This is a genomic window from Streptomyces sp. NPDC015242 (genome assembly GCF_043079125.1).
GTDB lineage: Bacteria > Actinomycetota > Actinomycetes > Streptomycetales > Streptomycetaceae > Streptomyces.
This window is the reverse complement of sequence record NZ_JBIBUF010000002.1, coordinates 884147-939635: the sequence shown is the minus strand read 5'-3', so window position 1 is coordinate 939635 and position 55489 is coordinate 884147. Positions and strand designations below refer to the sequence as shown.

55 protein-coding genes, 1 pseudogene and 1 riboswitch (2 of these 57 cut by a window edge) are annotated in these 55489 nt (G+C 73.1%); of the genes and pseudogenes, 37 read left to right on the top strand and 19 right to left on the bottom strand.

What is annotated here, in order from left to right:
- The 6 genes from ACF07N_RS09735 to ACF07N_RS09710 form a co-directional block, all read left to right on the top strand.
- On the top strand, positions 1 to 399 hold the final stretch of the coding sequence (locus ACF07N_RS09735) for a beta-ketoacyl-ACP synthase III (protein ID WP_383324962.1). Its footprint begins 615 nt before the window's first position; the window shows 399 of its 1014 coding nt (coding positions 616-1014); the start codon falls outside the window, past its left edge; its stop codon occupies positions 397 to 399.
- Between the two features lie 52 nt (positions 400 to 451).
- Positions 452 to 715, top strand: a complete 264-nt coding sequence (locus ACF07N_RS09730; RefSeq protein ID WP_383324959.1) for an acyl carrier protein — start codon at positions 452 to 454, stop codon at positions 713 to 715.
- Entirely contained in the window at positions 705 to 1463 is a 759-nt protein-coding gene (locus ACF07N_RS09725; protein WP_392110371.1) for an HAD family hydrolase, read from the top strand. The genes ACF07N_RS09730 and ACF07N_RS09725 overlap by 11 nt, the downstream gene beginning before the upstream one ends.
- 76 nt (positions 1464 to 1539) lie before the next feature.
- On the top strand, positions 1540 to 2559 hold the full coding sequence (locus tag ACF07N_RS09720) for an NADP-dependent oxidoreductase (RefSeq protein WP_392110368.1): 1020 nt from the start codon (positions 1540 to 1542) through the stop codon (positions 2557 to 2559).
- A 132-nt stretch (positions 2560 to 2691) separates the two neighbouring features.
- Positions 2692 to 3741, top strand: coding sequence for a ScbA/BarX family gamma-butyrolactone biosynthesis protein (locus tag ACF07N_RS09715; protein WP_392110365.1), 1050 nt, complete (start codon positions 2692 to 2694; stop codon positions 3739 to 3741).
- A 13-nt stretch (positions 3742 to 3754) separates the two neighbouring features.
- Positions 3755 to 4516: an HAD-IA family hydrolase gene (locus ACF07N_RS09710; protein WP_392110362.1), complete on the top strand. Its 762-nt coding sequence runs from the start codon at positions 3755 to 3757 to the stop codon at positions 4514 to 4516.
- Here ACF07N_RS09710 and ACF07N_RS09705 read toward each other — a convergent pair.
- The 3 genes and pseudogenes from ACF07N_RS09705 to ACF07N_RS09695 form a co-directional block, all read right to left on the bottom strand.
- Positions 4485 to 6050 (bottom strand): protein kinase, encoded by a 1566-nt coding sequence (locus ACF07N_RS09705; RefSeq protein WP_392110359.1) that lies wholly within the window; start codon positions 6048 to 6050, stop codon positions 4485 to 4487. The two genes, ACF07N_RS09710 and ACF07N_RS09705, sit on opposite strands and share 32 nt — an antisense overlap.
- Before the next feature lie 92 nt (positions 6051 to 6142).
- Positions 6143 to 6226, bottom strand: a pseudogene (locus ACF07N_RS09700) (FHA domain-containing protein); the annotation flags it as partial.
- Between the two features lie 133 nt (positions 6227 to 6359).
- Positions 6360 to 6944, bottom strand: a complete 585-nt coding sequence (locus ACF07N_RS09695) for a hypothetical protein (protein ID WP_383324937.1) — start codon at positions 6942 to 6944, stop codon at positions 6360 to 6362.
- Between the two features lie 276 nt (positions 6945 to 7220).
- On the opposite strand from ACF07N_RS09695, the gene ACF07N_RS09690 reads away from it, so the two are divergent.
- From ACF07N_RS09690 to ACF07N_RS09650, 9 genes are all read left to right on the top strand, one after another.
- The gene (locus tag ACF07N_RS09690; RefSeq protein ID WP_094054557.1) at positions 7221 to 8075 is read left to right on the top strand and encodes a bifunctional methylenetetrahydrofolate dehydrogenase/methenyltetrahydrofolate cyclohydrolase; all 855 of its coding nucleotides are present in this window, start codon (positions 7221 to 7223) and stop codon (positions 8073 to 8075) included.
- Between the two features lie 85 nt (positions 8076 to 8160).
- A complete protein-coding gene (locus ACF07N_RS09685) occupies positions 8161 to 8886 on the top strand; it encodes a DUF3017 domain-containing protein (RefSeq protein ID WP_392111108.1) in 726 nt (241 codons plus the stop codon).
- Between the two features lie 383 nt (positions 8887 to 9269).
- Positions 9270 to 10550 carry a DUF2690 domain-containing protein gene (locus ACF07N_RS09680; protein WP_392110355.1) on the top strand — a complete coding sequence of 427 codons (1281 nt, stop codon included), beginning with the start codon at positions 9270 to 9272 and terminating at the stop codon, positions 10548 to 10550.
- Between the two features lie 551 nt (positions 10551 to 11101).
- Positions 11102 to 12091: a malate dehydrogenase gene (locus ACF07N_RS09675; RefSeq protein WP_383324928.1), complete on the top strand. Its 990-nt coding sequence runs from the start codon at positions 11102 to 11104 to the stop codon at positions 12089 to 12091.
- 234 nt (positions 12092 to 12325) lie between these two features.
- Positions 12326 to 13846, top strand: a complete 1521-nt coding sequence (locus ACF07N_RS09670; protein WP_392110351.1) for an aldehyde dehydrogenase family protein — start codon at positions 12326 to 12328, stop codon at positions 13844 to 13846.
- A gap of 314 nt (positions 13847 to 14160) precedes the next feature.
- Positions 14161 to 15693, top strand: a complete 1533-nt coding sequence (locus tag ACF07N_RS09665) for a GMC family oxidoreductase (RefSeq protein ID WP_392110348.1) — start codon at positions 14161 to 14163, stop codon at positions 15691 to 15693.
- 32 nt (positions 15694 to 15725) lie between these two features.
- On the top strand, positions 15726 to 16799 hold the full coding sequence (locus ACF07N_RS09660; protein ID WP_392111106.1) for a glycine betaine/L-proline ABC transporter ATP-binding protein: 1074 nt from the start codon (positions 15726 to 15728) through the stop codon (positions 16797 to 16799).
- Entirely contained in the window at positions 16799 to 18748 is a 1950-nt protein-coding gene (locus ACF07N_RS09655) for an ABC transporter permease (RefSeq protein WP_392110345.1), read from the top strand. The genes ACF07N_RS09660 and ACF07N_RS09655 overlap by 1 nt, the downstream gene beginning before the upstream one ends.
- 1 nt (position 18749) lies before the next feature.
- Positions 18750 to 19706 carry an ABC transporter substrate-binding protein gene (locus tag ACF07N_RS09650; protein WP_392110342.1) on the top strand — a complete coding sequence of 319 codons (957 nt, stop codon included), beginning with the start codon at positions 18750 to 18752 and terminating at the stop codon, positions 19704 to 19706.
- 145 nt (positions 19707 to 19851) lie between these two features.
- Here ACF07N_RS09650 and ACF07N_RS09645 read toward each other — a convergent pair whose 3' ends face one another.
- Both ACF07N_RS09645 and ACF07N_RS09640 read right to left on the bottom strand, forming a co-directional pair.
- The gene (locus tag ACF07N_RS09645; RefSeq protein ID WP_383337075.1) at positions 19852 to 20298 is read right to left on the bottom strand and encodes a carboxymuconolactone decarboxylase family protein; all 447 of its coding nucleotides are present in this window, start codon (positions 20296 to 20298) and stop codon (positions 19852 to 19854) included.
- Entirely contained in the window at positions 20295 to 20801 is a 507-nt protein-coding gene (locus ACF07N_RS09640) for a carboxymuconolactone decarboxylase family protein (protein ID WP_392110339.1), read from the bottom strand. The genes ACF07N_RS09645 and ACF07N_RS09640 overlap by 4 nt, the downstream gene beginning before the upstream one ends.
- 47 nt (positions 20802 to 20848) lie before the next feature.
- On the opposite strand from ACF07N_RS09640, the gene ACF07N_RS09635 reads away from it, so the two are divergent.
- The 6 genes from ACF07N_RS09635 to ACF07N_RS09610 all read left to right on the top strand — a co-directional run bounded on the left by ACF07N_RS09635 (position 20849) and on the right by ACF07N_RS09610 (position 27361).
- A complete protein-coding gene (locus ACF07N_RS09635; RefSeq protein ID WP_392110336.1) occupies positions 20849 to 22237 on the top strand; it encodes a PLP-dependent aminotransferase family protein in 1389 nt (462 codons plus the stop codon).
- Positions 22238 to 22379: 142 nt separating this feature from the next.
- On the top strand, positions 22380 to 22721 hold the full coding sequence (locus ACF07N_RS09630; protein ID WP_383324905.1) for a hypothetical protein: 342 nt from the start codon (positions 22380 to 22382) through the stop codon (positions 22719 to 22721).
- A gap of 14 nt (positions 22722 to 22735) precedes the next feature.
- Complete coding sequence (locus ACF07N_RS09625; protein ID WP_392110333.1) at positions 22736 to 23917, top strand: glutathionylspermidine synthase family protein; 1182 nt, start codon at positions 22736 to 22738, stop codon at positions 23915 to 23917.
- Positions 23918 to 23962: 45 nt separating this feature from the next.
- Positions 23963 to 24048: riboswitch (ZMP/ZTP riboswitch) on the top strand.
- A 31-nt stretch (positions 24049 to 24079) separates the two neighbouring features.
- On the top strand, positions 24080 to 25525 hold the full coding sequence (locus ACF07N_RS09620) for a glycine hydroxymethyltransferase (RefSeq protein ID WP_383337084.1): 1446 nt from the start codon (positions 24080 to 24082) through the stop codon (positions 25523 to 25525).
- A gap of 100 nt (positions 25526 to 25625) precedes the next feature.
- Positions 25626 to 26639: a tryptophan--tRNA ligase gene (gene trpS, locus ACF07N_RS09615; RefSeq protein WP_392110329.1), complete on the top strand. Its 1014-nt coding sequence runs from the start codon at positions 25626 to 25628 to the stop codon at positions 26637 to 26639.
- A 143-nt stretch (positions 26640 to 26782) separates the two neighbouring features.
- Positions 26783 to 27361, top strand: a complete 579-nt coding sequence (locus ACF07N_RS09610) for a 2'-5' RNA ligase family protein (protein ID WP_383324893.1) — start codon at positions 26783 to 26785, stop codon at positions 27359 to 27361.
- A 213-nt stretch (positions 27362 to 27574) separates the two neighbouring features.
- Here ACF07N_RS09610 and ACF07N_RS09605 read toward each other — a convergent pair whose 3' ends face one another.
- Both ACF07N_RS09605 and ACF07N_RS09600 read right to left on the bottom strand, forming a co-directional pair.
- The gene (locus ACF07N_RS09605) at positions 27575 to 28330 is read right to left on the bottom strand and encodes a decaprenylphospho-beta-D-erythro-pentofuranosid-2-ulose 2-reductase (protein ID WP_383324890.1); all 756 of its coding nucleotides are present in this window, start codon (positions 28328 to 28330) and stop codon (positions 27575 to 27577) included.
- A gap of 19 nt (positions 28331 to 28349) precedes the next feature.
- Complete coding sequence (locus tag ACF07N_RS09600; protein ID WP_392110324.1) at positions 28350 to 29744, bottom strand: FAD-binding protein; 1395 nt, start codon at positions 29742 to 29744, stop codon at positions 28350 to 28352.
- A gap of 133 nt (positions 29745 to 29877) precedes the next feature.
- On the opposite strand from ACF07N_RS09600, the gene ACF07N_RS09595 reads away from it, so the two are divergent.
- From ACF07N_RS09595 to ACF07N_RS09580, 4 genes are read left to right on the top strand one after another with little or no spacing between them, the layout of a single operon-like run.
- The gene (locus ACF07N_RS09595) at positions 29878 to 30399 is read left to right on the top strand and encodes a phosphatase PAP2 family protein (RefSeq protein WP_383324884.1); all 522 of its coding nucleotides are present in this window, start codon (positions 29878 to 29880) and stop codon (positions 30397 to 30399) included.
- Positions 30392 to 31336, top strand: a complete 945-nt coding sequence (locus tag ACF07N_RS09590) for a decaprenyl-phosphate phosphoribosyltransferase (protein WP_383337086.1) — start codon at positions 30392 to 30394, stop codon at positions 31334 to 31336. The genes ACF07N_RS09595 and ACF07N_RS09590 overlap by 8 nt, the downstream gene beginning before the upstream one ends.
- The gene (locus ACF07N_RS09585) at positions 31333 to 31785 is read left to right on the top strand and encodes a GtrA family protein (protein WP_383324878.1); all 453 of its coding nucleotides are present in this window, start codon (positions 31333 to 31335) and stop codon (positions 31783 to 31785) included. The genes ACF07N_RS09590 and ACF07N_RS09585 overlap by 4 nt, the downstream gene beginning before the upstream one ends.
- Entirely contained in the window at positions 31773 to 32690 is a 918-nt protein-coding gene (locus ACF07N_RS09580; protein ID WP_383337088.1) for a YihY/virulence factor BrkB family protein, read from the top strand. The genes ACF07N_RS09585 and ACF07N_RS09580 overlap by 13 nt, the downstream gene beginning before the upstream one ends.
- Here ACF07N_RS09580 and ACF07N_RS09575 read toward each other — a convergent pair.
- The gene (locus ACF07N_RS09575; RefSeq protein WP_392110319.1) at positions 32638 to 33936 is read right to left on the bottom strand and encodes a D-alanyl-D-alanine carboxypeptidase family protein; all 1299 of its coding nucleotides are present in this window, start codon (positions 33934 to 33936) and stop codon (positions 32638 to 32640) included. The two genes, ACF07N_RS09580 and ACF07N_RS09575, sit on opposite strands and share 53 nt — an antisense overlap.
- A gap of 91 nt (positions 33937 to 34027) precedes the next feature.
- On the opposite strand from ACF07N_RS09575, the gene ACF07N_RS09570 reads away from it, so the two are divergent.
- On the top strand, positions 34028 to 34267 hold the full coding sequence (locus tag ACF07N_RS09570; RefSeq protein ID WP_383324869.1) for an SCO4848 family membrane protein: 240 nt from the start codon (positions 34028 to 34030) through the stop codon (positions 34265 to 34267).
- A gap of 23 nt (positions 34268 to 34290) precedes the next feature.
- Positions 34291 to 35634, top strand: coding sequence for a metallophosphoesterase (locus ACF07N_RS09565; protein ID WP_392110316.1), 1344 nt, complete (start codon positions 34291 to 34293; stop codon positions 35632 to 35634).
- A gap of 36 nt (positions 35635 to 35670) precedes the next feature.
- On the opposite strand, the gene ACF07N_RS09560 is transcribed toward ACF07N_RS09565, so the two are convergent.
- Genes ACF07N_RS09560 through ACF07N_RS09550 form a run of 3 tightly spaced genes read right to left on the bottom strand, consistent with a single transcriptional unit; the run spans position 35671 to position 37366 of the window.
- Complete coding sequence (locus tag ACF07N_RS09560; RefSeq protein WP_383580835.1) at positions 35671 to 36411, bottom strand: TetR/AcrR family transcriptional regulator; 741 nt, start codon at positions 36409 to 36411, stop codon at positions 35671 to 35673.
- Between the two features lie 17 nt (positions 36412 to 36428).
- On the bottom strand, positions 36429 to 36944 hold the full coding sequence (locus ACF07N_RS09555) for a thiol-disulfide oxidoreductase DCC family protein (RefSeq protein WP_392110313.1): 516 nt from the start codon (positions 36942 to 36944) through the stop codon (positions 36429 to 36431).
- Between the two features lie 14 nt (positions 36945 to 36958).
- On the bottom strand, positions 36959 to 37366 hold the full coding sequence (locus ACF07N_RS09550) for a hypothetical protein (RefSeq protein ID WP_392110311.1): 408 nt from the start codon (positions 37364 to 37366) through the stop codon (positions 36959 to 36961).
- 120 nt (positions 37367 to 37486) lie between these two features.
- On the opposite strand from ACF07N_RS09550, the gene ACF07N_RS09545 reads away from it, so the two are divergent.
- Together ACF07N_RS09545 and ACF07N_RS09540 are read left to right on the top strand one after the other, a co-directional pair.
- Entirely contained in the window at positions 37487 to 37879 is a 393-nt protein-coding gene (locus ACF07N_RS09545) for a hypothetical protein (protein ID WP_392110308.1), read from the top strand.
- Positions 37879 to 40350 (top strand): DUF4132 domain-containing protein, encoded by a 2472-nt coding sequence (locus tag ACF07N_RS09540; RefSeq protein ID WP_392110305.1) that lies wholly within the window; start codon positions 37879 to 37881, stop codon positions 40348 to 40350. Before ACF07N_RS09545 ends, ACF07N_RS09540 begins: the two co-directional genes overlap by 1 nt.
- Before the next feature lie 3 nt (positions 40351 to 40353).
- Here the strand turns inward: ACF07N_RS09540 and ACF07N_RS09535 are convergent, their stop codons facing one another.
- The 6 genes from ACF07N_RS09535 to ACF07N_RS09510 all read right to left on the bottom strand — a co-directional run bounded on the left by ACF07N_RS09535 (position 40354) and on the right by ACF07N_RS09510 (position 45235).
- Positions 40354 to 40974: a Uma2 family endonuclease gene (locus tag ACF07N_RS09535; protein WP_392110303.1), complete on the bottom strand. Its 621-nt coding sequence runs from the start codon at positions 40972 to 40974 to the stop codon at positions 40354 to 40356.
- Positions 40975 to 41127: 153 nt separating this feature from the next.
- Entirely contained in the window at positions 41128 to 41907 is a 780-nt protein-coding gene (locus ACF07N_RS09530; RefSeq protein WP_094057668.1) for a succinate dehydrogenase iron-sulfur subunit, read from the bottom strand.
- Positions 41907 to 43661 carry a succinate dehydrogenase flavoprotein subunit gene (gene sdhA / locus ACF07N_RS09525; protein ID WP_383324844.1) on the bottom strand — a complete coding sequence of 585 codons (1755 nt, stop codon included), beginning with the start codon at positions 43659 to 43661 and terminating at the stop codon, positions 41907 to 41909. The genes ACF07N_RS09530 and sdhA overlap by 1 nt, the downstream gene beginning before the upstream one ends.
- A 19-nt stretch (positions 43662 to 43680) precedes the next feature.
- Positions 43681 to 44163, bottom strand: coding sequence for a succinate dehydrogenase hydrophobic membrane anchor subunit (locus ACF07N_RS09520; protein ID WP_392110300.1), 483 nt, complete (start codon positions 44161 to 44163; stop codon positions 43681 to 43683).
- 5 nt (positions 44164 to 44168) lie between these two features.
- The gene (gene sdhC / locus ACF07N_RS09515; protein WP_037670267.1) at positions 44169 to 44549 is read right to left on the bottom strand and encodes a succinate dehydrogenase, cytochrome b556 subunit; all 381 of its coding nucleotides are present in this window, start codon (positions 44547 to 44549) and stop codon (positions 44169 to 44171) included.
- A 191-nt stretch (positions 44550 to 44740) separates the two neighbouring features.
- The gene (locus ACF07N_RS09510) at positions 44741 to 45235 is read right to left on the bottom strand and encodes a 2-oxo-4-hydroxy-4-carboxy-5-ureidoimidazoline decarboxylase (RefSeq protein ID WP_383324837.1); all 495 of its coding nucleotides are present in this window, start codon (positions 45233 to 45235) and stop codon (positions 44741 to 44743) included.
- A 291-nt stretch (positions 45236 to 45526) separates the two neighbouring features.
- Here ACF07N_RS09510 and ACF07N_RS09505 point away from each other — a divergent pair, with 291 nt between their 5' ends.
- The 4 genes from ACF07N_RS09505 to ACF07N_RS09490 all read left to right on the top strand — a co-directional run bounded on the left by ACF07N_RS09505 (position 45527) and on the right by ACF07N_RS09490 (position 48954).
- A complete protein-coding gene (locus ACF07N_RS09505) occupies positions 45527 to 47134 on the top strand; it encodes a glycoside hydrolase family 20 protein (protein ID WP_392111104.1) in 1608 nt (535 codons plus the stop codon).
- Positions 47135 to 47230: 96 nt separating this feature from the next.
- A complete protein-coding gene (locus ACF07N_RS09500) occupies positions 47231 to 47737 on the top strand; it encodes a hypothetical protein (RefSeq protein WP_383324835.1) in 507 nt (168 codons plus the stop codon).
- 108 nt (positions 47738 to 47845) lie between these two features.
- Entirely contained in the window at positions 47846 to 48400 is a 555-nt protein-coding gene (locus ACF07N_RS09495) for a hypothetical protein (RefSeq protein WP_392110295.1), read from the top strand.
- Between the two features lie 158 nt (positions 48401 to 48558).
- Positions 48559 to 48954, top strand: coding sequence for a hypothetical protein (locus ACF07N_RS09490; RefSeq protein WP_383324828.1), 396 nt, complete (start codon positions 48559 to 48561; stop codon positions 48952 to 48954).
- A gap of 2 nt (positions 48955 to 48956) precedes the next feature.
- On the opposite strand, the gene ACF07N_RS09485 is transcribed toward ACF07N_RS09490, so the two are convergent.
- Positions 48957 to 50150: an N-acetylmuramoyl-L-alanine amidase gene (locus ACF07N_RS09485; RefSeq protein ID WP_392110292.1), complete on the bottom strand. Its 1194-nt coding sequence runs from the start codon at positions 50148 to 50150 to the stop codon at positions 48957 to 48959.
- A gap of 699 nt (positions 50151 to 50849) precedes the next feature.
- Here ACF07N_RS09485 and ACF07N_RS09480 point away from each other — a divergent pair.
- From ACF07N_RS09480 to ACF07N_RS09465, 4 genes are all read left to right on the top strand, one after another.
- Entirely contained in the window at positions 50850 to 51467 is a 618-nt protein-coding gene (locus tag ACF07N_RS09480; protein ID WP_383324819.1) for an RNA polymerase sigma factor, read from the top strand.
- A 198-nt stretch (positions 51468 to 51665) separates the two neighbouring features.
- A complete protein-coding gene (locus ACF07N_RS09475) occupies positions 51666 to 52652 on the top strand; it encodes a hypothetical protein (protein WP_392110289.1) in 987 nt (328 codons plus the stop codon).
- A 461-nt stretch (positions 52653 to 53113) separates the two neighbouring features.
- The gene (locus ACF07N_RS09470; protein WP_031119846.1) at positions 53114 to 53788 is read left to right on the top strand and encodes an RNA polymerase sigma factor; all 675 of its coding nucleotides are present in this window, start codon (positions 53114 to 53116) and stop codon (positions 53786 to 53788) included.
- A complete protein-coding gene (locus tag ACF07N_RS09465) occupies positions 53788 to 54939 on the top strand; it encodes a hypothetical protein (RefSeq protein ID WP_392110286.1) in 1152 nt (383 codons plus the stop codon). The genes ACF07N_RS09470 and ACF07N_RS09465 overlap by 1 nt, the downstream gene beginning before the upstream one ends.
- 157 nt (positions 54940 to 55096) lie before the next feature.
- Here the strand turns inward: ACF07N_RS09465 and ACF07N_RS09460 are convergent, their stop codons facing one another.
- On the bottom strand, positions 55097 to 55489 hold the final stretch of the coding sequence (locus ACF07N_RS09460) for a L,D-transpeptidase family protein (protein WP_392110283.1). The gene runs 453 nt beyond the window's last position; the window shows 393 of its 846 coding nt (coding positions 454-846); its start codon lies beyond the right edge, outside the window; the stop codon is at positions 55097 to 55099.

Sequence of the window (55489 nt, the reverse complement as noted above, 5' to 3'; positions counted from 1 at the left end):
CGCGCCGCGCTGACCGAACCCGCCCCGGGCGACGAGTACTTCGCCATGGAGGGCCGCAAGGTCTTCCTCTCGGCCGTGCAGCGCATGAGCGAGTCGTCCGCCGCCCTGCTCGACCGCATCGGCTGGCCCGTCGAGAGCCTCGGCCACCTGGTCGGCCACCAGGCCAACGTCCGCATCCTGCGCGCGGTCGCCGAGCAGCTCGGCGTCCCCGCCGAGCGGGCGGTGGTCAACCTCGACCAGGTCGGCAACACCTCGGCCGCGTCGATCCCCATCGCCCTGGCGGACGCCGCCGCCTCCGACTCCCTCACGGTGGGGGAGCGGGTGCTGCTCACCGCCTTCGGCGGCGGGCTCACCTGGGGCTCCGCGGCCCTCACCTGGCCCGACGTCGTACCCGCCTGACCGAGCCCGGCCCCACCCGCCGGACACCACAGCCCTGAGGAGTGAAGACACCATGACCGCACCCACCACCGCGCCCGGCGACCTGACCGAGGCCGTGCTCGACATCGTCCGCGTCAAGTTCGAGGCCCCGCAGGACACCACCGCCACCACGCCGTACGAGGACATGGAGTTCGACTCCCTCGTCCTGCTGGAACTCGCGGTGCACCTGTCCAAGGTGTACGGGGTCGAGATCGGCGACGACGAGATACTCGACGCCGCCAACGTCGCCGAGACCGCCCGGCTGCTCACCACGAAGGGCGCGCGCCTTGCCCGGTGACGGCCCGGCCGGCGCCGCGGGGGCCGCGTTCTTCGACGTCGACGGCACGCTGACCACCGGGACCACCCTGTTCCGGTTCCTCGAGTACCGCTTCGCCGTCGAAGGACGCCCCCCGCAGGCCTACACGGAGGAACGGCAGCGGCTGCGCGCCATGACCGAGGCCGGTGTCTGCCGGTCACGCACCAACCGCGCGTACTTCGCCAGCTACGCCCGGCTCAGCGTCTCGTACGTGACGGAGCTGGCCGAGGAGTGGTTCCGCGCGGAGCTGGAGGCCGGGGGCTTCCTGCACGACAGCGCCGTCGCCGCGCTGCGCGGGCACCGGGCCGCGGGGGAGCCCGTGGTGCTCGTCTCGGGCTCCTTCCCGGCGCTCCTCGCGCCGCTGGCCCGCCTGCTGGAGGTGGACGCGGTCCTGGCGACGGAGCCCGAGACCCTCCTCGGCCACTACACCGGCGACGCCGCGGTCACGATGATCGGCGCCACCAAGGCGGACGCCGTCCGGGCCTGGTGCGCCGGGCACGGCATCGACCCGGCCGCCGCCACCGCCTACGGCGACCACGTCTCGGACCTGCCCATGCTGCGGGCCACGGGCCGCGGCGTGGTGGTCGGCGGCGACCGGGAACTGCGCGCCGTCGCCGCACGTGAGGGCTGGCGCCTGCTGCCCGCCCCGCCTCCGGCGCCCCCGCTGCGCCTGCCCGAGCCGCTGTGGACGGCCCGGACGCCGTCCGCTCCGGCACGGCGCCCGGCCTGACCACCCCTGTCCCCACCCACCCGAGACGACCCACCCACCCGCCGGCCTCACGGCCCCGCAACGGAAGTGCTCCACCATGCGCGCAGTCGGAATCCTGGAATACGGCGGACCGGACGTGCTGGAGGTCATCGACCGGGGGATACCCGACCCCGGACCCGGAGAGCTGCGCATCCGCGTGGCCGCCGCAGCCGTCAACCCCACCGACCTCATGCTCCGCTCGGGCCGGCTGGCCGCCTACATGGCCGCGTTCGAGCCCCCCTACATCCCCGGCATGGACGTGTCCGGCACCGTCGACGCCGCGGGCGCCGGCACCCTGTTCGCCCTGGGCGACCGGGTCATGGCGTTCGTCGACCCGTTCCGCCCGCAGGGCGGGGCCCAGGCCGAGTACGTCGTCGTCCCCGCCGCCGACACGGTCCTGGTCCCACCGGGCCTCGACCTGCTCGACGCGGCCGGACTTCCGATGAACGCGCTGACGGCCCATCAGGCGCTCGCCCTGCTCGGACTCCGCCGCGGGGCGACCCTGGCCGTCACCGGCGGGGCCGGCGCGCTCGGCGGTTTCGTGATCCAGCTCGCGGTCCACCGCGGCCTGCGCGTGGTCGCCGAGGCGGCCGCGCAGGACGAGCCGCTGCTCAAGCAGCTCGGCGCGGAGATCATCGTGCCGCGGCACGCGGAGCCGACGGACGCGCCGCAGGAGTCCGACGCGGCGGCGGCCTCGCTCGCCGAGCGGTACCGCCGCGCCGTGCCCGAGGGCGTCGACGCGCTGGTGGACGCCGCCGTCCTGGGCACACCGATCCTCGCCGCCGTCCGGGACGGCGGTGCCGTGGCGACCTGCCGCCCGGGCCCGCTGACCCCGCCCCGCGGCATCGTGCGGCACGAACTCAACGTCATGGCCTACCCGGACAAGGCCGCCGCGCTCACCGAACTCGCCGCACTGGCCTGCGAGGGACTGCTCTCGCCGCGCACGGCCGCGGTGCTCACCCCGTCCGCCGCACCGGAGGCCCACCGCCGGCTCGCCGCGGGCGGTGTGCGGGGACGCCAGCTCCTCGTCTTCGACGGGGCGCTCGACGGGCGGCACGACACCGTCACCGGTGCCTGACCGGACGTCACCCCACCACCGGGCCCTGCCGGGGCGACGGCGGTCCCCGCCCCGCCCCCGCCCCGGCAGCCGCCACGCGTTCCGCACCGCGCAGCCCGACCCGAACCGAACCCGCCCGAGGAGGCAACACCCATGACAGACGGGGCCCTTTCCTACGCCCGCACCGTCGATCGCGCCCTCACGCACCGTGCCGCCGTCAGCGAGTGCTTCCTGACCGACGCGGCGCGCACCGGCGAGCGCACCTTCCGGGTCGCGGCCCAGCCGCCCCGCGCGCACCTGTACTACAGCGACCACGTCACGGACGCGCGCACGGCCCCGTCCTACGACCCGCTGCTCGTCCTGGAGATCTTCCGCCAGTCCTGCATCCTCGCCTCGCACGAGTACCTCGCGGCACCGGCGGACAGCAGTTTCGTCTTCGACCGGGGCGCGCTGGAGGTGACCGACCCCGAGGCGCTGCGCGTCGGGGAGCGGCCCGCCGCCGTCACCGTGGAGGGCGAGTTCACCGAGGTCCGGGAGCGGGCCGGCCGGCCCTGCGGCGCCACCGTGGAGGTGCGGGCGTCGGTCGACGGCAGGGCGGCGGCGACCATGCGGCTCGCCTACCGGTGGATTCCGCGCCGGAGCATGCTGCAGCTGCGCTCCCGGGCCAGGGCCGCTCTCGCCTCCACTCCGCACCGCGCGCACCCGCTGGTCAACCGGCTGGCGCCCGAGCAGGTGGGCCGCGAGCTGCCCGCCAACGTCGTCCTGGGGCGGGTGGCCGTGTCCCGCGTCCCGGAGGTGGTGGCGCAGGTGGTCGTCGACCGCGGTCACCCCGCGCTCTTCGACCACCACGTCGACCACATCCCGGGCGCGGTGATGTTCGAGGCGCTCCGGCAGACGGCCACCGCGGCCGCCCGCGAGCTGTGCGGCCCGGACGTCGCTCCGCAGCACCTGGCGCTCACCGGCTGCGACGTGACGTTCGTGAAGTTCGGCGAGTTCGAGCTGCCCACCGACTGCCGGGCCCGGATCGCCGACGGGGCCGGCGGCCGGCCCGTGCTCGACCTGGTCCTGGAACAGGAGGGCGACGTGCTGGCGACGGCGCGGGTGACCCTCGCCGCCCGGGACGGCGTCCTGCGGGAGCGAGGCGGCCACGGCGGCGAGGCCGCGGTGACGGGCGCCCGCCACCGGCTCCTCACCGCGGCCTGACGGGCGGCCCGCCGTGACGACCCCACGCCACGACCACCGCGCACCGGCAGGCGCACCGGAAGGCGACGCGTCGGCCACCACCGTCTGGTTCGACTTCGGCGGTGTCCTGACCCCCACCATGGCCGAGCTGTACGCCCGGTACGCCGAGGAGACCGGCATCTCGCCCGGGCGGCTGCGCCGGGCCGTGGCCGACGTGGGAGCCGACCTCGGCATGCACCCGCTGGCCCCGCTCGAACTGGGCCGGATCAGCGAGGCCGAGTGGGGAGCGAGGGTCCGGGCCGCGCTGCGCGCCCGGCACCCCGGTCTGGACCTCGGCGCCGCACGGCTGGAGCGGTTCGGCGAGCAGTGGCTGGGAGGACGCCCGGGCAACCCGGTGATGGCCGCGGTGGTGCGTGCCGTCCGGGCCGCCGGCCACCCGGTCGGGCTGCTCACCAACAACGTGCCCGAGTGGGAGGGGCACTGGCGGCGCATCACCGCCCCGGCGGGCCCCTTCGACGCTGTCGTGGACTCGTGCCGGGTCGGTGTGCGCAAACCCGACCCGGCCGTCTTCCGCATCGCGGCGGCGACGTCCCCGACCCCCCGCCACGTCCTCGTCGACGACCTCGCGGAGAACTGCGCGGCAGCCGCCGCCGCGGGCTGGCGGACCGTGCGCTTCCGTGACGACGCACAGGCGTCCGGCGAGCTCTCCGCGCTCCTCGGCATCCCGCTGCCCGGCCCCGGCACGCTCTCCGCGACCGGCCCGGTCACCTCCGGCCGGGCGGGGCGTACTCCTTGAGGTAGTGGGCGACGCGGCCGGCGTACTTCCGTACGTCCGGGGGCACGCCGCCCGCCTTGTTCACCGTGCCGAACGACGTGCGGTAGGCGGTCGCGACCAGGACCTGCCGGTCGCCCCTCAGGTCGTCGTGCAGGCGGGGGGCGATCCAGCACAGATAGCGGCCCATCGCCGGGATGGACTCGGCCGGCGGGAAGGGGGGCTGGGGCACGGTCTCCCCGGGGGTGCCGTCCTCGTTCATCCACCAGCGCAGGACGCGCGGGGTCCAGCGGGCGATGCCGTACTCGTCGTTGGCCGGGTCGGACAGATCGGGGTCGAAGTCGCTCTCCACCTTCAGCATGGCGGCGATCAGGGCCGGTGTGACCTCCTGCTGGTCGCAGTCGTGTGCCGTCTCGACGATCAGCAGCCGGTAGGCGGGCGGGATGCCGCGGTCGGTGCGCAGGTCGGAGGCGCCGTACGTGGCGGCGGAGACGTTCGCCGTCGCCCCCGCGCCGTCGCCCCCGCCGCGCGCGCCGTCGCCCCAGACGCTGACGCCATAGGCCAGCGCGGCGACGGCCGTGACGCCGGCGGCGGCGCCCGCCACGACCGAGGCCCGGTGCGGGCGGCGGCGGCCCGGGCGCAGACGGGGCAGGCGGAAGGGGCGCTGCCGGGTGCCGGCGGCCGCCTCGACACGGCGCAGCAGCGCCTCGGCGGTGATGCGGTGCTCGTGGGTGCGGGTGAGGCAGGCGGAGATGATCTCCCGCCAGTCGTCGGTCAGCCGGGGCGACAGACGCAGCTCGTCGGTGCCGCGGGCGTAGGCGGCCGCGGCGTCGCGGCGGGCCGCCGGGGTGGCGCCGGGCAGCGGGAAGGAGTCGGTGAGCACGAGGTGGGCGAGCACACCGAAGGCCCACACGTCGGCGGAGGCGCGGATCCGGCGGCCCCGTTCGCCGATCTCGGTCCACAGCAGCTCGGGCGGGGTGTAGTCCGGGGTGGAGAAGGCCGGTGTGTAGGCGTGGGTGCCCTCCAGTTCGGCGGCCATGTTGAAGTCGGCGAGTCGGACCGAACCGTCCTTCATCAACAGGACGTTGGCCGGCTTCAGATCGCCGTGCACCCAGCCGGCGCCGTGCAACTGGGCCAGTCCCTCGCAGATCTGCGCGAGCAGGGCCGGACCGGCCGCGGGCCGGGGCGTGGCGCCCAGCAGGGCGGACAGCGAGCCCTCGGCGCGCTCCAGGACGAGGACGGTGGCGCCGTCCAGCTCCGGGTGGTCCGGGTCGTCGACGGTCAGCGTCTCGTACATGCGCACCAGCCGCGGATGCCGCAGCCGCCGGTACAGCTCCACCTCGCGCTCGATCAACTCCCCCAGGTGGGCCAGCCGGCGGGGCGTCGCGGTGCCGGTGGGCAGGAACTTCAGGGCGGCCGTGGGCGGCAGCACGTCGCTGTCGCCGATGCGCCGGGCCGTGTACACACTGCCGAAGGCACCGGTCGCGAGGGGCTCGCGCACTTCCCAGACGCCGACCCGGTACCCCCTGGGTACGGGCACGGCGTAGGGCTCGGTCACCGGGTCACCTCGCCCGGCGGAGCGGCCGGTCCGGCGCCGGACGCGGCGCGGACGGAGGAGTGGGCAACGTTGTCGGGCGCGCCGGGCGTGGGACGCGGGCCGGGCGCGCAGCGGATGGGGGTGCGGTCTCGCTCGTCCTCCGTGGTCGGCGGAGGTACCACGATGATGCTGTACAAGGTGTTCTCCCCGAGCCTGAACAGCTACCACCGTCAGACTAGGGCGACGCACCAGGGCCGTGCCCCCCTCGTACGGGTGAGACACGGCCCTTGGATGTGATTGGCGTGAAGTGGTCCGGCCGACCGGGTCCGCTCAGTAGCGCGGGCGGTTGAACCAGGCCTTGCCGGCCGCGTTGCCGACGAACACCGCCACCAGGACGGCCAGGATCGTGTGCACCAGGCCGACGATGACGAACGGGTAGATGCCGAGGACCGCCGTGATGATGGCGAAGACCAGGATGGTGACGCGGGCGCCGTTGCCGCCGTTCTTGAACTTCGTCGCCAGCACGGCGGCGAACACCAGCCAGGCCAGGCCGAACACCACGTAGCCCCAGATGACGCCGGTCGAGTCGCCGACCAGGTCCTGGAAGGCGGTGTTGTCCTTGAGCGACTCGTCGTCCTTCGCGGCGTTGAGCGCGATGGCGGAGAAGGCGAAGAGGGCCACGCCGAGGACCTGCAGACCGACGATCACCCACAGCATCACCCGGGCCGCGCTCACCGAGCCGGGCATCGTCGTCGGGGCCGCGGGACCGGCGCCGTAGGGGGAGACCGGAGGGGCCTGCGGGTAGCCGTAGCCGGGCGCCTGACCCTGCTGCTGCGGGTAGCCGTAGCCCTGCGGCTGCTGCGGCTGCTGCCCCTGGGGCGGGCCGTAGGGGTTGTTCGGGTCGCCGAAGCTCATGGCGGACTTTCCTCCGTTGTTCCGAGTGCGGGGACGACGCGTGCCGTCCGTACGGAGGAGAGCTCTTCAGATTGCGACCGTCCCCCCGTTGAACTGCCCGCGGCACTTTTTCAGGTCATCGTTCTGCACCACTGACCGGCTTGTCCAGCCGCATTCCCGATGTGTTGTGCAAGTGCAACATCGCTGATCATGGGCGGATACGGGCGGAGCGCACCCGCGGTGCCCGGATTGCGGGCGGATTGGAACCGGGGCGGGGTCATCCGCGAGGATGGGGCCATGACCGCCCAGATTCTCGATGGCAAGGCCACCGCAGCCGCGATCAAGTCCGATCTGACCGCCCGCGTGGCGGCGCTGAAGGAGAAGGGCGTCACGCCCGGCCTCGGCACGATCCTCGTCGGGGACGACCCCGGCAGCCAGAAGTACGTCGCCGGCAAGCACCGTGACTGCGCGCAGGTCGGCATCGCCTCCATCCAGCGGGAGCTGCCCGCCACCGCCACGCAGGAGGAGATCGAGGCGGTCGTGCGCGAGCTGAACGAGGACCCGGCCTGCACTGGCTACATCGTGCAACTCCCGCTGCCCCGCGGCATCGACGAGAACCGCATCCTGGAGCTGATGGACCCGGACAAGGACGCCGACGGCCTGCACCCGATGAACCTCGGCCGCCTCGTGCTCAACGAGCCGGCGCCGCTGCCCTGCACCCCCAACGGCGTCCTGACCCTGCTGCGGCAGTACGGCGTGGAGATCAAGGGCGCCGAGGTCGTGGTGGTCGGACGCGGCGTGACCATCGGCCGGCCGATGCCGCTGCTGCTCACGCGGCGCAGCGAGAACGCGACCGTGACCCAGTGCCACACCGGCACGCGCGACCTGTCGGCGCACCTGAAGCGCGCGGACATCATCGTCGCGGCGGCCGGTTCCGCCCACCTGATCCGCGCCGAGGACGTCAAGCCGGGCGCGGCCGTCCTCGACGTCGGTGTCTCGCGCAGCGCCGAGGGCAAGATCGTGGGCGACGTCCACCCCGACGTGGCCGAGGTCGCCGGCTTCATCTCCCCGAACCCCGGCGGGGTCGGCCCGATGACCCGCGCCCAGCTGCTCGTCAACGTGGTCGAGGCGGCGGAGCGCAGTGCCGGCTGACCGCGACGCAGGGAGCGCGCCGGGCGCCGCGCCCGGCGTGGCCGCGGCGGCCGCCCCGGCCGCGGACGGGACCGTGACCGCTGCCGTGGCGCGGTCCGGCGACGGCCCCCGCGACGCCGGGCACGGCAGGGCGGAACCGAACGGCCAGGAGGACCCCAAGGGCCACGACAGCCACGGGCGGGACGGCCGGAACGGCACGGCCGGCGACGACGTCCGCGACGGCCACGGTCAGGACGGTCACGGCGGATCCGACGTCCGCGACGGCCGCGATCAGGACAGCCACAGCGGCCGCGACGGCCGCGACGGCCCGGGCGGGCCGGACGCCGAAGAGCCCCGCGGCGGTGCCGGTGACGGCGAAGAGGATGAGCTCACCGTCAGGGACCCCGTCAGCGCCCCTGACGCCCAGGGGCGCCCGCGCCGCGTCACCCGGCGGTTCCCGCTGTTCACCCGGGACACCGCGCGGCCCGAGGGCGGTGGCCGGGCCGCGTCCGGGGACGCGCCCGCACCGGCGCGGCAGTGGCCGGTCCTGACCGTGCTGGGGCTCGTCGGGATCGGGCTGCTGGTGACCGCGTTCGACCAGTTCCGGCTCGGAACGCTGCTCATCGGCGTCGCCCTGCTGGGCGGCGGTGCGATGCGCTGGCTGCTGCCGGACGTCGGCATGCTCGCCGTCCGCTCCCGCTTCACGGACATCGTCACGTACGGCGTGCTGGGATCCGTCATCGTCCTGCTGGCGCTGATGGCCCAGCCGAACCCGCTGCTGCAGATCCCCTTCCTTAAGGACACGCTGCACTTCACGGTCACCAGCGAATGACCGCACGGCGGCCCGTCCTCTCCCCCGAGGAAGGACGGGCCGCCGCCGCGATCCACCCTGGTGCACCGCGAACGGCCTGCTCAACGCCTGTCAGTACGCTGTGGCACGGAAGTGACGGTTCCGGTACGTCCTGCTTCCGATTTCGCACGAAGTGGTGCGACACGGGGGTTGGCGTGGACAATCGGGACGGTCCAGGGTGTATCGCGCGCGGGCACCATGCTTCTGTGCGCCCCCCGTCGGGGAACTGAGATCCTGACCGGGCGCATCCCTGTGGGTAGCCACAACGGGGATCGGCCGAGGCCGCCACGCGCGGGGCGAACAGCGCGGGAAAGAACAGCACTACCCGGGGGAAGAGGGGGGAAGCAATGCCTCGTTGGAAGGCCTTGCCGGATGAGCTCGATCCGCAGATCAGGGAGTTCACCAGCCAGCTGCGCAGACTCGTGGACCGCAGCGGTCTGAGCATCGCGTCGGTGGCGGACCGCACGGGCTACAGCAAGACGTCGTGGGAACGGTATCTGAACGGCCGGCTGCTCGCGCCCAAGGGCGCGATCGTGGCCCTGGCCGAGGTCACCGGCACCAACCCGGTGCACCTCACCACCATGTGGGAGCTCGCCGAGCGCGCCTGGAGCCGCTCGGAGATGCGCCACGACATGACGATGGAGGCCATACGGATCTCCCAGGCGCGCGCCGCCCTCGGTGAGTTCGGCGGCCAGGACTTCGGCGCCTCCGCGGCCGGCTCCCCGGAGGACGGCAGATCCGGCGGCAGGCCGTCCCGGCGCAGTGGCAGCGCCACGGTCACGCCGGGCGTCGCGGGCCCGGCCGGCGTCGTCCCGAGCGTGCCGGCGCAGCCGACGGCGCCCGAGGTCCAGGACTCCGCCGGCACCGGCTCGCGGGAGGACCGCACCGAGGTCAACTCGTGGGGTCTGGCCGGGTACAAGGGCCCGGCGCCGACGGGACCGGGCGCGGGCGGACGCGGGGCGGGCACGGGAACCGGCGCCAGGCACGGCTCCGGGAACGCCGCCGGAGCGCCCGGCGGTACCACCCGGACCCCGGCCGTGGGCGCGGGCGCGTACGGTGCGCCGCAGGACGCCGTACCCGCAGCCGGGGGGCACGGCCGGTCCGGTGGCGGCCGTGGCCGGACCGGGGGCTCGGACCGCAGGGGCGGAGCGGCGGGCAAGCGGCGGACCGGCACGTTCGTCGCCGGGGTCGTGGGCGTGCTCGTGGTGATCGCCGGCGCGTTCTACCTCACCGGCGGCGGTGGCGACGACGACCCCGGGAACGCGGCCAAGTCGCCCACGCCGACCGCCAGCACGAACCCGGACCTGCCGCCCGGCGTGAAGTGCAGCGGCGACAGCTGCACCGGCAAGGACGCGGAGAACATGGGGTGCAGTGGTGACCTGGTGACCACGGCCCGGACCGCGACCGTCGGCACCACCGTCGTGGAGGTCCGCTACAGCGAGACCTGCAAGGCGGCCTGGGGCCGGATCACGCAGGCAGCGCAGGGCGACGAGGTGCAGATCAGCGCCGGCAAGGCGAAGCAGACCGGCAGCATCACCGCGGCCGGGGACGCCATCGCGTACACCCCGATGGTGTCCGTGAAGAGCGCCGCCGACGCCAAGGCCTGCGTGACGCTCGCGGCGGGCGGCGAGGGCTGCACGAAGTGACCCGGCAACGGACGGGCGCGCCGCGCAAGCCGTGACGTGACGCGGCAGCGGACGGCGTGCCCGGCGGGCCGCGATGTGACGCGGTGCCGGACGGGCGCGCCGCGCAAGCCGTGACGTGACGCGGCAGCGGACGGCGTGCCCGGCGGGCCGCGATGTGACGCGGTGCCGGACGGGTGTGTCCGCGGGCCGCGAAGGGCGCCCGCGAAGGCACGCAGACGCGGCAGCCGCGGGGCGTTCCCGGCGGGCCGCGAAGAATTTCGCGGAGGCGCGCATGCCCGCCCGGATCGGGGGCACGCGAACCGTACCCCCACGGGAGTCCGGCATCGTCGGTATCCCCCTCAGGCGGCCGCCTCCGTCCTCCTCTCCCGGACGGGCGGCCGCCTCTCGTGTGACCGTGGCGTGTTGTGGGCCGGGCCACACCGACCCGGCCGTACGGGATCCCGGATGCGCGATAGCCTGACCGCTGGATGGATCTCTTGACGCCAAGAGATCGATCAAACGTCCGGGGCAGGGACCCCGCCCCTACCGCCAGCTGTCATACGGAGAACGCCATGACCCGCACTCCCGTGAACGTCACCGTCACCGGCGCGGCCGGCCAGATCGGTTACGCCCTGCTCTTCCGCATCGCCTCCGGTCAGCTGCTCGGCGCGGACGTGCCGGTGAAGCTGCGCCTGCTGGAGATCACGCCGGCGCTCAAGGCGGCCGAGGGCACGGCCATGGAGCTGGACGACTGCGCGTTCCCGCTCCTGCAGGGCATCGACATCAGCGACGACCCGAACGTCGCCTTCGACGGCGCCAACGTCGCTCTCCTCGTCGGCGCCCGCCCGCGCACCAAGGGCATGGAGCGCGGCGACCTGCTGGAGGCCAACGGCGGCATCTTCAAGCCGCAGGGCCAGGCCATCAACGCCCACGCCGCGGACGACATCAAGGTCCTGGTGGTCGGCAACCCGGCCAACACCAACGCGCTGATCGCCCAGGCCGCCGCGCCGGACGTCCCCGCCGAGCGGTTCACGGCCATGACCCGCCTGGACCACAACCGCGCCCTGACGCAGCTGTCGAAGAAGACGGGCACCCCGGTCTCCGAGATCAAGAAGCTGACGATCTGGGGCAACCACTCCGCCACGCAGTACCCGGACATCTTCCACGCCACGGTCGCCGGCAAGAACGCCGCCGAGGTCGTCAACGACGAGAAGTGGCTCGCGGACGACTTCATCCCGACCGTCGCCAAGCGCGGTGCCGCCATCATCGAGGCCCGCGGCGCCTCCTCGGCCGCCTCCGCCGCCAACGCCGCCATCGACCACGTCTACTCGTGGGTCAACGGCACCCCCGAGGGCGACTGGGTCTCCATGGGCATCCCGTCGGACGGCTCCTACGGCGTCCCGGAGGGCCTGATCTCCTCCTTCCCGGTCACCTGCAAGGACGGCAAGTACGAGATCGTCCAGGGCCTGGACATCAACGAGTTCTCCCGCGCCCGCATCGACGCCTCCGTCAAGGAGCTCGAGGAGGAGCGCGAGGCGGTCCGCGGCCTGGGCCTCATCTGACCCGACCCGCTCGCGCCTGAATCCCGCAGGCCCCGCACCGGATCACCGGCGCGGGGCCTGCGGGCGTCTTCTGCCACACCTTTTGTTCCTTTTTGTCCGCATCTCCCGTGACGCAGCGCACTTTCGGTCACCCAGGCGCATGCATCCAGGGGTCTCGGGCAGGCGAACCCGGTCTCTGAGTGACACGTCTGTGACACAGAGACGCTGAACAGGAACGGAAGGCGAAGACCGATCATGGCGGAAAGTACCGAGCTTCAGGCGAGTCAAACCATCCACGCGGCAGGAGAATGGCGCGCGGCCGTCTCCGGGGCCACGCGCGAGATCATCGACCCCGCGGACGCCCTGCCCTTCGCCGTCGTCGCGGAGGGCGACGAGAAGGACACCGACCTCGCGGTCGCCGCGGCCCGCAAGGCGTTCGACGAGGGCGCGTGGCCGCGCACGCCCGCCGCCGAGCGGGCGGCGCTGCTGCGCCGCGTGGCCGGTCTGCTGGTGCGCGACCGCGAGAAGCTCGGGCGGCTGGAGGCCCGGGACGCGGGCAAGACCGTCGAGGAGGGACGCGTCGACATCGACTGCGTCGCCGACGCCTTCCGTTACTTCGCCGACCTGGTCGCCGCCGAGGCCCCGGGCCGGGTCGTGGACGCGGGCTCGCCCGACATCCACAGCGTCGTCGTGCACGAACCCGTCGGCGTCTGCGCGATGATCACGCCCTGGAACTACCCGCTCCTGCAGGCCAGCTGGAAGATCGCCCCCGCCCTCGCCGCCGGCAACACCTTCGTCGTCAAGCCCAGCGAGATCACGCCGATGACGACCGTCGCGCTGATCGACCTGCTGATCGAGGCCGGTCTGCCCGCCGGGGTCGCCAACATCGTGACCGGGCCCGGCCACACGGTCGGCGCCCGCCTGGCCGAGCACCCCGACGTCGACCTGATCTCCTTCACCGGCGGCCTGGTCAGCGGCACCAAGGTGGCCCAGGCCGCCGCCCCCACCGTCAAGAAGGTCGCCCTCGAACTCGGCGGCAAGAACCCCAACGTCGTCTTCGCCGACGCCTGCGCCACCGAGGAGGGCTTCGACACCGCCGTCGACCAGGCCCTCAACGCCGCCTTCATCCACAGCGGCCAGGTCTGCTCGGCCGGCGCGCGCCTCATCGTCGAGGAGTCGGTGCGGGATCGTTTCGTCGCCGAACTCGCCCGCCGGGCCGGGAGGATCCGCCTCGGCCGCGGCACCGAGGCCGGCGTCGAGTGCGGTCCGCTCGTCTCCGAGCAGCAGCGCGCCAAGGTCGAGATGTACGTCGAGTCCGCCCTGCAGGAGGGCGCGGTGCTGCGCTGCGGCGGCAAGCGGCCCGAGCCGTCCCCGGAGCGCCCGGAGAACGGCTACTTCTACGAGCCGACCGTCCTCGACCACTGCCACCGCGAGATGCGCGTCGTGCGGGAGGAGGTCTTCGGGCCGGTCCTCACCGTCGAGACCTTCCGCACCGAGGACGAGGCCGTCGCCCTGGCCAACGACACCGAGTACGGCCTGGCGGGCGGCGTCTGGACCGCCGACCCGGGCCGCGCCCGCCGCGTCGCCGGCCGGCTGCGCCACGGCACGATCTGGATCAACGACTTCCACCCCTACCTGCCGCAGGCGGAGTGGGGTGGCTTCGGCAAGAGCGGAGTGGGCCGCGAGCTCGGCCCGGCCGGTCTCGCCGAGTACCGGGAGACCAAGCACGTCTACCAGAACCTCGCACCCAAGCCGGTGCGCTGGTTCGCGGGCTGACCCCCGGCCCGGATCACCGCCGGCCCCTGCCCGGATCCCCCCGATCCGGTCCCCTCGGCTCGGACCCGCCCGTTCCGGGCCACCCCCTCCAGGCCCGGACACCCCCGGTCCGGGCCCACCCCCAGGGGCGGACCCCCGGTCCGGGCCACCCCCGCGGTCCGGGCCACCCCCGGGTCCGGGCCGCTCCCCCTCGGCCCGCACCCCCGGTCCGGGCCGCCCCGGCCGGTCCCGGGCGACATCCCCCCGCGCCCCGGACCGGCCTCCCCCCCACCTCCGAGCCCGTCCCCTTCATCCCCCTCTGGAGCAGACACGCCATGTCCCACACCAGTCATGAGTACGACTATGTCGTGATAGGCGGCGGAACCGCCGGTTCCGTCATCGCCTCCCGTCTCACCGAGAACCCGGATGTCACCGTCGCCGTCATCGAGGGCGGCCCCAGCGACGTCGGCCGCGACGACGTCCTGACCCTGCGCCGCTGGATGGGCCTGCTCGGCGGCGAGCTCGACTACGACTACCCCACCACCGAACAGCCCCGCGGGAACTCGCACATCCGGCACAGCCGGGCCCGGGTCCTCGGCGGCTGCTCCTCGCACAACACCCTGATCGCCTTCAAGCCGCTGCCCGCCGACTGGGACGAGTGGGAGGCCGCCGGCGCCCAGGGCTGGGGCGCGGTGCAGATGGAGGCGTACTACGCCCGGCTGCTCAACAACATCGTCCCGGTCGACGAGAAGGACCGGAACGCCATCGCCCGTGACTTCGTCGACGCGGCCCAGCAGGCGCTCGGCGTGCCGCGCGTGGAGGGCTTCAACAAGAAGCCGTTCACCGAGGGCGTCGGCTTCTTCGACCTCGCCTACCACCCCGAGAACAACAAGCGGTCCTCGGCGTCGGTGGCGTACCTGCACCCGGTGATGGACGAGCGGCCCAACCTGACGATCCTGCTGGAGACCTGGGCGTACAAGCTGCAGCTCGACGGCAACCGCGCCGAGGGCGTGCACGTACGCACCAAGGACGGCGAGGAGATCCTCGTCAAGGCACGCAACGAGGTCCTGCTGTGCGCCGGCGCCGTCGACTCGCCGCGGCTGCTGCTGCACTCCGGCATCGGCCCGAAGGCCGACCTGGAGAAGCTGGGCATCCCCGTCACGCACGACCTGCCGGGCGTCGGCGAGAACCTGCTCGACCACCCCGAGTCCGTCATCGTCTGGGAGACGAACGGCCCCATCCCGGAGAACTCCGCGATGGACTCCGACGCGGGCCTGTTCGTGCGCCGCGACCCCGAACTGGCCCACCCGGACCTGATGTTCCACTTCTACCAGATCCCGTTCACGGACAACCCGGAGCGACTGGGCTACCGGCGGCCGGAGTTCGGTGTCTCGATGACCCCGAACATCCCCAAGCCGAAGAGCCGCGGCCGGCTGTACCTGACCAGCGCCGACCCCGAGGCCAAGCCCGCCCTGGACTTCCGCTACTTCACCGACGAGGACGACTACGACGGCCGGACCCTCGTCGACGGCATCCGCATCGCCCGCGAGATCGCGAAGACCGAGCCGCTGGCCGGCTGGCTCAAGCGCGAGGTCTGCCCCGGCCCGGACGTCACCGGTGACGAGGAACTGAGCGAGTACGCCCGCAAGGTCGCGCACACCGTCTACCACCCCGCCGGCACCTGCAAGATGGGCGCCGAGGACGACCGGCTCGCCGTCGTCGACCCCGAGCTGCGCATCCGCGGCCTGGAGGGCATCCGTGTCGCGGACGCCTCGGTGTTCCCCACCATGACCACCGTGAACCCGATGATCGGCGTGCTCATGGTCGGGGAGAAGGCCGCCGAGCTGATCGGTGGTGGTGCCAAGTGACCGCGACCCTCGAACCCCCGACGGAGCAGACCATGGACACCACCGCCCCCGTCTTCTCGGTCCAGGGCCTGTGGAAGGTGTTCGGCCCCAAGGCCGACCGCGTCCCGGGCGACCCCGAGCTCACCGCCCTCGACCCCGCCGAGCTGCGGGAGCGCACCGGCTGCACCGCCGCCGTCCGGGACGTCAGCTTCGACGTGCGCAAGGGCGAGGTCTTCGTCGTCATGGGCCTGTCCGGTTCCGGCAAGTCCACGCTGGTGCGCTGTCTGACCCGGCTGATCGAGCCCACCGCCGGCACGATCGCCATCGACGGCGAGGACGTCCGCGCCATGGACCGCTCCCGGCTGCGCGAACTGCGCCGCCACCGGGCCGCGATGGTCTTCCAGCACTTCGGCCTGCTGCCGCACCGCACGGTCCTCGACAACGTCGCCTACGGCCTGGAGATCCAGGGCATGGGCAAGGCCGAGCGGCGCGAGCGGGCCGCCGAGGTCGTCGCCAAGGTCGGCCTGGAAGGCATGGAGCACCGCCGCCCCGGCCAGCTCTCCGGCGGCCAGCGGCAGCGCGTGGGCCTCGCCCGTGCCCTCGCCGTCGACCCCGAAGTCCTGCTGTTCGACGAGCCGTTCAGCGCGCTCGACCCGCTGATCCGGCGCGAGATGCAGGAGGAGGTCGTCCGGCTGCACCGCGAGGAGGGCCGCACGATGGTCTTCATCACGCACGACCTCCAGGAGGCCCTCAAGCTCGGCGACCGCATCGCCCTGATGCGCGACGGCAGGGTCGTGCAGCTCGGCACGCCCGAGGAGATCGTGGGCGCGCCCGCCGACGACTACGTCCGCGAGTTCGTCCGGGACGTGCCGCGCGAGCAGGTCATGACGGTCCGCACGGCCATGCGCCTGCCTTCGGCGGGCCTGGACGGCAGCGGCCCGGCGGTCCGGCCCGACGCCACGGTCTCCGAGGCGATCGAGGCGGTCGCCCGCGCCGGCGCCCCGGCCCGGGTCATGGACCGGGGCCGGTGCGTGGGCATGGTCGACTCCGACACCCTCCTCGGGGTCGTCGCCGGCACGGAGCAGCCCGCTCCGCCGGGCGCGGACCAGCCCAAGGAGGCGGTGTGATGGCGACCGTCACCGCGAACCCGCCCCGCCTGGGCCTGCCCGGGCTGCTGAAGAACGCGACCGTGCGCAAGCTGCTGCTGCTGGCCGTCGCCGCCGCGGTGCTCGTGCCGCTGGCCGACGCCCGCTGGGCGAGCGGCAGCTGGCCGGCCGCGCTGACCGTCGACCTGTCCGGCCCGCTGGCCAGGACCAGCGACTGGATCATCGACAACCGCGACAGCCACCCGCTGTTCCTGTACTTCTTCGGCCACGTCAGCAACGTCGTCGTCATCGCCGTACGGGCCGTCTACCTCACCCTCCTGGCCGTCGGCTGGGCGGGCGTCACCGCCCTGGGCGCGCTGGTCGCCTGGCGCGTCGCGGGCGTGCGTCTGGCCCTCGGCACGGCCGTGGCGTTCCTCGCCTGCGGCCTGCTCGGCATGTGGGTGCCGACCATGCAGACCCTCGCCCTGATGATCGTCGCCGTCCTCGCGTCGATCGTGGTGGGCGCGCTGCTCGGGCTCGCCGCCGGGCTGTCCGACCGGATGGACCGCGCCCTGCGCCCGGTCCTGGACACCATGCAGGTGCTGCCCGCCTTCGCCTATCTGCTGCCGGTCGTCCTCGTCTTCGGCATCGGCGTCCCCGCGGCCGTGCTGGCCACCGTCGTCTACGCCGCCCCGCCCATGGCCCGGCTGACCTCGCTCGGCCTGCGCGGCGCCGACAAGGAGGTGCTGGAGGCCGTCGAGTCGCTCGGCGCCACCGCCCGCCAGCGGCTGCTGACCGCGCGCATCCCGCTGGCCCGCAAGGAACTGCTCCTGGGCGTCAACCAGACGATCATGATGGCGCTGTCCATGGCCGTCATCGCGGCCGTCATCGGCGCGGGCGGTCTCGGTGACCGCGTCTACCAGGCCCTGGCCTCCGTCGACGTCGGTGCCGCGCTCGCCGCCGGCATTCCGATCGTGCTGCTGGCCGTCGTCCTGGACCGCGTCACCGGCGCGGCGGGGGAGAAGCTGGGCGCCGAACCCGAGCCCCACGGCGGGCGCGGCTGGCTCTACGCCCTCGCCGGTGTCGCCGCCGTGGCGGTCGCGGGGCGGCTCGCGGGCCGCCTGGACTGGCCCGACGCCTGGGTCGTCGGCATCGCTGAGCCCGTCAACCGCGCGGTCGACTGGATGACCGCGCACCTGTACTCGGGCGTGCCCGTCGTCGGCGGCACCGCCGACTGGGCGGGCCACTTCACCACCTGGGTCCTCGACCCGGTGCGCGACGGCCTCCAGGCGCTGCCCTGGTGGGCGGTGCTGCTGGTCGTCGCCGCCCTGGCCTGGGTGATCGGCACCTGGCGCACCGCGTTCACCGCCGTGCTCGCCATGGCCGCGATCGGCGTCCTCGGCGTGTGGAAGCCGTCCCTGGACACCCTCTCCCAGGTCCTCGCGGCCGTAGCCGTCACCCTCGTCGCCGGCTTCGCCATCGGCATCGCCGCGGCCCGCAGCGACCGTCTTGAGCGGGCACTGCGCCCGGTCCTCGACGTCTTCCAGACGATGCCGCAGTTCGTGTACCTCATCCCGGTCGTCGCCCTGTTCGGCGTCGGCCGCGCCCCGGCCGTCGCCGCCGCGATCGTGTACGCGCTGCCGGCCGTGGTCCGCATCACCACCCAGGGCCTGCGCCAGGTCGACCCGGCCGCGCTGGAGGCGTCCGGCTCGCTCGGCGCGACCAGCTGGCAGCAGCTGAGGCAGGTCCAACTGCCGCTGGCCCGCCCGGCGTTGCTGCTCGCCGTCAACCAGGGCCTCGTCCTGGTCCTCGCCGTCGTCGTCATCGGCGGCCTGGTCGGCGGCGGCGCGCTCGGCTACGACGTCGTCTTCGGCCTCGCCCAGGGCGACCTGGCGACCGGTCTGGTGGCCGGCGCGGCGATCGTCTGCCTCGGCCTGATGCTCGACCGGGTGACGCAGCCCACCGAACGCCGCGCGGGGAAGGGAGCCTGACATGCGCGTCCGCACCACCGCCGCGGTCGCCGCGGTGAGTTCCCTGGCGCTGCTCACCGGCTGCGGCGCCGCCGACATGACCAAGCAGGCCTCGCCCTTCGCCAACGCGCAGGGCGCGAAGACGGTGACCCTGTCCGTGCAGTCCTGGGTGGGCGCCCAGGCCAACGTGGCCGTCGCCCAGTACCTCCTGGAGCACGAGCTGGGCTACCGGGTCGACACCGTCCAGGTCGACGAGGTGCCCGCCTGGGACGCCCTCAGCCAGGGCCGGGTCGACGCGCTCCTGGAGGACTGGGGCCACCCCGAGCAGGAGAAGCGGTACGTCGACGACAAGAAGACGATCGCGCGGGGCGGCGGACTCGGCGTCACCGGCCACATCGGCTGGTACGTCCCGACGTACCTCGCCGAGAAGCACCCCGACATCACGGACTGGAAGAACCTGAACAAGTACGCCGACCTCTTCCGCACCCCGGAGAGCGGCGACAAGGGCCAGCTGATGGACGGTTCGCCGTCCTACGTCACCAACGACAAGGCGCTGGTGAAGAACCTGAAGCTGGACTACCAGGTGGTGTTCGCGGGCTCCGAGGCGGCGCAGATCACCCAGATCAGGCAGTTCGCCAAGGAGAAGAAGCCTTTTCTGACCTACTGGTACTCCCCGCAGTGGCTCTTCGAGAAGGTCCCCATGACCGAGGTGAAGCTGCCGCCGTACAAGGAGGGCTGCGACGCCGACCCGGAGAAGGTCGCCTGCGCCTACCCGCACACACCGCTGCAGAAGTACCTCAACGCGGACTTCGCGAAGAAGGGCGGCAAGGCGGCGGCGTTCCTGAAGAGGTTCAAGTGGACGACCGAGGACCAGAACGAGGTCTCCCTCATGATCGCCGAGCAGAAGATGTCCCCCGAGGACGCGGCGAAGAAGTGGGTGGACAGCCACAAGTCCACGTGGAAGAAGTGGCTGTCCTGACCTTCAGCGCACCAGCCGGCCGGCGATCCAGCGCAGGGCCCGGGCGGCCCGCCGCCGGAGACCCGGCCCGACGGTGACCCGGGTGGCCCCTCGCGCGCCGAGTACGGCGGGCGGGGGCCGTCCCCGGTGAACACCGCGGCCTCGCTCACGGCGTGTGACCGCCCGGCGGGATCCGGCGGGCGACCATCATCCGGTTCCAGTTGTTGATGGCGACGATCAGGCCGACCAGATGGGCCAGCCGGACCTCGTCGAAGTGCCTGGCGGCCCGCTCGTACACCGCGTCCGGCACGAAGTGCTCCGTCAGCACGGTCACCGCCTCGGTCAGGGCCAGCGCCGCCCGCTCCCGCTCGTCGAAGACGTCCCCCGCCTCCTCCCACGCGGCCAGCAGATCGAGCTGCCGCTCGCTCACGCCGTACTGCCGGGCGATCGCGAGGTGCATGTCGAGACAGAAGGCGCACCGGTTCAGCTGCGAGGCGCGGATCACCACCAGCTCGGCCAGGGCCGGGTCGCCGAGGCCCTGCTTCGCCGCGGCGCTCAGCGCCGACAGGGCCCGGGCCACCGCCGGGTCGAGCGCCCGCGTCCGGGCCGTCACTTGTACTGGCCCGGCTGGTAGTGCCCGGGCGTCCGGCGGCAGGTCACCCCGAACCGGTTCCAGGCGTTGATCACCGCGATCGCGGCGACCAGCTGGGCCAGCTCGGCCTCGTCGAAGTGCCGTGCGGCCCGCTCGTACACCGCGTCCGGCACGAAACCGTCCGTCAGGACCGTCACGGCCTCGGTCAGCTCCAGCGCGGCGAGCTCCTTCTCGGTGTAGAAGTGCCGCGACTCCTCCCACGCGCCGAGCTGGACGATCCGCTCGACGCTCTCCCCGGCGGCGAGGGCGTCCTTGCTGTGCATGTCGAGGCAGAGCGCGCAGTGGTTGATCTGCGAGGCCCGGATCTTGACCAGCTCCAGGAGCTTCGGGTCGAGGCCCTGCCGGGCCGCGGCGTCCAGCCGGACCATCGCCTTGTAGACCTCGGGCGCGTGCCTGGCCCAGTCCAGGCGGGCGGGCTGTTCGGGGGCGTACGCGGTGGCCGTCTCGTCGAGATGCGTCGTCATGCCCTCGACCCTAGGGAGGAAGCAGCCCAGGGGTATGGTCCATTTCCATGGCGGATCAGTGGGCCACTTTGGGCGTCGACCTGCACCTGGAACCGGCCGGCCCGGGCCTGCGCAGGGGCATGACCGACGCCCTGCGCGAGGCGGTGCGCTCCGGGCGGCTGGCCCCCGGCACCCGGCTGCCGTCCTCCCGCTCGCTCGCCGCGGACCTGGGCGTCGCCCGCAACACGGTCGCCGACGCCTACGCCGACCTGGTCGCCGAGGGCTGGCTCACCGCCCGGCAGGGGTCCGGGACCCGGGTCGCCGAGCGGCAGGTCGTGCCGCCTGCCGGAACGGCACCCCACCCCCGCGAACGGGCCCGGCCCGCCTACGACCTGCGCCCCGGCAGCCCCGACCTCGCCTCCTTCCCGCGCGCCGAGTGGCTCAGGGCCGCCCGCCGCGCCCTCGGCACCGCCCCCCACCACGCCCTGGACTACGGCGACCCGCGCGGCCGCCCCGAGCTGCGGACCGCGCTCGCCTTCTACCTCTCCCGCGCCCGCGGCGTGCGCGCCGACCCCGAACGGACCGTGGTCTGCGGCGGGTTCGCGCACGGCCTGAGACTGCTCGGCACGGCCCTGCGGGCACGCGGGGCACGCGGGGTGGCGGTGGAGTCGTACGGCCTCGACGTGCACTGGAGGCTCCTGACCGCCGCCGGCCTGCACACGGCTCCGCTGCCCTTCGACTGCCGGGGCACGGACCCCGGCACCCTGTCCGGCGCCGACGCGGTCCTGCTCACGCCCGCCCACCAGTTCCCCATGGGCGTGCCGCTGCACCGCGACCGCCGGGCCGCCGTCGTCGACTGGGCGCGCCGCACCGGCGGGCTGGTGCTGGAGGACGACTACGACGGCGAGTTCCGCTACGACCGGCAGCCCGTCGGCGCCCTCCAGGGCCTGGACCCCGACCGGGTGGTCTACCTGGGCACCGCGAGCAAGTCCCTGGCGCCCGGGCTGCGGCTGGCCTGGATGGTGCTGCCGCCGGACCTCGTCGAGCCGGTGGCCGAGGCCAAGGGCGGTGTGGACACCTGCGGGGTGCTCGACCAGCTGACCCTGGCCGAGTTCCTCGCCTCCGGCGGCTACGACCGGCACGTGCGCGCGGCCCGCCTGCGCTACCGGCGCCGCCGGGACGCCCTGGTCGCCGCCGTCGCGGCCCGGGCCCCCGAGGCGCGGGTCACCGGCATCGCGGCCGGGCTGCACGTCCTGCTGCGGCTGCCGCCCGGCACCGAGCGGTCGGTCGTCCAGGCCGCCCACTGGCGGGGCCTGGCGCTGCACGGACTGGCCGGCTACCGGCACGCCGACGCGGTCGCCGAGCCGGTCGACGCCCTGGTCGTGGGATACGGGACGCCGCCGGACCACGCCTGGTCCGGAGCGCTGGACGCGCTGTGCGCGGTACTGCCCGGATGAGGGCACACACCGCTGCAAAGATCACAAATCGCCAGGGGAGCAGGGCCGGGAGAAGGGGGGCCGTGTACGCCCGCGCCCGCCGCTCTCTAGGCTGACCCTCCAGCAGTACATGACAGGCGGCACACGGGGGAGAGACACCGGTATGGCGGAGACACGGCGGCGACTGCGTTCGAGCACGGTGGTCCTCGGCGGGATGGGCGTCCTCGCGGCGGCCCTGTCCGCCTGCGGATCCGACCCGGACCGCCGCTGCGTGGACCGGGACAGCTACGACTACATCAACGGCTACAAGGTCGTCTCCGACAAGAACTGCTCCTCCGGCTCCTCCGGCAAGAGCCGCAAGACCGGCAAGACCAGGAGCGCCGACGCCGACTGGTACTACGACGCCGACGTCAGCAACGGCTGGGCCGACAACGGCACCTTCAGCCGCAGCGAGGCCGTCGACCGGGGTGGCTTCGGCTGCTCGGGCGGCAGCGGCGGCGGCTGACCGGACGCGCAGCGATGGAACGCCGTACCACCACACCCCGCACCGGCTGGCAGCAGACCGTCGAGGAACAGGGCCTGATCTACCCCCTGACCCGCTACCCCGACGGCTCCCTGCGCCCCTACTGGGACGAGAGCGCCTACTACGTCTTCGGCCTGCCCGAGATCGAGGCGCTGGAGGAGGTCGTCGAGGAGCTGCACCGCATGTGCCTGGCGGCAGCGGAGCACATCGTCGCCGAGGACCGCTTCGCCGACCTGGGCATCACCGACCCGCGGGTGGCCCGGGCGGTCGCCGAGGCCTGGCACCGCCGCGCCGAACTCCCCTCCCTCTACGGCCGCTTCGACCTCCACTACGACGGCACGGGCCCGGCCAGGCTCCTGGAGTACAACGCCGACACCCCCACGTCCCTGGTGGAGGCCGCGTCCCCGCAGTGGTTCTGGATGGAGGAGCGCTTCCCCGGCGCCGACCAGTGGAACTCCCTGCACGAGCGCCTCATCGACGCGTGGAAGAACCAGGCCGCCCTCCTCCCGCCCGGCAGCCCGCTGTACTTCGCCTACTCGTCGGCCGACGAACTGGGCGAGGACCTCATGACGGTCGCCTACCTCAAGGAGACCGCCGAGCAGGCCGGCCTGGCCACCGACTGGATCTCCATGGAGGAGATCGGCTGGGACCGCCTGTCCGGTCGCTTCGTCGACCAGCGCCTGCGCTTCATCCGCAGCGTCTTCAAGCTGTACCCGTGGGAGTGGCTCACCACCGACCGCTTCGCCGGGCACGTCCTGGACACCCTCGACAACGGCGGCGGCACGGGCTCCACCCTGTGGATCGAACCGGCCTGGAAGATGCTCCTCAGCAACAAGGCCCTGCTGGCGATCCTCTGGGAGCTCTACCCGGACCACCCCAACCTCCTCCCCGCGTACCTGGACGGCCCCCGGGACCTGACCGCCACGGGCTGGGTCGCCAAGCCGCTGCTCGGCCGCGAGGGAGCGGGCGTCACGATCCACGAGCCCGGCACGGACCCCGCCCCGCGCGACGAGCCCTGCTGCTACCAGCGGCTGGCCCCGCTGCCCGACTTCGACGGCAACCGCGTCGTCCTGGGCGCCTGGGTGGTGGAGAACGAGTCGGCGGGCCTGGGCATCCGCGAGTCCTCGGGCCTGATCACGGACGAGTACGCGAGATTCCTGCCGCACGTGATCCTGTGAGGGCCGCGACCCCCGCCCGGCCGGGCGGGACGACCCGGTAGGCTGACCGAGGGCCGTGACTGGCGCGCTGGGATGGACGAACCATCGGGGAGCGGCCCGTGCAGACAGAGCCGTGCGCCTGGGCCGTACCGTGAACGCTGAACGCAACGTCCGGAGGTCCTCATGTCCGCAGAGCTCAGCCCCGCTTCCACCGCCTTCCGCGCCGCCCTCGACGTGATCCGCGCCGTGGAGCCGCGCGTGGCGGACGCCATCGGCCAGGAGGTCGCCGACCAGCGCGAGATGCTCAAGCTGATCGCCTCGGAGAACTACGCCTCCCCGGCCACGCTGCTGGCGATGGGCAACTGGTTCAGCGACAAGTACGCCGAGGGCACCGTCGGCCGCCGCTTCTACGCCGGCTGCCGCAACGTCGACACCGTCGAGTCCCTCGCCGCCGAGCATGCCAAGGAGCTGTTCGGCGCCCGCCACGCCTACGTCCAGCCGCACTCCGGCATCGACGCCAACCTCGTCGCCTTCTGGTCGGTCCTCGCCCAGCGCGTCGAGGTCCCGGCCCTGGAGAAGGCCGGCGCCCGCCAGGTCAACGAGCTCTCTGACGAGGACTGGGCAGAGCTGCGCCGCGCCTTCGGCAACCAGCGCATGCTCGGTATGTCCCTGGACGCCGGCGGCCACCTCACCCACGGCTTCCGCCCGAACATCTCCGGCAAGATGTTCGACCAGCGCTCCTACGGCACCGACCCGGCCACCGGCCTGCTCGACTACGAGGCCCTGCGCGCCACAGCCCGCGAGTTCAAGCCGCTGATCATCGTCGCGGGCTACTCGGCCTACCCCCGTCTGGTGAACTTCCGGATCATGCGCGAGATCGCCGACGAGGTCGGCGCCACGCTCATGGTCGACATGGCGCACTTCGCCGGCCTGGTCGCGGGCAAGGTCCTCACCGGCGACTTCGACCCGGTCCCGCACGCCCAGATCGTGACGACGACCACCCACAAGTCGCTGCGCGGCCCGCGCGGCGGCATGGTCCTGTGCGACGACTCCCTGAAGGACCAGGTCGACCGCGGCTGCCCGATGGTCCTCGGCGGCCCGCTCCCGCACGTCATGGCCGCCAAGGCCGTGGCCCTCGCCGAGGCCCGCCAGGAGTCCTTCCGCGACTACGCCCAGCGGATCGTCGACAACTCCCGGGCGCTGGCCGAGGGCCTGATGCGCCGCGGCGCGACCCTGGTCACCGGCGGCACGGACAACCACCTGAACCTGATCGACGTCGCCTCCTCCTACGGCCTCACCGGCCGCCAGGCCGAGGCCGCCCTGCTGGAGTCGGGCATCGTCACCAACCGCAACGCGATCCCCGCCGACCCGAACGGCGCCTGGTACACCTCCGGCATCCGCATCGGCACCCCCGCCCTGACCACCCGCGGTCTGGGCACCGCCGAGATGGACGAGGTCGCCGGCCTGATCGACCGCGTCCTCACCACCACGGAGCCGGGCACCACCAAGTCGGGCGCCCCCTCCAAGGCCGCCCACGTCCTCGACGCGAAGGTGGCGGACGAGATCTCCCGCCGCGCCACGGACCTGGTCGCCGGCTTCCCCCTCTACCCGGAGATCGACCTCGGCTGAATCGCCCCCGCAAGGGGCGCGGGGAACTGCGCGACCGGCCCGCACGGTCCGCAGTTCCCCACGCACAGAACCCTCCGAGCCCTCTGAGACAATAGGCACCATGGCCTCTGATCGTCCCCGCGTGCTCTCCGGCATCCAGCCCACCGCCGGCTCGTTCCACCTCGGCAACTACCTCGGCGCCGTACGCCAGTGGGTGGCCCTGCAGGAGACACACGACGCGTTCTACATGGTCGTCGACCTGCACGCGATCACGGTCCCGCAGGACCCCAAGGACCTGCGGGCGAACACGCGCCTGGCCGTCGCCCAGCTCCTCGCGGCCGGTCTCGACCCGGACCGCTGCACGCTCTTCGTGCAGAGCCACGTCCCGGAGCACGCCCAGCTCGCCTGGGTCATGAACTGCCTCACCGGCTTCGGCGAGGCCTCCCGGATGACCCAGTTCAAGGACAAGGCCGCCAAGCAGGGCGCCGACCGCGCCTCCGTCGGCCTGTTCACGTACCCGATCCTCCAGGTCGCGGACATCCTGCTGTACCAGGCGAACGAGGTCCCCGTGGGCGAGGACCAGCGCCAGCACGTCGAGCTCACCCGCGACCTCGCCGAGCGCTTCAACGGCCGCTTCGGCCCCACCTTCACCGTCCCGAAGCCGTACATCCTCAAGGAGACGGCGAAGATCTACGACCTCCAGGACCCGTCGATCAAGATGAGCAAGTCGGCGTCCACGCCGAAGGGCCTGATCAACCTCCTGGACGAGCCGAAGGCCACGGCGAAGAAGGTCAAGAGCGCCGTCACGGACACGGACACGGTGATCCGCTACGACGCCGAGAACAAGCCGGGCATCAGCAACCTCCTCACGATCTACTCGACCCTCACCGGCGAGACCATCGGCGGGCTGGAGGAGAAGTACACCGGCAAGATGTACGGCGCGCTGAAGACAGACCTCGCCGAGATCATGGTCGACTTCGTCACGCCGTTCCGGGAGCGCACCCAGCAGTACCTGGACGACCCCGAGACGCTCGACTCGGTCCTGGCCAAGGGCGCCGAGAAGGCCCGCTCCGTCGCCGCCGAGACCCTCGCGCAGGCGTACGAGAAGGTCGGCTTCCTGCCCGCCAAGCACTGAACGCCACCCCCGCGCACAGCCGTACCACCGAACAGCGCTGTACATCACTCCGGTTGCGCCTGCCCGTAACCCGGTCGTGGCCGTACAGTCGATAACCGGGTGGTCGTATCAGCGGCCCGCCAACTGAAACGACAGGAGACGACGTGGGGACCGTAACGATCGGTGTGTCGATCGCGGTCCCGGAGCCTCACGGCAGCGAGCTCCAGCAGCTGCGCGCGGGCTTCGGCGACGCCGCGGCTCACGGCATCCCCACCCACGTCACCCTGCTGCCGCCGACCGAGGTCGACGAGGCCGCGCTGCCGGCCGTCGAGGCGCACCTGACCGAGGTCGCGGCGGCCGGCCGGCCGTTCCCGATGCGGCTGTCCGGCACCGGCACCTTCCGGCCGCTGTCGCCGGTGGTCTTCGTCCGGGTCGTCGCCGGCGCGGAGGCCTGCACGTGGCTCCAGCAGCAGGTCCGCGACCCCGCCGGGCCGATCGCACGCGAACTGCAGTTCCCGTACCACCCGCACGTCACCGTGGCACACGGCATCGACGAGGCCGCGATGGACCGCGCCTTCGAGGAACTCGCCGGCTACGAGGCCGAGTGGCCCTGCACCGGCTTCGCCCTGTACGAACAGGGCGCCGACGGCGTCTGGCGCAAGCTCCGCGAGTTCCCCTTCGGCGGCCCGGTGGTCCCGTCGCAGGCCGGCCGCGTGGACCACGACTCGCTCCCCACGCACTGACCGCCCGCGGGCCGCACAGCGGCCTCCGCGCCCGCCCGCGCCCCGGACCGCGATCGGCGGGCACGACCGCCCGACACCGGCGACGCCGAGCGGCCCCGGAGGGCCGCCGACCCGGCACGCCGCGCCTCGCCCCGCGGGTCGGGGCGTCCGGCGCGGCAGCAAGGTTCCGCAGGCCGGATTGTCCGGTGCGGCAGCGAGGCCCGGCTTCGCGGATCAGATCGGCAGGCGCCGGAAGACCCCCCGGGGCAGGTGCCGCAGTGCCGCCATGACCACGCGGAGGGCGCCCGGGACCCACACCGTCTCCGAGCGGCGGCGCAGGCCCAGCTCGACCGCCGTGGCGACCGCCTCGGGCGTCGTCGCGAGGGGCGACTCGGGCAGGCCGGCGGTCATCCGGGTCCGGACGAAGCCGGGACGCACGACCATGACGTGCACGCCCGTGCCGTGCAGCGCGTCCCCCAGACCCTGCGCGAAGGCGTCCAGGCCGGCCTTGCTGGAGCCGTAGATGAAGTTGGCGCGGCGGGCCCGCTCGCCCGCCACGGACGACATCACGACCAGCGAGCCGTGCCCCTGTGACTGGAGCGAGCGGGCGCACACCAGGCCCGCCGAGACCGCGCCGGTGTAGTTGGTCTGCGCGACCCGCACCGCCGCCTCCGGCTCCCGTTCGTCACGGGCCTGGTCGCCGAGCAGCCCGAAGGCGAGCAGCACCAGGTCGATATCCCCCTCGGCGAAGACCTTGCCGAGCACGGCCTCGTGAGAGCCGGGGTCGAGCGCGTCGAAGGCGACGGTGTGCACGTCGGCCCCGAGCCCGCGCAGCTGCCCGGCGGCCTCCTCCAGCGCGGGGGAGGGGCGGCCGGCGAGCCAGACCGTGCGGGTGCGGCGGGCGATCAGCCGGCGGGCGGTGGCCAGCGCGATCTCGGACGTACCGCCGAGGACGAGCAGGGACTGGGGGAGGCCGAAGGCGTCCTTCATGACAGCTCCTAGGGATCGCTCAGAGGTGGAGGCGGCGGGCCAGGTCGGACACGAACACCCCGTGCGGGTCCAGCTCGGCGCGCAGTGCGCGGAAGTCGTCCAGGCGCGGGTACATCGCCGCGAGCAGTTCGGGCCGCAGCCGGGCGTCCTTGGCGAGGTAGACGCGCCCGCCCGCGGTGGCGACCTCCTCGTCGAGCTCGTCGAGGAACGCGCCGAGGCCGGGCAGGCCCGCCGGGATGTCCAGCGCCAGCGTCCAGCCGGGCACGGGGAAGGACAGCCAGCCCGGGTCGGACTCGCCGAACCGCTTGAGGACGGCGAGGAAAGACGGGCAGCGGCGTTCGGAGATGCGGCGCACGATGCGGCGCAGGGCGTCCTCCTGGCCGTAGCCGACGACGAACTGGTACTGCACGAAGCCGCCCCGGCCGTAGACGCGGTTCCAGTGGGGGACGCCGTCCAGGGGGTGGAAGAAGGCGGAGATCCGCTGGAGCTGGCCGGTCCGTGCCCGGGGGGCCTTGCGGTACCAGAGCTCGTTGAACAGGCCCACGGTGGTCCGGCTGAGCAGGCCCTCGGGGAGGACGGCGGGGGCCGAGGGGAGGCGCGAGGTGCGGAAGCGGGTCGCGTCGCGGCGCATACGGGCGGGGAGCGCGTCCAGGGGCGCGTGGTCGCCGCGGGTGAGGACCGCGCGGCCGGTGGCGGCGCCGCGGGCCAGCAGGTCGATCCAGGCGACGGAGTAGCGGTAGCGGTGGTCGGTGGCGGCGAGCCGGGCCATCAGGTCGTCGAGGTCGGTGGCCCGTTCGGTGTCGACCGACATCAGTGACGTCTCGACGGGCTGGAGCCGGATCGTGGCGGTGAGGATCACCCCGGTCAGGCCCATGCCGCCGGCGGTCGCGTCGAAGAGCGGCGTGCCGGGGATCACCGTGTGGATCTCGCCGTCCGCGGTGAGCAGTTCGAGGGCGAGCACGTGCCGCGCGAAGGAGCCCGAGACGTGGTGGTTCTTGCCGTGGATGTCGGCCCCGATCGCCCCGCCGACGGTGACGTAGCGGGTGCCGGGCGTGACCGGCACGAACCAGCCGAGCGGCAGCAGCACCTCCATCAGGCGGTGCAGCGAGACCCCGGCGTCGCACAGCACGGTGCCGCCGTCGGCGTCGATCGCGTGCACCCGGTCCAGGCCCGTCATGTCGAGCACGGACCCGCCCGCGTTCTGCGCCGCGTCCCCGTACGCCCGGCCCAGACCCCGGGGGATCCCGCCGCGTTCGCCGCAGTCGCGGACGGCCGCCGCCGCCTCCTCGTACGTCCGTGGGCGGATCAGCCGGGCGGCGGTGGGTGCGGTGCGGCCCCAGCCGGTGACGGTGGTGTGGTCCAGGCCCATCACGTCCGGGGCGAACTCGGGGGCGGAATCGGTGTCGGCAGACATGTCGGTGACCGTATCGCCCCGGTCTGGGCGATGAGTTCGGGAACATGGCATCCCTCCCCGAAATGGGTGATTAATGGGATGTCGCTCAATAGTGACGGAGTTCCGGCGAGTCGGGCGTGAACAGTGAGTCCACATGGACGACCTCGACGACCTGCACGACATGGACCACCGGATCGTTTCGGCCCTCAGGGCGTGCGGCACCGACCCGCGCGTGGCCGGTGCCGCGCGTGCCCTGTCCTGGGCGGGGGAGCACGCGGCGCTGTGGCTGGCGGCGGGGCTCGCCGGAGCCGCCGTCGACCGCGGCAGACGCGGAGCCTGGCTGCGCGGCACGGCCCTCACCGCCGGGGCGCACCTCGCCAGCATGGGCGTGAAACGGATCGTGCGCCGCCCGCGCCCCGCGCACGTCGACCCGCTGGTGCGCACCGCCGGACGGCACTCCTTCCCCAGCTCGCACGCCACCTCGTCCGCGGCCGCCGCCGTCGTCTTCGGCGCCCTGGGCGTCCCCGTGGCCGGGCCGCTCGCCGCCGCCGTGTGCGTCTCGCGCCTGGTCGCCGGCGTCCACTACCCCTCGGACGTCGCCGCCGGAGCGGCCCTCGGGGCGCTGACGGCCCGGCTCGGCGCCCGCTGGATGCGGGGAGGAGCCGACCGTGACTGAGACGGCCGTCCTGCGCCAGCGCGTCCCCGAGCAGCCGCCCGCGCCGTCCCGCAAGGGCGGCGTCGCCGTCGGTCTCCTCAGGACCGCGCGCCCCCGGCAGTGGGTCAAGAACGTCCTCGTGATCGCCGCCCCGGCCGCCGCCGGAGAACTCTTCTCCCGGCAGGCCCTCACCCGACTCTCCCTGGTCTTCGTCCTGTTCACCGCCTGCGCCGCCGCCGTCTACCTCGTCAACGACGCCCGCGACGCCGACGCCGACCGCGCCCACCCCGTCAAACGGCACCGCCCCGTCGCCGCCGGACAGGTCCCGGTGCCCGTCGCCTACGCCGCCGGCGGCCTCCTCGGCGTCCTCGCGCCCGTCGCCGCGGCCCGGCTGTGTGGCCCGGCCGTCGCCGCCCTGCTGACCGCCTACCTCGCGATGCAACTGGCCTACTGCATCAGCCTCAAGCACGTCCTCGTCGTCGACCTCGCCGTCGTCACCACCGGCTTCCTGATGCGGGCCATGGTCGGCGGTCTCGCCCTCGGCATCCCGCTGTCGCGCTGGTTCCTCATCACGACCGGGTTCGGCGCGCTGTTCATGGTGTCGGCCAAGCGCTACTCGGAGGCCGTGCAGATGGCCGGGAAGGCGGGCGCCACGCGCGCGCTGCTCACCGAGTACACCACCGGCTACCTCCGCTTCGTCTGGCAGCTCGCGGCCGGTGTCGCCGTCCTCGGCTACTGCCTGTGGGCGATGGAGGAGGGCGGCGTCCCGCACACCAGCGTGTTGCCCTGGCGGCAGCTGTCCATGGTCGCCTTCATCCTGGCGATCCTCCGGTACGCCGTCTTCGCCGACCGCGGCACCGCAGGCGAACCCGAGGACGTCGTCCTGCGCGACCGGGCGCTCGCCCTCATCGGCGTGGTGTGGGTGGCGATGTACGGCCTGGCGGTGGCCAATTGGTGACCTCGCGCGCGTGGCCCGGCCCCGCACCCCCGCTGCGCCGGGAGCTGCTGGGCTTCGCCGCCGTCGGTCTCCTCGCCTACGCCGTCGACCTCGCCCTGTTCACGTGCCTGCGCGGCCCCGCCGGACTCGGCCCGCTCACCGCCAAGGCCCTGTCCTTCCTGGCCGCCTGCGCGGTCGCCTACGCGGGCAACGCCCTCGGCACCTACCGTGCCGCGCGGCCCCGGGGCCTGCGTCCCTGCGCGGTGTTCTTCGCGGTGAACCTCGCCGGGGCAGCCGTCCAGCTGCTCTGCCTCGCCGTCAGCCACTACGGCCTCGGACTCACCTCGCAGCGCGCGGACACCGTCTCCGGCGCGATCGTCGGCATGGCCCTGGCCACAGTCCTGCGGTTCTGGGGTACCCGTACATGGGTGTTCCGGGCGGAGGGCAGAGTCGGATCATGGACTGGCTGAAAAAGCTCCCGGTGGTGGGGCCGTGGGCGGGGCGGTTGATGATCACTCACGCGTGGCGGTCGTACGAGCGGCTGGACCGGGTGAAGTGGACGCGGCTGGCCGCCGCGATGACCTTCACGAGCTTCGTCGCGCTCTTCCCGCTCCTGACGGTGTCGGCGACCATCGCCGCCGCCACCCTCAGCACCGAGCAGCAGGAACAGCTCCAGGACAAGATCGCCGAGCAGGTGCCCGGCATCTCCGACCAGCTGGACGTCGCCGGCCTGGTGGAGAACGCGGGCACCATCGGGCTCATCGCCGGCGCGCTGCTGTTCTTCACCGGCGTCAGCTGGGCCGGCTCGATGCGCGAGTGCCTGCGGGCGGTGTGGGAGCTGTCCGACGAGGACGAGAACCCGGCGGTGCGCTACGGCAAGGACGCGGGTGTCCTGATCGGCCTGGGCGGCGCGCTCCTAGTCACCATCGCCGCCTCGGCCGTCGCCTCCGCGATGATCGGCTGGATCACACGGGAGCTGGGCGTCGACGAGGGCGGCTGGGGCGGTGTGCTGCTGCACGTCGCCGCCTTCCTCGTCGCCGTCCTCGCCAACTTCCTGCTCCTGCTCTACGTCCTGACGCTGCTGCCCGGCGTCGAGCCGACGCGCCACCGCCTGGTGGTGGCGGCACTGACCGGCGCCGTCGGCTTCGAACTGCTGAAGCTGCTGCTCAGCGGCTACCTCCAGGGCGTGGCCGCGAAGAGCATGTACGGCGCGTTCGGCGTGCCCGTGGCCCTGCTGCTGTGGATCAACTTCACCTCGAAGCTGGTGCTGTTCTGCGCCTCCTGGACGGCGACCGGCAGCAAGCAGGACGAAGTACCCGAGTTCACGGGCGGGTCCGGCGGCGCACCAGATCAGGCAGTGGCCACCGGCGGTTGACCAGGAACGCGCCGCCCGCCAGCAGCACCAGCGCGCCCCCGGTGACGCCGAGCGCGACCTCGATGCCGCTGGAACCGTCCGCAGCGGCCGGGGCACCGGCCACCGGCTTCGCGCCGGCCCCGGACGTGCCGCCGCTCCCGTCCCCGGAGCCCCCGGCCTCGCCGGACGGGTTGGCGCCCGGCTGCCCTCCGGCCGGCTCGGCGCCCTTCGGCGGCACGAGTTCGCCGACCGGCTGCACCTTCCCGGCCGCCTTGAAGCCCCAGTCGAACAGCCGGGCGGTCTCCTTGTAGACCTCGTTGTGCCCGTCCTTCTCCGGGTTCATCACCGTCACCAGCAGCACCTTGCCGCCCCGCTCGGCGACCCCGGTGAAGGTGGCGCCCGCGTTGGTGGTGTTGCCGTTCTTGACGCCCGCGATGCCCTCGTAGACGGGCACGTCCGCGTCGCCGGACAGCAGCCGGTTGGTGTTCTGGATCTCGAAGGACTTGCGGACCTTCTTGCCCTTCTTGTCCTTCTTCGTCTCGCCGGGGAACTTCGCGGTGACCGTCGAGGCGTACTCGCGGAAGTCCTTCTTCTGCATCCCGGAGCGGGCGATCAGCGTCAGGTCGTAGGCCGAGGAGACCTGCCCCTCGGCGTCATAGCCGTCCGGGCTGACCACGTGCGTGTCGAGGGCCTGGAGCTCCTCGGCGTGCTCGTTCATCTCCCTGACGGTGTTCTCGACGCCCTTGTTCATCGCGGACAGCACGTGCACGGCGTCGTTGCCCGAGCGCAGGAAGACGCCGAGCCACAGGTCGTGGACCGTGTAGGTCTCCTCCTCCTTGATGCCGACCATGCTGGAGCCCGGGCCGATGCCGGCCAGGTCGGTGGGCACGACCGTGTGCTTCGCCGTCCTCGGCCACTTCGGCAGCAGCGTGTCCGCGAAGAGCATCTTCAGCGTGCTCGCCGGGGCCAGGCGCCAGTGCGCGTTGTGCGCGGCCAGCACGTCACCGGTCTCGGCGTCGGCGACGATCCAGGAGCGGGCGCTGACGTCCTTCGGCAGCACCGGCACGCCGCTCGCCAGGTTCACCTGCGTCCCCGGCTGCCCGAGCCGGGCGCCGCCGACGGTCGACATCGAGGCCGGGGGCGTGGCCGACGGGCTGGTCGAGGGCTTCGGGGCCGCGACGGCGGCGGGCGCGGCCAGGGCGAGGGACGACAGGACGGCGGAGGCGGCCAGCAGGGAACGCCGGGCGGTCTTCTTCGGTGCGGGCACGGTCGGAAACGTACATGCCGTGCCGGGGGAAGTCCCGCCCGCGGCCCCACCCCGGGCAAGGAACCGGACAGACGCTGGCGATACTGGTTCCATGAAGCTCAGCCGCCCCGTGTCCTGGTTCCTGCTCGCCTTCGGGGTGTGGAGCTGGGTCATCTGGATCACTTTCGTCAAGAACCTCGTCAAGGACAGCAGCGGGCTCGCGTTCGACGACGGTCGTCCTACGGCGTACTTCTGGGTGCACCTGCTGCTCGCCGTCGTTTCCTTCGTATTGGGGACGGTCGTCGGGGCCATCGGGTTGCGTGGTCTGCGCGCACTGCGCCGGACGTCATAACGGCAATCGGGAGACACGACACCGTGGCCATCGTCTTCGTACTCGTCGCACTGCTGGTCCTGGCCGTCATCGTGACGGCCAACTGGTACGTGTGGCGCCGCCTGTTCCGCGACACGACCCGCGGCCCGGGCCCGGCCCGCCGCGCGGGCGCGGTGCTGATCGCGGGCGGCTGGGTCCTCGCGATCACGGCCCTGGTCGCGGAGCGGACCGGAGCCCCCTTCTGGCTCCAGCAGGTCCTCGCCTGGCCCGGCTTCCTGTGGCTGGCGCTGTCGATGTACCTGCTGCTCGCGGTCCTCGCGGGCGAGGTCGTACGGCCGCTGCTGCGGCGCTTCCTGGAGCGGCGGGACCGGGCGGCGGAACGGGACCCGGAACAGGGCACGGTGACGCCGTCCGCGTCCCCGGCCGGGAAGGTGACCGTGCCCCCGGGCGCGGCCGTCTCCGTCGGGGCCGGTCAGGACGCGGACCCCGCGCCCGGCACGCCCGGGGATCCCGCCCAGCCGCCGGCCGGCGCGGCCCCGGCCGGGCCCACCGCTCCCGCCGGGCCCTCCCGCCGTCTGTTCGTCTCCCGGGTCGTCGGCGGGGCGGCCGCCGCCGCTGCCGTCGGGACCGTCGGGTACGGGACGTACGGCGTGCTCCGCGGGCCGAAGGTCAAGCGGGTCACCGTGCCGCTGGCCAAGCTGCCGCGCGGCGCGCACGGGTACCGCATCGCCGTGGTCAGCGACGTGCACCTCGGCCCGGTCCTGGGCCGCGGCTTCGCCCAGAAGGTCGTCGACACGATCAACGCGACCCAGCCCGACCTGATCGCGGTCGTCGGCGACCTGGTCGACGGCAGCGTCAAGGACCTGGGCCCCGCCGCCGCCCCGCTGGCGCAGCTGAGGGCCCGGCACGGGTCGTACTTCGTCACCGGCAACCACGAGTACTTCTCCGGCGCCGAACAGTGGGTCGAGGAGGTCCGGCGACTCGGTCTGAACCCCCTGGAGAACGCCCGGCGGGAGCTGCCGTTCTTCGACCTGGCCGGGGTCAACGACATCGCCGGCGAGGAGGAGGGCCAGGGCCCCGACTTCGCGCGGGCGCTCGGCGACCGGGACCCGGCACGCGCGTGCGTGCTCCTGGCCCACCAGCCGGTGCAGATCCACGACGCCGTCGAGCACGGCGTCGACCTCCAGCTCTCCGGCCACACCCACGGCGGCCAGCTCTGGCCCGGCAACCTCCTCGCCTCCGGCGCCAACCCCACCCTCGCGGGCCTGGAGCGCTACGGCGACACCCAGCTCTACGTCTCGCGCGGCGCCGGCGCCTGGGGCCCGCCCACCCGCGTGGGGGCACCCTCCGACATCACGCTCATCGAGCTGGCGTCGAAGCGGGCGTGACCCGCGCCGGCGGCCACGCCCCGGACCAGACAGGCCCTAGGACCGGGCGGCGCGGCCGGCCGGGTCCGGGATGGCGCGGGTCATGCCCGGCAGGAAGTCCGTGAACAGCTCGTGCACCTCGCGCACGAGCGGACGCAGCACCCGGAAGCGGGCCAGGGCGACCCCGCGCGCGGTGAGCCGGGCGCCCCGCTCCGCGAGCCGGTAGCTGCGCTCGCGGCCCTCGGTCCGGTCGAAGATCCAGTACAGGACGAGGCCCATCTGCGACAGCCACATCAACTCGGGCAGGATGTCCCGCAGTTCCTCGGGCACCTTGGTCTTCGTCCCGGCCAGCACCTGCCGGTGGACGCTGATGGCCTCCAGGCGCGCGTGCTCCGACTCGGGCGAGAACGGGCTGAGCGGGCTGTCCGGGTCGGCGGCGTTCTTGAAGAACTGCACCGCGAACTCGTGGTACGGCGTGGCGATGTCCAGCCAGGCCCGCAGCACGCCCGCGAGCCGGGCCTCCAGATCGGTCTCCCGCTCCAGGATCTCCCGGACCGCCACCTGGTGCTCGGCGGCGATCCGGTCGTAGAAGCCCTGGATCAGGTGTTCCTTGCCCTCGAAGTAGTAGTAGGCGTTCCCGACGGAGACCCCGGCCTCCTTGGCGATGGCCCGCATCGTCGTCTTGTCGTAGCCGCGCTCCTGGAACAGCCGCATGGCGGTCTCCAGGATCAGCGCGCGGGTCTGCTCGGACTTGGTCGGGGTGGCGCCGTCGTCGGGGCCGTCGTTCTTCTCGGGCACGGGAAGAGAGCCTAACGTCAGCGCCCCGGTGCGCGCGGGGCGCAGGAGCCGTCGGCGCAGCCCGGGGCGGTGTAGGTCCAGCCGGTGCCGGGGGCGTACGTCCACCCGTCCGCCCGCCGGTACACCCGGCCGCCCCACGGCCCGGCGCCGCCCTGCCCCCGGTTCCCCTGCGCCCCGCGCCACTTGGCCGCGGCGAGCACGGCCCCCTTGGCGAGCCGCGCCCCGGCCGGGGTACTCAGCCGGTGGGCGAGCGGCCGGTGCGCGCGGAGCGCCCACAGGGTGACGACCCAGGCGGCCGGGCCCCGGTAGACCTGCCCGGCGTCGCCGACGACGGTGATCTCGTCGAGGGTGGCGCCGTGGTCGAGGCCGGGGAAGCGCCGCCGGGCCTCGTCCGAGCCGGCCGGGACCGGCTCCAGCGGCACCAGCTGGGGCTGCCGCAGGAGCCAGTCGCGCAGGAACGCGCACAGGGAGCACTCGGCGTCGTAGAGGACGGTGAGCCGGCGGACCGGGGCGGGTGCGGTGGTGGCGTTCACGTGCCGGTCTCCGTTCAGGCCCGGGCCTGCGGGGCCACCCAGCCCTGCGGCGGCACCGGAGGCACCTGCTCCCGCTCCATCGCGCCCCGGCGGCGGATCCGGTTGAGCACGTACACGTTGGCCAGGTGCATCACGCCGAGCACCAGCAGCACCACGCCGAGCTTGGTGGAGAGGGCCTCGAAGATCCCGCGGGTGTCCGTGATGGTCTCGTCGTCGCTCAGGTACAGCGCGACGAAGCCGAGGTTGACGAGGTAGAAGCCGACGACCAGAAGGTGGTTGACGGCGTCGGCGAGCTTCTCGTTGCCGCGCAGCACGTCGGCGAGGAAGATCCTCCCGTTCCGGCTGAGCGTCCGGGCCACCCAGATGGTCAGGCCGATGCTGACCAGCAGGTAGATGACGTAGGCGATGACCGTGCGGTCCATTGCCCCCACCCTTCTTGAACACGTTCAAAACGCTGTCGTGGATGACTGTAGCCCTGTTTTTGAACATGTTCAACGCGAGGTGCGGGGTGAATGTCAGTGGTGGCTCGTACTGTCGTCGGCATGGCAATCGTGACGTTCGTCGACGAGACGACAGCGGGGGAGCGGCGGGCGGCCTGGGGGCTGGAGATCGCCGAGGAGCGGCTGAGCGTGCGGGAGCTGATCCGCCGCCGGGTCTTCCAGGAGGTGGCCGAGTTCAACGCCCGGACGCCGCAGGTGTTCCAGGGGCTCGTGCAACCCGAGGGCACCGAGCGCGTGCTCAACGGATACGCGCTGCGCACACCCCGCCGCATCGACCCGGAGGCACAGACGGCCCTGGCCCTGCGGGCGTTCGCGGGGAACGGCTTCCTGGTGCTGGTGGGGGACCGTCAGCTCACCGACGCCGACGAGGAGATCGACCTCCCGCTCGGCACGGAGGTCACGTTCCTGAAGCTCGTCCCCCTGGTCGGTGGCTGATGAGCGCCTTCCGTACCCCCCGGTCGCACATGGACCGGCTGCTCGACAGGATCGCCGACGGCGACACGGGCCGGCTCGCCGACGAGGCACTGAGCGTGCTGGACTCCAGCCACGGCAGCTGGGGCCGCAATTGGGACGAGGTGCTGGACCGGCTCCGCGAGCTGCCGGCCGGCCGCCGCCGCGCGTTGCTGCACGCCCTGGCCGACCGCTTCGACCGGGCGGGCGACGGCACCGAGGACCGCTGCCGCCACCTCGCCCTGTGCGGCCTGATCTCCGAGGGCCTCGCCGACGACCCGCTCGCCGCCGAGCGCCACCGTGCCCTGGACGACCTGGCCCGGCGGCAGACCTTCTGGCACGCGGCCCGCTTCGACGTCCTGGTCCGGGCCGAACTGGCCGCCGGCCGCCCGCTGTCCGCCCCCGTCGTGGCCGTGGTCCGCCGCGCCGCGCTGGACGCCTACCGAGTGGACGACCTCGTGATCCTGGCCCGGCAGCTCACCGATCCCGTCCTCAACGTCGGCGAGGCCTGGTCCGACCAGGCCCTGCGCGACGCCACCACCCCCGACTGGCAGGCCCTCCTGCGGCACGCGCTGACGGCCACCGCCTCCAAGCCGACGGCGAAGTGGGACAAGGGCGCGCGGGCCCTCCTGGACAGCCTCGGCGCGGACGCCGTCCGCGAGAGGATCCTCTCCTGGCTCGCCCTCGTCGGCCGCCCCCGCACCCTCCCGCTGGAGCCCCGCGCGTGGGAGCCGGACGTCAACAGCGCCTACGACCCGTACAACGCCACAGCCCTGCGCGGCCTGGCCTGGCTCCTGTCCCTGCTGCCCCCGGACCCCGGCACGGCACGGGCCCTGGGCGCCCTGGTCGAGACCTCGCTCAGGAAGGTCGCGGGCCTCGGCCCCCGCAACCCGAAGGTCGCCAACGCGGGCGTGATCGCGCTCGCCCGCGTCGACTCCGAGGCCGCCCTCGCCGAACTCGCCCGGCTGGCCACGCGGGTGACGTACAAGAACACCGCCAAGTTCCTCGACACGGCCCTGGAGGCCCGCGCCACCGCGCTCGGTCTCAGCCGCGAGGAGATCGAGGAACTGGCCGTCCCGGCCTACGGCCTGACGGAGGTCGGACGGGCCACCCGCCGCCTCGGCGAGGCGACGGCCCTGCTGGAGATCGAGGGCAGCCGCTCCGTCCTCACCTGGCGCAACGCCACGGGCAAGCCCGTCAAGAGCGTGCCGGCGGCCGTGAAGCGCGACCACGCCGACGAGCTGAAGGACCTCAAGGCCGCGGCCAAGGACATCGACAAGATGCTCTCGGCGCAGAGCGAGCGCCTGGACCGCCAGTTCCTGGCCCGCCGCAGCTGGCCGTACGCCGTCTGGCGCGAGCGCTACCTCGACCACCCCCTGGTCGGCACGCTCGCCCGCCGCCTGCTCTGGACGGTCGACGGAACGACCGCCGGATACGCGGACGGCGAGCTGCGGACCCTGTCCGGCGAACCCGTGCGGGAGGGCACGCGGGTGGAGCTGTGGCACCCGGTGGGGCACGAGCCGGCCGAGATCGTCGCCTGGCGCGACTGGCTGGAGCGGCACGGCATCACCCAGCCGTTCAAACAGGCCCACCGCGAGGTCTACCTGCTCACCGACGCCGAACGCGCCACCCGCACCTACTCCAACCGCTTCGCGGCGCACGTGCTGCGCCAGCACCAGTTCCACTCCCTGGCGGCGATCCGCGGCTGGCGCAACAAACTCCGCCTGTGCGTCGACGACTCGGCCCCGCCCGCCGTGCGGGAGCTGCCCCAGTGGGGCCTGCGCGCCGAGTACTGGATCGAGGGCGACGGCGAGGAGTACGGCGTCGACACCACCGAATCCGGCAGCTACCTGCGCCTGCGCACCGACCAGGTCCGCTTCTACCCGATCGGCGCCCCGGAGAACTGGGCCCACTGCTCCGGCGGCGGGTACTCCATGTGGCTCACCCCCGGCCGGGACCCCGTCGAGCCCGTCCCGCTGGAGGACATCCCGCCCCTGGTCCTCTCCGAAGTCCTGCGCGACGTCGACCTGTTCGTCGGCGTCGCCAGCGTCGGCAACGACCCGACCTGGCAGGACGGCGGCCCCGGAGGCCGCTTCCGCGAGTACTGGACGTCGTACGGCTTCGGCGAGCTCAACCAGAGCGCCGAGACCCGCAGACTCCTGCTGGAACGCCTGGTCCCGCGCCTGGCGATAGCCGACCGCTGCACGCTGGAGGGCCGCTTCCTGCACGTCAAGGGCGACCGCCACACGTACAAGATCCACCTCGGCTCGGGCAACATCCTCAGAACCCCGAACGACCAGTACCTCTGCATCGTCCCGAAGTCCGACCCGAAGGACCGGGGGACGGGCTACCTGCCCTTCGAGGGCGACCGCATCCTGTCGGTGATCCTCAGCAAGGCGATGCTGCTGGCGGACGACACGAGGATCACGGACCCGACGATCCTGAGCCAGCTGTGAGCCTCAGTCGCTCGTCCTCGCCTGGCCGGCCTTGAGGATCTCGCCCACGTCGAGGGTCACCTTCGCGCCGATGGAGTCGGGGAGGGTGACGAGTTCGCCGGGGGCGTGCGGGCGGTGGTTCTCGTAGCCGCTGCCCGCCGGGTCGGTCAGGACGTGGAGGCGCTGGTGCCTGCGGTCGACCACCACGTAGACGGGCACCTTCGCCTCGGCATAGGCGGCGGCCTTGGTCCTGAGGTCGTCCTTCCAGTTCCCGGAGGTGACCTCGAGCACGAGACGGAAGCAGGCGGGGTCGTACGCGTTGTTCTCGACGAGGTGGTCGTCGATGTCGGCGTCCACCACCACGAGGTCGGGGATGGCGTAGTCCTCGGCGCCGGTGGGGAGCCACAGCCCCACGTTCTGGAGGACCTCGGTTTCGCCGTCGTCGAGTCCTGCCGCGATGAACGGACGCATGAGTCCGGTCAGGGCGCGGGCGTGGGGAGCATCCCGGCACGGGGACACGAGGAGATGGCCTCCGATGATCTCGACGCGGTAGCCCGGATGGCGCTCCATGATCTCGTCGGCGATGGTCGTCAGGGTGACCGGCTCTTCGTCGTGGAAGGGCTGCTCGACGGAAGCTGCGGACATCAGGTGCCTCCTGGGGGCTGGTGCCGAGAGCATCATCGTGGGCCGGATGACGTCCCCGCAGCCCGTTCCGGCACCTCTCACCTGATGGTGTGGCATATGCCAGAAGGCCCCGTCACCAGCCGTGACGGGGCCTTCTCGGTCAAGCGGCCGGGCTCAGTAGCGGCGCGTGATCAGCGCCCGCTTCACCTCGGCGATCGCCTTCGTGACCTCGATGCCGCGCGGGCAGGCGTCCGTGCAGTTGAAGGTCGTGCGGCAGCGCCACACGCCGTCCTTGTCGTTGAGGATCTCCAGGCGCTGCTCGCCCGCCTCGTCACGCGAGTCGAAGATGAAGCGGTGCGCGTTGACGATGGCGGCCGGGCCGAAGTACTGGCCGTCGTTCCAGAAGACCGGGCACGACGTGGTGCACGCCGCGCACAGGATGCACTTCGTGGTGTCGTCGAAGCGCTCGCGGTCCTCGGCGGACTGCAGCCGCTCACGCGTGGGCTCGTTCGTGTCCTTCGTGATGAGGAAGGGCATGACGTCCCGGTACGCCTGGAAGAACGGCTCCATGTCGACCACGAGGTCCTTCAGCACCGTCAGGCCCTTGATGGGCTCGACCGTGATCGGCTTCTCGGGGTTGATGTCCTTGATCAGCGTCTTGCAGGCCAGACGGTTCTTGCCGTTGATCCGCATGGCGTCCGAGCCGCAGATGCCGTGGGCGCAGGAGCGGCGGAACGTCAGCGAGCCGTCCAGGTCCCACTTGATCTTGTGGAGGGCGTCGAGGACGCGCTCCTTCGGGTCGATCTCGACCTGGAAGTCCTCCCAGGTGGCGTCCGCCGCGACCTCCGGGTTGAAGCGGCGGACCCGGAAGGTGACCGTGATGTAGGGGGAGTCGGCGAAACCGGGCTCGGGCTTGCCGGCCGCGTCTTCCTTGTCCAGAACAGGGGTAGCCATCAGTACTTACGCTCCATCGGCTGGTAGCGGGTCTGGACGACCGGCTTGTAGTCGAGACGGACGGTTTCGGAGCCGTCGGCGCCGACCTCGCGGTACGCCATGGTGTGCCGCATGAAGTTGACGTCGTCGCGGTTCGGGTAGTCCTCGCGGTAGTGACCGCCGCGGGACTCCTTGCGGGCCAGCGCGGAGACCGCCATGACCTCGGCGAGGTCGAGCAGGTTGCCCAGCTCGATGGCCTCCAGCAGGTCCGTGTTGAACCGCTTGCCCTTGTCCTGGATCGCCACGTTCTTGTAGCGCTCGCGCAGCTCCGCGATCTTCTCGACCGCCGTCTTGATGGTCTGCTCGGTGCGGAACACCATGACGTTGGCGTCCATGGTCTCCTGCAGCTCGCGCCGCAGGACCGACACGCGCTCGGCGCCGGTGGAGTTGCGCAGCCGCTCCACCTGGGCCAGCACGAGCTCGGCCGGGTTCTCCGGCAGCTCGACGAAGTCCGCCTTCTGCGAGTACTCCGCCGCCGCGATGCCGGCCCGCTTGCCGAAGACGTTGATGTCCAGCAGCGAGTTGGTGCCCAGGCGGTTGGCGCCGTGCACGGACACGCAGGCGACCTCGCCGGCCGCGTACAGGCCCGGGACGACGGTGGTGTTGTCCGCCAGGACCTCACCCTCGACGTTGGTCGGGATGCCGCCCATGGCGTAGTGCGCGGTGGGCTGGATCGGGATCGGGTCCGTGTAGGGCTCGATGCCGAGGTACGTGCGGGCGAACTCGGTGATGTCCGGGAGCTTGGCGTCCAGCTGCTCCGGCGGCAGGTGCGTGAGGTCGAGGTAGACGTGGTCGCCCTCGGGACCGCAGCCGCGGCCCTCACGGATCTCCGTGTAGATGGAGCGGGACACGACGTCACGGGACGCGAGGTCCTTCATGACCGGCGCGTACTTCTCCATGAAGCGCTCGCCGTCCTTGTTGCGGAGGATGCCGCCCTCACCGCGGGCGCCCTCCGTCAGCAGGATGCCCATGCGCCAGATGCCGGTCGGGTGGAACTGGAAGAACTCCATGTCCTCCAGCGGGATGCCCCGCCGGTACACGGCCGCCTGGCCGTCACCGGTCAGCGTGTGCGCGTTGGACGTCACCTTGAAGAACTTGCCGCAGCCGCCGGAGGCGTAGATCACGGCCTTGGCGTGGAAGACGTGGATCTCGCCGGTGGCCAGCTCGTACGCGACCACACCGGCCGACTTCTTGACGCCGTCGACCTCGGTGATCAGCTGGTCCAGGACGTAGAACTCGTTGTAGAACTCCACGCCCTCCTTGACGCAGTTCTGGTACAGCGTCTGGAGGATCATGTGGCCGGTGCGGTCGGCCGCGTAGCAGGACCGGCGGACCGGGGCCTCGCCGTGGTTGCGGCTGTGACCGCCGAAGCGGCGCTGGTCGATGGTGCCGTTCGGAGTGCGGTTGAACGGCAGGCCCATCTTCTCCAGGTCGAGGACGGAGTCGATGGCCTCCTTCGCCAGGATCTCGGCGGCGTCCTGGTCGACCAGGTAGTCACCGCCCTTGACCGTGTCGAAGGTGTGCCACTCCCAGTTGTCCTCCTCCACGTTGGCCAGCGCGGCGGCCATGCCGCCCTGCGCGGCGCCCGTGTGGGAGCGGGTCGGGTAGAGCTTCGTCAGGACGGCCGTGCGGCTGCGCTTGGTGGACTCGATGGCCGCGCGCATGCCCGCGCCACCGGCGCCGACGATGACGGTGTCGTACTTGTGGATCTTCATGATTCTCGCAGCCCCGTGCCTAGCGGATGTTCGGGTCGAAGGTGAAGATCACCAGCGTGCCCAGCAGGATGGTGAACACCGTGGCGGTGTAGAGCAGAGCCTTCAGCCACAGCCGGGTCTGCGCGCGCTCGGCGTAGTCGTTGATGACCGTGCGCAGGCCGTTGGCGCCGTGCAGCATCGCCAGCCACAGCATCAGCAGGTCCCAGACCTGCCAGAACGGGGACGCCCAGCGGCCGGCCACGAAGGCGAAGCCGATCTTGGAGACGCCGCCGTCCAGCACGAGCTGGATCAGCAGGTGGCCGAGGACCAGCACGACCAGCACGATGCCGGACAGGCGCATGAAGAGCCAGGCGGCCAGCTCGAAGTTGCCCCGGGTGCTCCTCGGGGTCTTCTTGGTCCGCTTGCGCGGGGCCTCGATGAAGGGCGCCGGGTTGTCGACGGTGTAGACGGCGCCGCCCTCGACGGGGCCGACGCCGGCGGCGGTCTTATCGGTCGTGGACATTGGCGTCAGCTCCCGAACAGTTCACGAGCGGCGTGGCCGAGGACGGGGTAGATCGCCCCGAGCATCAGCACGACCCACAGGGCGACGACGGTCCAGAGCATCTGCTTCTGGTAGCGGGCGCCCTTGATCCAGAAGTCGACGGCGATGACACGCAGGCCGTTGAGCGCGTGGAAGAGGATGGCGGCGACGAGGCCGTACTCCAGCAGCGCGACGATCGGCGTCTTGTACGTGGCCACGACCTTGTCGTAGGCCTCGGGGGACACCCGCACGAGGGCGGTGTCCAGCACGTGGACGAACAGGAAGAAGAAAATGAGGACGCCGGTGACTCGGTGAGCCACCCAGGACCACATTCCTTCCCGGCCGCGGTACAGCGTTCCAGCCGGCACGGAAGTTTCCTCCGGGAGCGGTGATTGGGGCCGCGCCGGCTTTCCTTGTCGGTCGGGCCCGGCCGGGTACGGTCCACCGGCCCCCAGCATCGTAGCGAGGCGCTGCCGCCGGGCTGAGCGGGGGTCTGGCTGTGTGATCAAACTGGCATGCGTACGGCCTAGCCCCGCGGCTTCTGAGGCGGCGTGTCCGGTTATCGGCCGGGCGCGGCGCCGTCGTGGCTCGCCGCGCGGTTCCCCGCGCCCCTGAGGGCGTGGACCAGCCGTTCTCTCGCCAGGCGGCGGAGTTCTTCCGCCGCCACGACCCGCTCCTCCTCCGGATCGTTCGTCAATCGTGACCGGATGGCCTCCAGGAGGTGGTCGAGCATCTCGGAGGGGGACAGGCCGTCCAGGCAGATGACGAACACGTGGCCGAAGCGGGCCTCGTAGGCGGCGTGGGCCGCGTTGAGGGCCGTGTGGGCCGCGGAGTAGGTGTCCGGGGGAAGCGTGGGCAGGGGCTCGGCGGCCAGGGCTTCCGTGAGGTCGGCCCAGGTCAGGTCGTAGGCCGCCTCGTCGGCGGCGGCCAGCAGGGAGTCCAGGTCCGGGTAGGGGCGGTGGGCCGCGACGCGGCGCGACCAGCGGGGGCTGCGCAGGCAGGCGAGGAGGATCCGCTCCAGGTCCTGCGCCGAGGCCGCGTTGAAGTGCTCCACCGGTATGGCCAGGCGGCCGGGGAGGTCTGGGAGACGGTGCGCGGGCAGCGTGGGTCCTCGTGGGCGTCACGTGTGTCGGCAGGGCAATGGTGTGAGAGTTGTGACGTCACGCTATCGAGTGCGACCGCGGTGTGTCCGACGGATGCCCGAATTTCACCCGGGGGAGAGAGTTTCGGAACGCGTGGTGGACGCGCGCGAGGGCGCGCCTGGTTTTAGGTTGGCCGTGTGAGTCAGCACAGGCGCCGGGCTCCGGCGAAGCAGGGCAGACAGCGGCAGGTGCTGGTCGTGGCCATGGCGGTGGCCCTGGTCGTGGTCGCGGCCGGGGTGAGTCTCGGGCTCTGGGCGGCCTCGGGCGGCGACGGCGGGTCCACCGGGCCGGAGGCCAGATCGTCCCGGGGCGGGGTCGCGGCGGCTCCCACCACCACCGGACCGGGGACGAGTCCTCGCCCGAGCCCCAGTCCCAGCCGCTCCTACCCCCTGTCCACCGCCCCCCGCACCATCCCGGCCGTGCGTGACCACACCCCCGCCCGCGGCCCGGGCTGGAAGCCCGAGGACGGCGACCGCGTGGTCGTGGACGACCCGGCGCTGGCCGACGAGGGGCGGCTGATCGCCGGCGAGCTGGGGCTGACGTACGCCGGGGAGAAGGACGACGACCGGGACGGGGACCTGCGGCTGTCGCTGGCGGCGAGGAAGGGCGCGAACCCGGAGTCGTACGTGATGACCGTGCGCGGCGGGCGGGTGGAGATCAGCGGGCCCGCCGAGGCCGGCGTCTTCTACGGCACCCGCACGCTCAAGCAGGAGACGCGCGGCGGCGGCACGGCCCCCGAGGGCGTGGTGCGTGACGAGCCGGCCAAGGAGCGGCGCGGCTTCATGCTGGACATCGCGCGCAAGAACTTCACGGCCGGCTGGATCGAGGACCGCGTCCGTGAACTGGGCGACCTCAAGTTCAACGAACTGGGGCTGCACTTCTCCGACGACCAGGGCTTCCGGATCGAGTCCGACACGCATCCGGAGATCGTCTCCGAGCAGCACCTGACCAAGGCGCAGGTACGGAAGATCGTCGACCTCGCGGAGAGCCGGCACATCACCGTCGTGCCCGAGATCGACTCGCCCGGGCACCTGGGCGCGGTCCTGCGCGCCCACCCCGACCTGCAACTGCGCACCGCGCAGGGCTCGGCGGTGCAGGGCGCGATCGACATCTCCAAGGCCCGGAGCGCCGAGATCGTCGACGAGCTGCTGAACGAGTACGCGGAACTCTTCCCCGGCAAGCCCTGGCACCTGGGCGCCGACGAGTACCAGGCGCTGGTCCGCTCCGACCCGGAGGCGTCCTTCCCGCAGCTGGCCGCGGCCGCGCGGGAGAAGTACGGCTCCGGTGCCACGGTCGCCGACCTGACCACCGGCTGGCTGAACGACCGGGCCGCCACCGTCCGCAAGCACCAGCGGGTCCCGCGCGCGTGGAACGACGGCTTTTTCCGCGGCGGTTCCGTCCAGGCCGACAAGGACATCCAGGTCGCCTACTGGACCGGCAAGGAGATCGGCGCCCGCCCGCCCCTGGAGTACCTGCAGGCCGGCCGCGAGGTGATCAACTACAACGACGAGTTCCTGTACTACGTGCTCGGCGAGCCGCAGACCTTCGTCTATCCGACGGGGCAGCGGATCTACGAGCAGTGGACGCCCCGCGTGCTGCGCGGCACCGCGGCCGTCCCGGAGCGCTACGACGGGCAGATCCTGGGCGGCTCCTTCGCCGTCTGGTGCGACCTGGCGGACTCCCAGACGCAGGATCAGGTCGCGGCCGGCATCCGGCTGCCGCTGCGGGCGACCGTGCAGAAACTGTGGGACCCGGACAGGCCCGAGCTGTCCTGGGCCGAGTTCCGGGCGCTCGCGGACAGGCTCGGCTGACTCCGCTCGAATTGGCCCATACGGCTGCGAACGCCCGTACGGCTGTGGTGGTCTTGCGACGCGAGCCGAATCGAATATGCCGGGGGGAACCGGGACATGGGCTACTGGGGATACTTCGTCGTCGGCCGGGGGGAGCGGCCGCTCGCCGGACTGGACGCGCTGGCGGGCGCGGCGGACGGGATGTCGCGGCACACCTCGGCACCGGACGGATGGCAGGTCTGGGAGTACCCGGGCGGCGAGGGCGACGTCGGGAACATGAACGCCCTGGCGGAGGAGACCGGAGCGCCCGCGCTGTTCGGGTACGTCATGAACAGCGAGTGCGTGGTGCTGGAGGCGGCCGCGCCGGAGAGCGGGGCGTGGACGACCTGCCTCGCCCGGGCGGCCATGGCCGGGTACCTGGGGGCCGGGCGGGAGGGCCTGACGCTGGAGGACTACTTCCTCGAACCCCGCGACGCCGCCGAGCGCGCGGTGCGCTGGGCCGCCGAGGCCGGGCACGAGGTGAACGCCGGGACCCTCCTGGACGTACTCACGTCGGACCCCGATCCCCTGGCCGAAAACCTCTTGTTCCGCTTCCTCGACAGGCTGGGCGTGGTGCCCCTGTGACACTCCGGGGCCGTCGCACGCAGTAAGGGGAAGTGCGGGTTCCGTGAGGGGTGAAGGCCGGGAGAGGCCTGGTAGGGCCCCGGAGACGGCCCGCGGAGGGAGGCGTGGATGAGCCTGGTGGAGTTGATCGCACAGGCCGACGAACGCGGGCTGGCCGCGAGCGGACTGGCTTGTTTGGATCGGTGCGTGCCCCTGCTGGGCGGCGACGACGAGACGCTGCGGCCGCTGTGGGCGAGCCTGACCGACGGGGCGGGCGCCGCCGAGTGGGGGGAACGGCTGGAGCAGGTCCGGGCGAAGCTGGACGCCGCGGACGACGGGGACGAGGCGGTCGCGCTCGCCCACCGGATGCTCCGGGCCGCTCCCGCCGAGCGGTCCGCCGCCGAGGTGCGCGTCTGGGCCGACGCCTGCTCGGTCGCCGCCCTGCGGATCCACCGCCTCCTCGATGCGGCCGAGGACGACGCCTCCTCCGTCACCGCCCACCGCGAGGGCCGCACGGAGGGCATGTCGCCGCTCGTCGCCGCCGAACTGCGCCGGCAGATCGTCGTCCTCGAGGTGCTGGCCGGGCACGGACAGGTTGGGCTGCGCCGGGCGCTGGAGGTGGCGACGGAGGGGCGGCGCGTGCTGCGCGCGGTGGTCTCGCGCCGGAGCAGACAGCAGGGCTGAGCCCGCCGCGGGGGCGCCGGGCGGACGGCCGGGGCAAACCTCGTGCGTGGGCGAGTCCTGTGACGGTCCGTGGGGTGAGGTGCGGTGGTCCTGCGCCGCTTCGGGGCAGCCGCCGGAGACCGGGTGACGAAACGCTTCTCCCGAGCGCTCTTCGGGATGTGACGACTCAAGCGGAGACCAGGCCATCGGCGGCGACGAAGCCGCTGCGATGGGCGGCGGACACAGTGGCGACGATGCGCGAGGGAGCACGGCTGCGCCTCGACTACTCGGCGCAGAGCCTGTGGAGCGTCGACCGGATGATCGAGGAGATACGGCGCGAGGAGGCGCCCTACGCCGCCGTCGAGACGGTGCTGCGCGGCTTCGGCGCCTACGCGGGCGAGGTGGTGGTGCGTCAGACCGGCGCCGAGTGGTGGGCGAGCGGCGGTGAGCACTGGGTCCGCACGCCCGACGGACGCCTGTGGGACCCCATCGAGGAGGCCCGCCGCTGCTACTCCGGGAACGGCTCGCTGCGGCTGCTGTGCCGGGACGCGACCGGCGGCACGCCCCGGCCGTAGCCTCAGCGCCCGGACGCCTTCGGCCAGAAGGGCTCCGGGTCCTGCGGGGCGGGCTCGGCGGGCTTGCCTGCGTTCCCGGCGAGGGTGCGGATCTGCGGCAGGTCGGCGTAGAGGTTCTGGCCGGGGCACTCGGTCGGGTAGCCGTCGCGGTGGCCGGAGATACGGTGCAGCGTGACCTTCTCGCCGAGCTTGTACTTGCCGTTGTTCGCCCCGGCGGTCAGCACCACCGTGCCGGTCGGGTCGGCGCCGTACAGGCCGAGCTTCCAGGCCGCGACCTTGGCGACGGACTCCCGGATCGCGGCGTTCGCGGCCGTCGCCGAGTAGTCGCCGAGCACCGAGACGCTGCTGGTGTCGGCGTTGAAGCCGTAGGCGTGCGCGCCGAGCACGGGCTTGTCGATGCCACCGGCGCGGCCCTCGAAGACCGTGCCGCACTTGTCGACGAGGAAGTGGTAGCCGATGTCGTTCCAGCCGTTGCTCTTGACGTGGTACAGGAACACGCCGCGCACGATCGACGCCGACTCGGAACAGGCGTAGTCGTTGGTGCCCGCCGTGTGGTGGACGAAGATCGCCTTGGTGTCGCCGGTGTAGGTCGGCGGGTCCTTCACCAGGGACTCGTCGGCGCCCCAGGCGGAACGCGAGGTGACGGCCGGGCGGTCGGGGGCGAGCGGTCCGGCGGCCGGGGGCACGACGCCGGGCTCCGGCGCGCCCGGCTCGGCCACGTCCGGTTCGACCACCTGCACGGCGTTCTCCGGTCCGCCGTCGGGGTCGACGAGTTCGACGCGCAGGCCCGCGGGCAGCCGCTCGCCCGAGACCCGCACCTGGACGCCGTCCGACGGCCCGGTCCACAGCGGCTGGGTGGCGCCGCGCACCCCGGCCCGGGCGCGGTCGGGGCCCGTCTCGGGCGCCCGCGCGTCGGTCTCCAGGGGGCGCCAGGCGCTCCACGCGCCGCTGTCCCGGGAGCGGGTGCGCACGTGGGCCGTGCCGTCGAGGGCCTCGCGCGGGTCGTCCCAGGTGATGCCGAGCAGGCTGAACGGCTCGGTGGTGCGCGGGGCGAGGGACCGTTCGTGCGGATCGCCGTCCGGTACCCGCACGGTGTGCACGCCGTCGGAGGAGGCGGCGAGGGCGGGGCGGGCCGGGCCGAGGGCGCCGAGGGCCAGGGCCGTGGCGACGGCGGTGCGCAGCAGAAGGCGTGTCATGGGGGCTCGTCTCCGGTCCACTTGCGGGGCGGCGTGATGTCCTGAGCGTCATTCCCCCCTGCCGGTCCGTCCGTTCGCCCGCCGGGAGAAATCCGGCGAACGGAGGACGGCCGAGGGGCCCCGTGCGGCGTGCGCACGAGGCCCCTGCCGTCCGCCGGGTCAGTGGGATGTCACGGCGTCAGGTTCTGCCCCAGCCGGGCGTCCGGCGGCGTGCCCAGCGCGGTCCTGCCGAAGACGACGGAGCCGCGTAACCCAGTCCCGTGCCGTTGCTCGGCAGGTGCAGCAGGATGCCGTCGCCGCCGTCCTCGCCGTCGGCCCCGAAGGCGAGGTCGGCGCGGCCGTGGAGCGGTCGGAGGTCGCCACCACCGCGCTGAACCGGTCCGTCTCCCGTTCGGCCAGGCCCTTCCGTCCGGCCCCCTGTCCCCGAGCCGCACTGTGTGAACGGACGGCTCGCGGCTCTGCGCCCCGGCCCCCGGCTCGGCCGGCTGACCCTTGATCGCGTACGTGACCACCCCTGCTCCGCTCAGGACGACGGCCCCGACCGTCAGCCACACCCGTCTCCTCAGAGGCCGTACATCACCCGGGGTGCCGGTGGCGCGGTGCGGCGGGCCCGCTGTGACACTTCTCGGCGGCCCGGCGCTGATCAGCGTGGAGGACGTGGCACGGACGCGCCGCGCTCGGTACGGACGAGGACGGTTCTTGGGCCAGGGAGGGGAACCCCGGCGCGGCCAGGCGCACGACGGGGAACTGGGCGCGGCCGTCGCGCGGGCCCAGGACGGTGACGAGGCGGCCTTCGCGGTCGCCTACCGGATCGTGCAGCCGGGCCTGCTCGGCTACCTGCGCGGTCTGGTCGGCGACGACGCGGAGGACGTGGCCTCCGACGCCTGGCTGGAGATCGCCCGGGACCTCGGGCGCTTCAAGGGCGACGGGGCCGGCTTCCGCGGCTGGACGGCGACCATCGCCCGGCACCGGGCGCTGGACCACCTGCGCCGCCAGCGCGTACGGCCGCGGTCCTCCGCGCTGGAACAGGACGTCCTGGACCTGCCCGGGCCGCACAGCACCCATGACCAGGCGCTGGAGTCGCTGTCCACCGCGCACGCGCTGCGGCTGGTCGGCGGTCTGCCGCAGGACCAGGCCGAGGCCGTGCTGCTGCGGGTCGTGGTGGGCCTCGACGGGCCCGCCGCCGCGCGCGTCCTCGGCAAGCGGCCGGGCGCGGTGCGCACGGCGGCGTACCGGGGGCTGAAACGTCTCGCCGCCCAGCTGGGCGGCGAAGGTGTGACGGATGAGGCGCGCCGGACGCTGGGGGAGTCGACATGAACGACCTCGGCGGGACGGCCGGAGTAGTCGTGGCCGGTGCCCCGAACGGGGCGGCCGGAGCAGTCGTGGCGGTTGCCCTGAACGGGGCGGCCGGAACGGACGTAGGAAGAAGGCCCGGCACACCGGGCCGGTCGGCCGGGCCGCGGGCCCGCGGCGGACCGTGCGGTACGCGTGGATCGAGCAGGGACGGAACCGGACATGGGTGAACATCGGAACGACGGCGGGCTCCCCGCCCGTCGGCAGGTGCACCCCGCGGACTCCGCGCACACCCGCCGGGCCGTGCCGGACGGCGACGGCGGCCTGCCCGGCCACCGCCGGGCGGCCGGACGCGGCGGCCCCGGCTCCTCCCCGGCCCTGCAGGAGGCCGAGCTGGAGGTGCTGCTCGCCGCCGCCCTCATCCGGGACGGCATCGACGCCGAGGCCGAGCAGCGGGCCGTGGCCGCGTTCCGGGCCGCCCGGGACGCGGGGGCGCACCGGGCGGCCCGCGCCGGCCGCCGGGACGACTGGCGGGCCCGGGAGCGGAGGCTTCCGGGGCGTTCCCTGAAGGCCACGCTCTCCGTGCTGCTCGCCAGCCTCACGCTGGGCGGTGTCGCCGTCGCGGCGATCGGCTCGGTGGCGTCCACGGACGATCCCGGCGAGCGGGGCCGCCCTCCGGCCGTCACCCGCGCCCCCGGCCCCTCGGCCGGCGGTCCGGCCGGGGACCCGGCCGGCTCCGCCGCCCCGCGCCCGGACCATCCGGCCACCGCCCGGGACACCGAGGCCCACTGCCGCGCCTACGAACGGGCCGGCGGCCGGGGCAAGGCCCTGGACGCGACGGCCTGGCAGCGTCTGGTCGACGCCGCGGGCGGTGAGAGGAAGGTCACGGCCTACTGCGCCGAGCGGCTGGCCCGGGCGGAGAACGAGCCCGACGGCACCGCCGCGCCCGGCAACGGCCAGGGCACTCCCAACTCCGGCAACACCGGCGGCGACCCCGGCAACGCGGGCAACGGCTCGGACGCCGGCCGTGCGGGCGCGGGGGACGGCGGCGCGGGCGCGGGACAGAACGGCACCGGCACGGGGGAGAGCGGCACGGGCGCGGGGGAGAGTGGCTCGGGCGCCGCCCGCAGTGGTGGGGAGGGCGCCGCCGGCAGCGGTTCCTCCGGGGCCAAGGATCAGGCCGACCGGCCCGATGCCCGTCGCCCGTAGGCGAGTTCGGCAGCGGGTTCCGCCACGTCCTGACCAGGGCACCGGCACGCCGTCCGGGTGCGCATCGGCCCACCGGGCCGTCCTGCCGCACCGCCGGGACGGTCCGCTCGCGTGCGCCGCGGAACGGCGATCCGCTCCGCCATGGCAACGGCCGGGGCCGCCACCCCCCACAGGAGAGGCCCCGGCCGTCGCGCGGCACGGGCCGCGCGGCGGCCCGTACTTCCTACAGCGCCCGGGGTGCGCTTTGTGTCACACCCCTGCGTGTCACGGCTTAGTTGCATCTCGGGAGGACATGGACGGGGAGTGGTTTCAGGTCGTAACGTGCCTTTCGCGCCACACCGGAGGCAGCACGACCACCGCAACCACCTGCGGGCTTGCGAACCGCAATGATCAACGAGGACGACGACGGCGAGAACCCGGGCCGCGAGAGCGGCACCGGCTCAGGCGCAGAAGGGCACGCGGTGCTGGGGGACGACGCGGAGCTGACCGCCGCGGTGCGTGCGGCACAGGACGGGGACGAGACCGCGTTCCGTACTGTGTACCGCGCCGTGCACCCGCGGTTGCTCGGATACGTACGGACGCTCGTCGGGGACCCCGACGCCGAGGACGTGACGTCCGAGGCGTGGCTGCAGATCGCCCGGGACCTGGAGCGGTTCACCGGTGACGCGGACCGGTTCCGCGGCTGGGCCGCCCGGATCGCCCGCAACCGCGCGTTGGACCACATACGCATGCGCGGCCGGCGGCCCGCCATCGGCGGTGACGAGACGGAACTGACCGGCCGCGCCGCCGAGTCCGACACCGCGGGCGAGGCCATCGAGGCGCTCGCCACCGACGGCACCTTCTCGCTGATCTCCCGGCTGCCGCAGGACCAGGCCGAGGCGGTCGTGCTGCGCGTGGTCGTGGGGCTGGACGCGAAGACCGCCGCCGAGACGCTCGGCAAGCGCCCGGGCGCGGTCCGGACGGCGGCGCACCGGGGCCTGAAGCGGCTCGCCGAGCTTCTGGGCGACAATCCTCAGGCCGATCCGGAATCGGCCGGGGTGCTCGACGCCCTGCCGCCCCAGCGAGAACCGCGCGGCGGTGCGGTGACGTCCGCAGGTGTGACGCACAGCGTTGCGCGGACGCAGAAGGATGTGTGATGGCCGACGAGCAGTACAGGTGGCTGGACCGCGAAACGGCGGAACGTCTGCTGAGCGGAGAGCCACCGGAAGCTGTCGACGGCGCCCACCGAGGCGAGGCCGAACGGCTCGCGAGGACGCTCGATGCGCTGTCCGCCTCACCCCCGCCGACCAGCGAAGAACTCCCCGGTGAAGCCGCCGCGCTGGCCGCTTTCCGCAAGGCCCGCGCGGAACGCGCCGACGCCGCGGCCGACTCCGCGGCCCCCGCGCGAGCGTCCGCGGCCGGGGCCGCCGACGCCGGGCTGGTCCGGATCGGGTCCGCGCGCGGCACCGGCCCGGGCGGCGCCCGGCGCTCCCGCCGGTTCCGTCCCGTACGTCTGGCACTGGCCGCCTCGCTGGCCGTCGGCATGGCCGGCGGCGTGGCCGCCGTGGCCGCAACCGGAGTGCTCGGGACGCCGTTCGGCGGCGACGAGTCCGGCTCCGGTTCCTCCGCCTCGGCCACCGTCACCCCGCCCGAGCGCCCCTTGGTCTCGCCCACGCCGACCGGCGGCGGCCAGGGCGGAGCGGCGCCCGGGGACGACGCCCCGAACAGCGCCGCGACGGGCGGCACCGGTGACTCCGGAGAGGGCACCCGCGAGGACACCGCCGGGAAGCCCGGCACCGGCGCGGACCGCCCCGGCAGCCATGCGGAGATCACCGAGGCCTGCCGCGACCTGCGCGCCGGCCTGCGACTGGACGACGACCGCAGGAGCGCCCTGCGGGACGCGGCCGGTGGCACGCGCGTGTGGAAGTTCTGCAAGGGCGTTCTGGCCCAGGCCGATCCCCGCTCCGGTGCGTCTGAAGGCGAGGACGGCGGCGGCGCCGGCGGCACGGGTGAGGGCCGTCAGGGACAAGGCCAGGGCAGCGACAAGAACGACAAGACCGGCAAGAACGACAAGACCGGCAAGAGTGACAAGAACGGCGCGAGCGACGAGAACGAGAGCCGGGGCCGTGACGGGGGACAGGGGCGGGGCGAGGGGGACCGGAAGGCCGACCGGAAGGCCGACCGGAAGGGCGGTCAGACGGCCGGGGAGAAGAAGGCCGACGTCGGCGGCGACCACGTCTGGCGTTCCATCGCACCCCTGCGACCTGCGGTTTCGTACTCCGTGAAAATCTCCTCGGCGAGGGTGTGACGTTTTCGGGCCCTCCGGCGCAGTAATGAGTGAGCCGACTGGTCATCGGCTGTCGCACGGAGCCGGGGTTCCCCCCGTACCTACGGCTCGTGCACCTGAGCGCGGGCGGGACACGTTCCCCCGGTCCCGCCCGCGCCCCAATCTCCCTGCCGGATCCTCACCAGGACACGACGACCTTGTCGCCGTCGCGGACCTGCGCGTAGAGGTCCGCGATCGCCGCCTCGTCCCGTACGTTGACGCAGCCGTGCGAGGAGCCCGCGTAGCCCCGGGCCGCGAAGTCCGCCGAGAAGTGCACGGCCTGGCCGCCGCTGAAGAACATGGCGTACGGCATCGGGGAGTCGTAGAGCGTCGACACGTGGTCGCGGGACTTCCAGTAGACGGAGAAGACGCCCTCCCGGGTCGGTGTGTACTCCGAGCCGAAACGCACGGCCATCGTCGACAGGGTCCGCCCGTCGACCATCCAGCGCAGCGTCCTGCTGGTCTTGTCGATGCACAGCACCCGTCCGCTGCGGCAGCGCGGGTCGGGGGGATCGGCCGGCTGGCCGCCCAT

What these genes read in the sequence shown, in the direction of transcription:
- ACF07N_RS09730 (WP_383324959.1), top strand. Translation starts at nt 452, where the DNA reads ATGACCGCACCCACCACCGCGCCCGGCGACCTGACCGAGGCCGTGCTC.
- ACF07N_RS09720 (WP_392110368.1), top strand. Translation starts at nt 1,540, where the DNA reads ATGCGCGCAGTCGGAATCCTGGAATACGGCGGACCGGACGTGCTGGAG.
- ACF07N_RS09715 (WP_392110365.1), top strand. Translation starts at nt 2,692, where the DNA reads ATGACAGACGGGGCCCTTTCCTACGCCCGCACCGTCGATCGCGCCCTC.
- ACF07N_RS09695 (WP_383324937.1), bottom strand. Translation starts at nt 6,944, where the DNA reads ATGAGCTTCGGCGACCCGAACAACCCCTACGGCCCGCCCCAGGGGCAG.
- ACF07N_RS09690 (WP_094054557.1), top strand. Translation starts at nt 7,221, where the DNA reads ATGACCGCCCAGATTCTCGATGGCAAGGCCACCGCAGCCGCGATCAAG.
- ACF07N_RS09675 (WP_383324928.1), top strand. Translation starts at nt 11,102, where the DNA reads ATGACCCGCACTCCCGTGAACGTCACCGTCACCGGCGCGGCCGGCCAG.
- ACF07N_RS09670 (WP_392110351.1), top strand. Translation starts at nt 12,326, where the DNA reads ATGGCGGAAAGTACCGAGCTTCAGGCGAGTCAAACCATCCACGCGGCA.
- ACF07N_RS09665 (WP_392110348.1), top strand. Translation starts at nt 14,161, where the DNA reads ATGTCCCACACCAGTCATGAGTACGACTATGTCGTGATAGGCGGCGGA.
- ACF07N_RS09660 (WP_392111106.1), top strand. Translation starts at nt 15,726, where the DNA reads ATGGACACCACCGCCCCCGTCTTCTCGGTCCAGGGCCTGTGGAAGGTG.
- ACF07N_RS09655 (WP_392110345.1), top strand. Translation starts at nt 16,799, where the DNA reads ATGGCGACCGTCACCGCGAACCCGCCCCGCCTGGGCCTGCCCGGGCTG.
- ACF07N_RS09650 (WP_392110342.1), top strand. Translation starts at nt 18,750, where the DNA reads ATGCGCGTCCGCACCACCGCCGCGGTCGCCGCGGTGAGTTCCCTGGCG.
- ACF07N_RS09640 (WP_392110339.1), bottom strand. Translation starts at nt 20,801, where the DNA reads ATGACGACGCATCTCGACGAGACGGCCACCGCGTACGCCCCCGAACAG.
- ACF07N_RS09635 (WP_392110336.1), top strand. Translation starts at nt 20,849, where the DNA reads ATGGCGGATCAGTGGGCCACTTTGGGCGTCGACCTGCACCTGGAACCG.
- ACF07N_RS09630 (WP_383324905.1), top strand. Translation starts at nt 22,380, where the DNA reads ATGGCGGAGACACGGCGGCGACTGCGTTCGAGCACGGTGGTCCTCGGC.
- ACF07N_RS09625 (WP_392110333.1), top strand. Translation starts at nt 22,736, where the DNA reads ATGGAACGCCGTACCACCACACCCCGCACCGGCTGGCAGCAGACCGTC.
- ACF07N_RS09620 (WP_383337084.1), top strand. Translation starts at nt 24,080, where the DNA reads ATGTCCGCAGAGCTCAGCCCCGCTTCCACCGCCTTCCGCGCCGCCCTC.
- trpS (WP_392110329.1), top strand. Translation starts at nt 25,626, where the DNA reads ATGGCCTCTGATCGTCCCCGCGTGCTCTCCGGCATCCAGCCCACCGCC.
- ACF07N_RS09605 (WP_383324890.1), bottom strand. Translation starts at nt 28,330, where the DNA reads ATGAAGGACGCCTTCGGCCTCCCCCAGTCCCTGCTCGTCCTCGGCGGT.
- ACF07N_RS09600 (WP_392110324.1), bottom strand. Translation starts at nt 29,744, where the DNA reads ATGTCTGCCGACACCGATTCCGCCCCCGAGTTCGCCCCGGACGTGATG.
- ACF07N_RS09595 (WP_383324884.1), top strand. Translation starts at nt 29,878, where the DNA reads ATGGACGACCTCGACGACCTGCACGACATGGACCACCGGATCGTTTCG.
- ACF07N_RS09580 (WP_383337088.1), top strand. Translation starts at nt 31,773, where the DNA reads ATGGACTGGCTGAAAAAGCTCCCGGTGGTGGGGCCGTGGGCGGGGCGG.
- ACF07N_RS09570 (WP_383324869.1), top strand. Translation starts at nt 34,028, where the DNA reads ATGAAGCTCAGCCGCCCCGTGTCCTGGTTCCTGCTCGCCTTCGGGGTG.
- ACF07N_RS09550 (WP_392110311.1), bottom strand. Translation starts at nt 37,366, where the DNA reads ATGGACCGCACGGTCATCGCCTACGTCATCTACCTGCTGGTCAGCATC.
- ACF07N_RS09545 (WP_392110308.1), top strand. Translation starts at nt 37,487, where the DNA reads ATGGCAATCGTGACGTTCGTCGACGAGACGACAGCGGGGGAGCGGCGG.
- ACF07N_RS09540 (WP_392110305.1), top strand. Translation starts at nt 37,879, where the DNA reads ATGAGCGCCTTCCGTACCCCCCGGTCGCACATGGACCGGCTGCTCGAC.
- ACF07N_RS09535 (WP_392110303.1), bottom strand. Translation starts at nt 40,974, where the DNA reads ATGTCCGCAGCTTCCGTCGAGCAGCCCTTCCACGACGAAGAGCCGGTC.
- ACF07N_RS09530 (WP_094057668.1), bottom strand. Translation starts at nt 41,907, where the DNA reads ATGGCTACCCCTGTTCTGGACAAGGAAGACGCGGCCGGCAAGCCCGAG.
- sdhA (WP_383324844.1), bottom strand. Translation starts at nt 43,661, where the DNA reads ATGAAGATCCACAAGTACGACACCGTCATCGTCGGCGCCGGTGGCGCG.
- ACF07N_RS09520 (WP_392110300.1), bottom strand. Translation starts at nt 44,163, where the DNA reads ATGTCCACGACCGATAAGACCGCCGCCGGCGTCGGCCCCGTCGAGGGC.
- ACF07N_RS09505 (WP_392111104.1), top strand. Translation starts at nt 45,527, where the DNA reads ATGGCGGTGGCCCTGGTCGTGGTCGCGGCCGGGGTGAGTCTCGGGCTC.
- ACF07N_RS09500 (WP_383324835.1), top strand. Translation starts at nt 47,231, where the DNA reads ATGGGCTACTGGGGATACTTCGTCGTCGGCCGGGGGGAGCGGCCGCTC.
- ACF07N_RS09495 (WP_392110295.1), top strand. Translation starts at nt 47,846, where the DNA reads ATGAGCCTGGTGGAGTTGATCGCACAGGCCGACGAACGCGGGCTGGCC.
- ACF07N_RS09485 (WP_392110292.1), bottom strand. Translation starts at nt 50,150, where the DNA reads ATGACACGCCTTCTGCTGCGCACCGCCGTCGCCACGGCCCTGGCCCTC.
- ACF07N_RS09475 (WP_392110289.1), top strand. Translation starts at nt 51,666, where the DNA reads ATGGGTGAACATCGGAACGACGGCGGGCTCCCCGCCCGTCGGCAGGTG.
- ACF07N_RS09465 (WP_392110286.1), top strand. Translation starts at nt 53,788, where the DNA reads ATGGCCGACGAGCAGTACAGGTGGCTGGACCGCGAAACGGCGGAACGT.